Annotated in this window: 54 protein-coding genes, 1 other RNA gene and 1 pseudogene (1 of these 56 running past the window's edge); 36 read left to right on the forward strand and 20 right to left on the reverse strand. The window is 59.2% G+C overall.

Features of this window, described 5'->3' with window-relative positions:
• Nucleotides 1-154: 154 nt before the first annotated feature.
• The gene (epsC, locus tag AFK24_RS03220) at nt 155-1,111 is read right to left on the reverse strand and encodes a serine O-acetyltransferase EpsC (RefSeq protein WP_065831867.1); all 957 of its coding nucleotides are present in this window, start codon (nt 1,109-1,111) and stop codon (nt 155-157) included.
• A 194-nt stretch (nt 1,112-1,305) separates the two neighbouring features.
• Here epsC and AFK24_RS03225 point away from each other — a divergent pair, with 194 nt between their 5' ends.
• The 12 genes from AFK24_RS03225 (at nt 1,306) to AFK24_RS03280 (ending at nt 13,787) form a co-directional block, all read left to right on the forward strand.
• Nucleotides 1,306-2,313 carry a D-cysteine desulfhydrase gene (locus tag AFK24_RS03225; protein WP_065831868.1) on the forward strand — a complete coding sequence of 336 codons (1,008 nt, stop codon included), beginning with the start codon at nt 1,306-1,308 and terminating at the stop codon, nt 2,311-2,313.
• 200 nt (nt 2,314-2,513) lie between these two features.
• Nucleotides 2,514-3,311, forward strand: a complete 798-nt coding sequence (gene tcyJ, locus AFK24_RS03230) for a cystine ABC transporter substrate-binding protein (RefSeq protein ID WP_065831869.1) — start codon at nt 2,514-2,516, stop codon at nt 3,309-3,311.
• Nucleotides 3,308-3,976, forward strand: coding sequence for a cystine ABC transporter permease (gene tcyL, locus AFK24_RS03235; protein WP_065831870.1), 669 nt, complete (start codon nt 3,308-3,310; stop codon nt 3,974-3,976). Before tcyJ ends, tcyL begins: the two co-directional genes overlap by 4 nt.
• Before the next feature lie 2 nt (nt 3,977-3,978).
• Entirely contained in the window at nt 3,979-4,722 is a 744-nt protein-coding gene (gene tcyN, locus AFK24_RS03240) for an L-cystine ABC transporter ATP-binding protein TcyN (RefSeq protein WP_065831871.1), read from the forward strand.
• 579 nt (nt 4,723-5,301) lie between these two features.
• Nucleotides 5,302-6,030 carry a hypothetical protein gene (locus AFK24_RS03245; protein WP_065831872.1) on the forward strand — a complete coding sequence of 243 codons (729 nt, stop codon included), beginning with the start codon at nt 5,302-5,304 and terminating at the stop codon, nt 6,028-6,030.
• Nucleotides 6,031-6,548: 518 nt separating this feature from the next.
• A complete protein-coding gene (locus AFK24_RS03250; protein ID WP_065831873.1) occupies nt 6,549-7,805 on the forward strand; it encodes an SfnB family sulfur acquisition oxidoreductase in 1,257 nt (418 codons plus the stop codon).
• Between the two features lie 23 nt (nt 7,806-7,828).
• On the forward strand, nt 7,829-9,034 hold the full coding sequence (locus AFK24_RS03255) for an SfnB family sulfur acquisition oxidoreductase (RefSeq protein ID WP_065831874.1): 1,206 nt from the start codon (nt 7,829-7,831) through the stop codon (nt 9,032-9,034).
• Nucleotides 9,034-10,389 (forward strand): LLM class flavin-dependent oxidoreductase, encoded by a 1,356-nt coding sequence (locus AFK24_RS03260; RefSeq protein WP_065831875.1) that lies wholly within the window; start codon nt 9,034-9,036, stop codon nt 10,387-10,389. The genes AFK24_RS03255 and AFK24_RS03260 overlap by 1 nt, the downstream gene beginning before the upstream one ends.
• 177 nt (nt 10,390-10,566) lie before the next feature.
• Nucleotides 10,567-11,355, forward strand: a complete 789-nt coding sequence (locus tag AFK24_RS03265; RefSeq protein ID WP_065831876.1) for a MetQ/NlpA family ABC transporter substrate-binding protein — start codon at nt 10,567-10,569, stop codon at nt 11,353-11,355.
• Nucleotide 11,356: 1 nt separating this feature from the next.
• Nucleotides 11,357-12,487 carry a methionine ABC transporter ATP-binding protein gene (locus AFK24_RS03270; RefSeq protein WP_065831877.1) on the forward strand — a complete coding sequence of 377 codons (1,131 nt, stop codon included), beginning with the start codon at nt 11,357-11,359 and terminating at the stop codon, nt 12,485-12,487.
• The gene (locus AFK24_RS03275; RefSeq protein ID WP_020293251.1) at nt 12,477-13,121 is read left to right on the forward strand and encodes a methionine ABC transporter permease; all 645 of its coding nucleotides are present in this window, start codon (nt 12,477-12,479) and stop codon (nt 13,119-13,121) included. The genes AFK24_RS03270 and AFK24_RS03275 overlap by 11 nt, the downstream gene beginning before the upstream one ends.
• A gap of 42 nt (nt 13,122-13,163) precedes the next feature.
• Nucleotides 13,164-13,787, forward strand: a complete 624-nt coding sequence (locus AFK24_RS03280; protein ID WP_065831878.1) for a class I SAM-dependent methyltransferase — start codon at nt 13,164-13,166, stop codon at nt 13,785-13,787.
• Between the two features lie 271 nt (nt 13,788-14,058).
• Here the strand turns inward: AFK24_RS03280 and AFK24_RS03285 are convergent, their stop codons facing one another.
• Entirely contained in the window at nt 14,059-15,603 is a 1,545-nt protein-coding gene (locus AFK24_RS03285; RefSeq protein WP_065831879.1) for a phosphoenolpyruvate carboxykinase, read from the reverse strand.
• Between the two features lie 179 nt (nt 15,604-15,782).
• Nucleotides 15,783-16,685: an Hsp33 family molecular chaperone HslO gene (gene hslO / locus AFK24_RS03290; RefSeq protein ID WP_065831880.1), complete on the reverse strand. Its 903-nt coding sequence runs from the start codon at nt 16,683-16,685 to the stop codon at nt 15,783-15,785.
• Nucleotides 16,686-16,790: 105 nt separating this feature from the next.
• Here hslO and AFK24_RS03295 point away from each other — a divergent pair.
• Nucleotides 16,791-17,207 (forward strand): annotated as a pseudogene (locus AFK24_RS03295) (phosphatase PAP2 family protein); the annotation flags it as partial.
• Nucleotides 17,208-17,382: 175 nt separating this feature from the next.
• On the opposite strand, the gene AFK24_RS03300 reads toward AFK24_RS03295, so the two are convergent.
• Nucleotides 17,383-17,790 carry an RNA-binding S4 domain-containing protein gene (locus AFK24_RS03300; RefSeq protein ID WP_065831882.1) on the reverse strand — a complete coding sequence of 136 codons (408 nt, stop codon included), beginning with the start codon at nt 17,788-17,790 and terminating at the stop codon, nt 17,383-17,385.
• Nucleotides 17,791-17,912: 122 nt separating this feature from the next.
• On the opposite strand from AFK24_RS03300, the gene AFK24_RS03305 reads away from it, so the two are divergent.
• Genes AFK24_RS03305 through rimK form a run of 3 tightly spaced genes read left to right on the forward strand, consistent with a single transcriptional unit; the run spans nt 17,913 to nt 20,096 of the window.
• Nucleotides 17,913-18,695: an EAL domain-containing protein gene (locus AFK24_RS03305; RefSeq protein WP_065831883.1), complete on the forward strand. Its 783-nt coding sequence runs from the start codon at nt 17,913-17,915 to the stop codon at nt 18,693-18,695.
• A gap of 49 nt (nt 18,696-18,744) precedes the next feature.
• Entirely contained in the window at nt 18,745-19,194 is a 450-nt protein-coding gene (locus AFK24_RS03310; RefSeq protein WP_170826278.1) for an ATP-dependent zinc protease family protein, read from the forward strand.
• A complete protein-coding gene (rimK, locus tag AFK24_RS03315; protein WP_020293260.1) occupies nt 19,191-20,096 on the forward strand; it encodes a 30S ribosomal protein S6--L-glutamate ligase in 906 nt (301 codons plus the stop codon). Before AFK24_RS03310 ends, rimK begins: the two co-directional genes overlap by 4 nt.
• Nucleotides 20,097-20,190: 94 nt before the next feature.
• Here the strand turns inward: rimK and AFK24_RS03320 are convergent, their stop codons facing one another.
• Nucleotides 20,191-21,513 (reverse strand): ATP-binding protein, encoded by a 1,323-nt coding sequence (locus AFK24_RS03320; RefSeq protein ID WP_065831885.1) that lies wholly within the window; start codon nt 21,511-21,513, stop codon nt 20,191-20,193.
• A gap of 157 nt (nt 21,514-21,670) precedes the next feature.
• A complete protein-coding gene (gene ompR / locus AFK24_RS03325) occupies nt 21,671-22,411 on the reverse strand; it encodes an osmolarity response regulator transcription factor OmpR (RefSeq protein ID WP_020293262.1) in 741 nt (246 codons plus the stop codon).
• A gap of 246 nt (nt 22,412-22,657) precedes the next feature.
• On the opposite strand from ompR, the gene AFK24_RS03330 reads away from it, so the two are divergent.
• From AFK24_RS03330 to gshA, 3 genes are all read left to right on the forward strand, one after another.
• Nucleotides 22,658-24,982: a Tex family protein gene (locus tag AFK24_RS03330; RefSeq protein WP_065831886.1), complete on the forward strand. Its 2,325-nt coding sequence runs from the start codon at nt 22,658-22,660 to the stop codon at nt 24,980-24,982.
• The gene (locus AFK24_RS03335; protein ID WP_065831887.1) at nt 24,982-25,365 is read left to right on the forward strand and encodes a PaaI family thioesterase; all 384 of its coding nucleotides are present in this window, start codon (nt 24,982-24,984) and stop codon (nt 25,363-25,365) included. The genes AFK24_RS03330 and AFK24_RS03335 overlap by 1 nt, the downstream gene beginning before the upstream one ends.
• Before the next feature lie 228 nt (nt 25,366-25,593).
• A complete protein-coding gene (gene gshA, locus AFK24_RS03340) occupies nt 25,594-27,180 on the forward strand; it encodes a glutamate--cysteine ligase (RefSeq protein WP_065831888.1) in 1,587 nt (528 codons plus the stop codon).
• Between the two features lie 128 nt (nt 27,181-27,308).
• Here gshA and argA read toward each other — a convergent pair whose 3' ends face one another.
• A complete protein-coding gene (argA, locus tag AFK24_RS03345; RefSeq protein ID WP_065831889.1) occupies nt 27,309-28,607 on the reverse strand; it encodes an amino-acid N-acetyltransferase in 1,299 nt (432 codons plus the stop codon).
• Between the two features lie 127 nt (nt 28,608-28,734).
• Nucleotides 28,735-29,883, reverse strand: a complete 1,149-nt coding sequence (gene argE, locus AFK24_RS03350; protein WP_065831890.1) for an acetylornithine deacetylase — start codon at nt 29,881-29,883, stop codon at nt 28,735-28,737.
• A 375-nt stretch (nt 29,884-30,258) separates the two neighbouring features.
• On the opposite strand from argE, the gene AFK24_RS03355 reads away from it, so the two are divergent.
• Nucleotides 30,259-31,626, forward strand: coding sequence for an inorganic triphosphatase (locus AFK24_RS03355; RefSeq protein WP_065831891.1), 1,368 nt, complete (start codon nt 30,259-30,261; stop codon nt 31,624-31,626).
• A 125-nt stretch (nt 31,627-31,751) separates the two neighbouring features.
• On the opposite strand, the gene AFK24_RS03360 is transcribed toward AFK24_RS03355, so the two are convergent.
• The 4 genes from AFK24_RS03360 to AFK24_RS03375 are packed head-to-tail and all read right to left on the reverse strand — an operon-like array spanning nt 31,752 to nt 34,618.
• Nucleotides 31,752-32,489, reverse strand: a complete 738-nt coding sequence (locus AFK24_RS03360; protein WP_065831892.1) for an amino acid ABC transporter ATP-binding protein — start codon at nt 32,487-32,489, stop codon at nt 31,752-31,754.
• Nucleotides 32,476-33,126, reverse strand: a complete 651-nt coding sequence (locus tag AFK24_RS03365) for an amino acid ABC transporter permease (protein ID WP_170826279.1) — start codon at nt 33,124-33,126, stop codon at nt 32,476-32,478. Before AFK24_RS03365 ends, AFK24_RS03360 begins: the two co-directional genes overlap by 14 nt.
• Nucleotides 33,123-33,788, reverse strand: a complete 666-nt coding sequence (locus AFK24_RS03370) for an amino acid ABC transporter permease (RefSeq protein WP_065831894.1) — start codon at nt 33,786-33,788, stop codon at nt 33,123-33,125. The genes AFK24_RS03365 and AFK24_RS03370 overlap by 4 nt, the downstream gene beginning before the upstream one ends.
• A 44-nt stretch (nt 33,789-33,832) precedes the next feature.
• Entirely contained in the window at nt 33,833-34,618 is a 786-nt protein-coding gene (locus tag AFK24_RS03375; protein ID WP_065831895.1) for a transporter substrate-binding domain-containing protein, read from the reverse strand.
• Between the two features lie 251 nt (nt 34,619-34,869).
• On the opposite strand from AFK24_RS03375, the gene AFK24_RS03380 reads away from it, so the two are divergent.
• From AFK24_RS03380 to AFK24_RS03405, 6 genes are all read left to right on the forward strand, one after another.
• Nucleotides 34,870-35,574, forward strand: coding sequence for a FadR/GntR family transcriptional regulator (locus tag AFK24_RS03380; protein WP_065831896.1), 705 nt, complete (start codon nt 34,870-34,872; stop codon nt 35,572-35,574).
• A gap of 121 nt (nt 35,575-35,695) precedes the next feature.
• Nucleotides 35,696-36,025: a thioredoxin TrxA gene (gene trxA, locus AFK24_RS03385; RefSeq protein WP_065831897.1), complete on the forward strand. Its 330-nt coding sequence runs from the start codon at nt 35,696-35,698 to the stop codon at nt 36,023-36,025.
• A 227-nt stretch (nt 36,026-36,252) separates the two neighbouring features.
• Nucleotides 36,253-37,512 (forward strand): transcription termination factor Rho, encoded by a 1,260-nt coding sequence (gene rho, locus AFK24_RS03390; RefSeq protein ID WP_020293277.1) that lies wholly within the window; start codon nt 36,253-36,255, stop codon nt 37,510-37,512.
• 83 nt (nt 37,513-37,595) lie between these two features.
• Nucleotides 37,596-39,551: an acyltransferase family protein gene (locus AFK24_RS03395; RefSeq protein ID WP_065831898.1), complete on the forward strand. Its 1,956-nt coding sequence runs from the start codon at nt 37,596-37,598 to the stop codon at nt 39,549-39,551.
• 146 nt (nt 39,552-39,697) lie between these two features.
• Nucleotides 39,698-41,164 (forward strand): 4-hydroxy-3-polyprenylbenzoate decarboxylase, encoded by a 1,467-nt coding sequence (ubiD, locus tag AFK24_RS03400; protein ID WP_065831899.1) that lies wholly within the window; start codon nt 39,698-39,700, stop codon nt 41,162-41,164.
• Complete coding sequence (locus tag AFK24_RS03405) at nt 41,164-42,132, forward strand: CDP-6-deoxy-delta-3,4-glucoseen reductase (protein WP_065831900.1); 969 nt, start codon at nt 41,164-41,166, stop codon at nt 42,130-42,132. The genes ubiD and AFK24_RS03405 overlap by 1 nt, the downstream gene beginning before the upstream one ends.
• A gap of 15 nt (nt 42,133-42,147) precedes the next feature.
• On the opposite strand, the gene AFK24_RS03410 is transcribed toward AFK24_RS03405, so the two are convergent.
• Nucleotides 42,148-42,639, reverse strand: a complete 492-nt coding sequence (locus AFK24_RS03410; protein WP_240500327.1) for a sn-glycerol-3-phosphate transporter — start codon at nt 42,637-42,639, stop codon at nt 42,148-42,150.
• 350 nt (nt 42,640-42,989) lie between these two features.
• On the opposite strand from AFK24_RS03410, the gene AFK24_RS03415 reads away from it, so the two are divergent.
• Nucleotides 42,990-43,664, forward strand: a complete 675-nt coding sequence (locus AFK24_RS03415; protein WP_065831901.1) for a gamma-glutamylcyclotransferase — start codon at nt 42,990-42,992, stop codon at nt 43,662-43,664.
• Between the two features lie 144 nt (nt 43,665-43,808).
• Here the strand turns inward: AFK24_RS03415 and glpT are convergent, their stop codons facing one another.
• On the reverse strand, nt 43,809-45,158 hold the full coding sequence (gene glpT, locus AFK24_RS03420) for a glycerol-3-phosphate transporter (RefSeq protein WP_065831902.1): 1,350 nt from the start codon (nt 45,156-45,158) through the stop codon (nt 43,809-43,811).
• 278 nt (nt 45,159-45,436) lie between these two features.
• Here glpT and AFK24_RS03425 point away from each other — a divergent pair, with 278 nt between their 5' ends.
• Nucleotides 45,437-46,090, forward strand: a complete 654-nt coding sequence (locus AFK24_RS03425) for an energy transducer TonB (protein WP_065831903.1) — start codon at nt 45,437-45,439, stop codon at nt 46,088-46,090.
• Here the strand turns inward: AFK24_RS03425 and AFK24_RS03430 are convergent.
• Nucleotides 46,085-47,062, reverse strand: a complete 978-nt coding sequence (locus AFK24_RS03430; RefSeq protein ID WP_065831904.1) for an NADPH:quinone oxidoreductase family protein — start codon at nt 47,060-47,062, stop codon at nt 46,085-46,087. The two genes, AFK24_RS03425 and AFK24_RS03430, sit on opposite strands and share 6 nt — an antisense overlap.
• A gap of 132 nt (nt 47,063-47,194) precedes the next feature.
• On the opposite strand from AFK24_RS03430, the gene AFK24_RS03435 reads away from it, so the two are divergent.
• Nucleotides 47,195-47,599, forward strand: coding sequence for a flagellar basal body-associated protein FliL (locus AFK24_RS03435; RefSeq protein ID WP_065831905.1), 405 nt, complete (start codon nt 47,195-47,197; stop codon nt 47,597-47,599).
• A 12-nt stretch (nt 47,600-47,611) separates the two neighbouring features.
• Here the strand turns inward: AFK24_RS03435 and AFK24_RS03440 are convergent, their stop codons facing one another.
• Nucleotides 47,612-48,061: an EVE domain-containing protein gene (locus tag AFK24_RS03440; protein WP_065831906.1), complete on the reverse strand. Its 450-nt coding sequence runs from the start codon at nt 48,059-48,061 to the stop codon at nt 47,612-47,614.
• Nucleotides 48,062-48,255: 194 nt separating this feature from the next.
• Here AFK24_RS03440 and AFK24_RS03445 point away from each other — a divergent pair, with 194 nt between their 5' ends.
• The gene (locus tag AFK24_RS03445; protein WP_065831907.1) at nt 48,256-48,408 is read left to right on the forward strand and encodes a hypothetical protein; all 153 of its coding nucleotides are present in this window, start codon (nt 48,256-48,258) and stop codon (nt 48,406-48,408) included.
• A gap of 145 nt (nt 48,409-48,553) precedes the next feature.
• Here the strand turns inward: AFK24_RS03445 and AFK24_RS03450 are convergent, their stop codons facing one another.
• The 4 genes from AFK24_RS03450 to AFK24_RS03465 form a co-directional block, all read right to left on the reverse strand.
• The gene (locus tag AFK24_RS03450) at nt 48,554-49,156 is read right to left on the reverse strand and encodes a 5-formyltetrahydrofolate cyclo-ligase (protein WP_065831923.1); all 603 of its coding nucleotides are present in this window, start codon (nt 49,154-49,156) and stop codon (nt 48,554-48,556) included.
• Between the two features lie 111 nt (nt 49,157-49,267).
• Nucleotides 49,268-49,446: non-coding RNA, 6S RNA (gene ssrS / locus AFK24_RS03455), on the reverse strand.
• A 31-nt stretch (nt 49,447-49,477) separates the two neighbouring features.
• Nucleotides 49,478-49,807 carry a cell division protein ZapA gene (locus tag AFK24_RS03460; protein ID WP_065831908.1) on the reverse strand — a complete coding sequence of 110 codons (330 nt, stop codon included), beginning with the start codon at nt 49,805-49,807 and terminating at the stop codon, nt 49,478-49,480.
• Nucleotides 49,804-50,013: a TIGR02449 family protein gene (locus tag AFK24_RS03465; protein WP_020293291.1), complete on the reverse strand. Its 210-nt coding sequence runs from the start codon at nt 50,011-50,013 to the stop codon at nt 49,804-49,806. Before AFK24_RS03465 ends, AFK24_RS03460 begins: the two co-directional genes overlap by 4 nt.
• Before the next feature lie 150 nt (nt 50,014-50,163).
• On the opposite strand from AFK24_RS03465, the gene AFK24_RS03470 reads away from it, so the two are divergent.
• From AFK24_RS03470 to AFK24_RS03495, 6 genes are all read left to right on the forward strand, one after another.
• Complete coding sequence (locus tag AFK24_RS03470; protein WP_065831909.1) at nt 50,164-50,718, forward strand: YecA family protein; 555 nt, start codon at nt 50,164-50,166, stop codon at nt 50,716-50,718.
• Between the two features lie 82 nt (nt 50,719-50,800).
• A complete protein-coding gene (gene pepP / locus AFK24_RS03475; protein ID WP_065831910.1) occupies nt 50,801-52,144 on the forward strand; it encodes a Xaa-Pro aminopeptidase in 1,344 nt (447 codons plus the stop codon).
• On the forward strand, nt 52,141-53,328 hold the full coding sequence (gene ubiH / locus AFK24_RS03480; RefSeq protein ID WP_065831911.1) for a 2-octaprenyl-6-methoxyphenyl hydroxylase: 1,188 nt from the start codon (nt 52,141-52,143) through the stop codon (nt 53,326-53,328). The genes pepP and ubiH overlap by 4 nt, the downstream gene beginning before the upstream one ends.
• A 52-nt stretch (nt 53,329-53,380) precedes the next feature.
• Entirely contained in the window at nt 53,381-54,601 is a 1,221-nt protein-coding gene (locus AFK24_RS03485) for a 2-octaprenyl-3-methyl-6-methoxy-1,4-benzoquinol hydroxylase (protein WP_065831912.1), read from the forward strand.
• Nucleotides 54,602-54,785: 184 nt separating this feature from the next.
• Nucleotides 54,786-55,787, forward strand: a complete 1,002-nt coding sequence (locus AFK24_RS03490; protein WP_065831913.1) for an extracellular solute-binding protein — start codon at nt 54,786-54,788, stop codon at nt 55,785-55,787.
• Between the two features lie 124 nt (nt 55,788-55,911).
• A protein-coding gene (locus AFK24_RS03495; protein WP_065831914.1) for an ABC transporter permease crosses the window boundary here: on the forward strand, nt 55,912-56,549 show its start. It continues 979 nt past the right edge of the window; the window shows 638 of its 1,617 coding nt (coding positions 1-638); the start codon lies at nt 55,912-55,914; the stop codon falls past the right edge of the window.

Here is a 56,549-nt window from a genome sequence, read left to right on the forward strand (position 1 = left end):
GGCTTGGTTGGCGGGGGTGGGCATGGGCTAGTCCTTGGCCTGGGGAAAGGCAGAACTTTGCACCAATACAGGACAACAAAAAGTCGGATGCTGCGCACAGCATCCGTAGGATTTATCCCAAGAAACGCCCGACTAGCCATTCAGAATGAGATGGCTACTTCTGACACCCATCATCCTGCTGCTGCAACAAATTAGCCTGCGTCAGATTGCACCCGGCCGGCACGCTGCGGGTCAGCCAGACGTTGCCGCCGATGGTCGAGCCTTTGCCGATGGTGATGCGTCCGAGGATGGTTGCGCCGGCGTAGATCACTACGTCGTCTTCAACGATAGGGTGGCGTGCATGGCCTTTCTGCAACTGGCCGTCTTCGTCGGCCGGGAAGCGTTTCGCGCCGAGGGTCACGGCTTGATAGATGCGTACCCGCTCACCAATGATCGCGGTTTCGCCGATGACCACGCCTGTCCCGTGATCGATAAAGAAACTGCGGCCGATCTGCGCACCGGGGTGGATGTCGATGCCGGTGGCCGAGTGGGCGATCTCCGAGCTGATCCGCGCCAGCAACGGCAGGCCCGCGCGATAAAGATGGTGGGCAATCCGGTGATGAATGACTGCGAGAATTCCCGGGTAGCACAGCAGCACTTCGTCCACGCTGCGCGCTGCCGGGTCGCCGTGATAGGCGGCCAGCACGTCGGTGTCGAGCAGCGCGCGCATTGCGGGCAAGGCGCTGGCGAAACCCTGGATCAACTCCACCGCCCGCTCGTTCAGATTGCCCACTTCTTCGCCGCGCTGGTGGGCGACGTAGCGCAGCTCGAGGCGGGTCTGGGCTAGCAATGCGTTCAAAGCGACATCAAGCGTGTGCCCGACGTAGAAGTCTTCGCTTTCCTCCCGCAGGTCAACCGGCCCCAAACGCATGGGGAACAATGCACCGCACAACGCTTCAAGGATGTCGCGCATCGCCGCCCGTGAAGGCAGCTCGCGTCCACCGTGCTCGCCGCTGACGCGACCGTTGCTGGTGCGCCAGTCATTACGGGCCTGACGCAACTGGCTGACAATCTGCTGCAATTGCCAGTGGCTGGAACGGCCCTCGGCAGATGCCTCTGGAATATCGCTCACGCTGACTTCTCCTGGTTCGGATGCGGCTTTTTGTACGTTCGCCGCAGGTGCGCTCACTCTACGGCAAAGATTTAGCACGAAAAAATAACAATTTTTGTAGGACTTCTACTCTTGAAGCATAAGACCTTATGAGTTGCCCTGTAGGAAACGCCTGCCTATAGTCCAGCGACTCTCTACACGGCTTGACTATCACCATGATCAAAACACAGCTTGCTCGCTTCAATCGTCTGGACCTGATCGCTGCGCCCACTGCGCTGGAAAAACTCGAGCGGCTTTCGGTCTGGGCCGGTCGCGACATCTATATCAAGCGCGATGACACCACGACCCTGGCTCTGGGCGGCAACAAGGTGCGCAAGCTCGAATACCTTGCTGCCGATGCGCTGGCGCAGGGGGCGGATACGTTGATCACGGCGGGCGCGATCCAGTCCAACCATGTGCGCCAGACGGCGGCCCTCGCCGCGCGCCTGGGCCTGGGCTGCGTGGCTTTACTGGAAAATCCTATCGCCACTGACGACGTGAATTACCTGCACAACGGCAACCGGCTGCTGCTGGATCTGTTTGATGCCAAGGTCGAGTTGGTGGAAAACCTGGATAACGCCGACGAGCTGCTGCAAGCCCTCGCCGCTCGTCTGCAGTCCAGCGGCAAGAAACCGTATCTGGTGCCCATCGGTGGTTCCAGTGCCGTAGGCGCCCTGGGTTATGTGCGTGCAGGACTTGAGCTGGCTGCGCAGATCAAGGAGACCGGGCTGGAGTTCGCCGCCGTGGTGCTCGCTTCCGGCAGCGCCGGTACTCACAGCGGTCTGGCATTGGCGCTGGCAGAAGTGCTACCCAATCTGCCCGTGGTTGGCGTGACCGTATCGCGCACCGACGAGGCCCAGCGGCCCAAGGTGCAGAATCTCGCCGAACGCACCGCCGAACTGCTGGGCGTGCCGTTGCCAGCCGCGTTCAAAGTCGAACTGTGGGACGAATATTTTGCGCCGCGTTATGGCGAACCGAACGCCGGAACCCTGTCTGCAATCAAATTGATGGCCAGTCACGAAGGGATTTTGCTCGATCCGGTGTACACCGGCAAAGCGATGGCAGGCTTGCTCGATGGTATTGGACGCCAGCGTTTTGAGGACGGCCCGCTGATCTTTCTGCACACCGGCGGTGCGCCGGCCTTATTCGCTTACCCAGACGTTTTTTCCGGTCAGGACGACTGATTTGGCCGTATATTCCAAAAGTACATATTAAATAAGATTTTGATTATTTTGCATTATAAGCAGAGGCTTTTATGATCGCCGCCAGCAGGACTGCTGGCGCATCGAGCGTCTTGAAAAAGCTGGATAAACATTTGGTGCCAACGTAGCTTTCGTCGGGTCCGATTCTTGCCTGACATCAACAACAAAATATGGGGCTAGTCATGATTACTTCCGCAATCCGTCGTACGTTTCTGCTTTCAACCCTGAGCCTGGTGCTCGGCTCCGGCCTGATCGGTCAAGCCGTGGCCGGTGATCAGCTGCAGAAAATCAAGGACAGCGGCACCATCACCGTAGGTCTGGAAGGCACTTACCCGCCGTTCAGCTTCCAGGACGAAAACGGCAAGCTGGCAGGTTTCGAGGTCGAGTTTTCCGAAGCATTGGCCAAGGAACTGGGCGTAAAAGCCAAGCTGCAGTCGACCCCATGGGCAGGCATTCTCGCGGCGCTGGAATCCAAGCGTCTGGACGTGGTGATCAATCAGGTCACGATTTCCGAAGAGCGCAAAAAGAAGTATGACTTCTCCACGCCTTACACCATCTCCGGTATCCAGGCGCTGGTGCAGAAAAAGAACGCTGCCAAGTTTAAAGTCGCAGCCGATCTGAAGGGCGCGAAAGTGGGCGTTGGTCTGGGCACCAATTACGAGCAGTGGCTGAAGGAAAATGTACCGGACGCGATCGTCAAAACCTACGACGATGATCCGACCAAGTACCAGGACCTGCGCGTTGGTCGTATCGACGCCATTCTGGTCGACCGTCTCGCCGCCCTCGAGCTGCTCAGCAAAACCAAAGACAGCCTGGCTGTTTCCGGCGAACCGTTCTCCCGTCAGGAAGCTGGCATCGCCCTGCGCAAAGGCGAGCCTGAGCTGCTGGCAGCCATTAACAAGGCCATCGACAAACTGCGCGCTGACGGCACCCTCGCCAAGCTGTCGCAGAAGTATTTCCAGGCTGACGTGACCAAATGATTGAAGAGAGCCTAAAGCTCGCGCTGGACTCCGCGCCCTTTCTGATAAAGGGCGCGTACTACACGGTATTCCTCAGCCTGGGTGGCATGTTCTTCGGCTTGCTGCTGGGCTTCGGCCTGGCGCTGATGCGCTTGTCGCGGCTGATTGCGCTACGCGGTATTGCCCGGGTCTACGTGTCGTTCTTTCGCGGAACACCGCTACTGGTCCAACTGTTCATGATCTATTACGGCTTGCCGCAATTGGGCATTGAGCTGGACCCGTTGCCTGCCGCGCTGATCGGCTTTTCGTTGAACATGGGCGCGTACGCGTGCGAAATCCTGCGGGCGGCTATCGGTTCGGTGGATCGTGGCCAGTGGGAAGCTGCCGCCAGCATGGGCATGACGCGTGGCCAGGCGATGCGCCGGGCGATCCTGCCTCAGGCCGCCCGCACCGCCTTGCCGCCGTTGGGCAACAGCTTTATCTCATTGGTCAAGGACACGGCGCTGGCAGCAACTATCCAGGTGCCGGAGCTGTTCCGTCAGGCGCAGTTGATTACCGCCAGGACCTTCGAAATCTTCACCATGTATCTGGCCGCGGCGCTCATCTACTGGATTCTTGCCACCGCGCTCTCGCACTTGCAAAACCGCCTCGAAGCGAGGGTGAATCGGCATGACCTGGAGTCTTGAACATGATCGTGGTTGAAAAACTGACCAAGGAATTCAAAGGCCAGCAAGTGCTCAAGGGCATTGATCTGCGCGTCGAAGCCGGGGAAGTGGTGGCTATTATCGGGCCCAGCGGCTCGGGCAAGACGACCTTGCTGCGTTGTCTGAATTTTCTCGAAGAGCCTACCAGCGGCAAGATTATCGTTGGCGACATCGCGGTTGATGGCAGTCGCCCTTTGAGCCAGCAACAAGGCCTGATTCGCCAGTTGCGCCAGCATGTGGGTTTTGTGTTCCAGAACTTCAATCTGTTTCCGCACCGCACCGCTTTGGAAAACGTCATGGAAGGCCCTGTGGTGGTCAAGAAGATCGCGCGGGAACTGGCAATGGAACAAGGCCGCAAGCTGCTCGCCAAGGTCGGCCTCGCGGGTAAGGAAAATGCCTATCCGCGACGTCTGTCGGGCGGTCAGCAGCAGCGGGTGGCAATTGCACGCGCGCTCGCGATGGAGCCGGAAGTGATTCTTTTCGACGAGCCCACCTCTGCTCTGGACCCGGAGCTGGTGGGCGAAGTGCTCGCAACGATTCGCGCGCTGGCCGAAGAAAAACGCACCATGGTCATCGTCACTCACGAAATGAGTTTTGCCCGTGACGTGGCGAATCGGGTGATTTTCATCGACAAGGGCGTGATCGTCGAGCAAGGGGAAGCCAAGGAATTGTTTGCCAACCCTCGTGAAGAACGGACTCGGCAATTTCTGGAACGAAGTCGCTCCTGATCCTACGTCACCCAGTAAAAAAACCAGCGCCATTCGGCGCTGTTTTTCTGTGCCTTACATTTGTACAACAATTGAACGATCTAAACCGCTGTTAGATCGATCAAGCGTTCGCTTCTGGAATGATCAGTTTTATCAGGGCAAACTTATCCAGTCATTACAGTCGGTAAGAGTGCGTCATAAAAAGTCATACCCACTGTCCCCTCACGACCGCATACCCAACGCCCAAAGACTCTTCATTCGCATGAGCAGTCATATATTGAAGTGGGAAGACCCTGACCTGCTTCGTAATAAGACTGTGGTGTTTGTGTAGGAAACGTCTAATTCAGCGTTTCGCCAATATCTCATCCCCATTACATATTGACAGGCACGCGCAAACCCCATTAGCTCGAAAATAAACCTCCATTCAAAACTCTGAGCTTATTACAAGCTTCAATTACATACAGTTTGTAATGTTTGCCATAACTCTGATCTCTAAGGTACTTATCCCCGCGCCGTTTTTCGGTGAACTGCCCGACACTCGCTATTACCGAAGCCAACGGACTCATTATTTATCTAACAAATCGCCATGAGTATTCAGCCATGCCCCACGCACCCTGCAAAACCAGCATCCCCAAGCTGTTCGCGCCGTACCTGCCCCAGGCTCACAACCACGGCGTCGGTATTCGCGCCGCAGCCCATCTGTTAGTCAATATTGACCCCTACCCTGCGATGGACGAAGGAGACTTGATCGAATTGTTCTGGGATGGCTGTTACGTCGCGTCAAAACTTTTAGGTAAGTCTGACATCGGCTACACAGTAGTCCTACGCGTGCCGGAAAGTTTCCTACAAACCGGGACGATCAAAACCTGCTATCGCGTCATGAAAGTGGGAGGCGCGCCGGTTACTTCGCCCAGCCGCAAGCTCAGGGTAAAACTTGATGTGCCCGGCGGGCAGCTCCTGACGCTCAGCGATGAAGAAAACCAGGGTCTGGCACCCGTCTCTTTGCCAGAGGCAGTGATCCGTTATGGGTTGATTTCCCGGTATGCAAAAACCGGCATGCCACTGGGCATCGAGCCTTATCTCAACATGGCACCCAGCGATGAAATCACGCTGCGTTGGGGAGATGTGCGCATGGACCTGCCGCCATTGAAAGCCGAGAACGTCGGCAAAGCCGTCAGCCTGATCGTGCCGCCAACGTTGATTCTGGAAGCGGGGCGGGAACAGCAAGTGGACGTGACTTACTGCATCATTGATCGGGTGGGCAACAACTCACGGTGGGCACCCGCCCGTGAAATTAACGTCAACACCCAAGTAAACCGCTGTCAGTGACTGGCCGAATGTCCCTGAAAAAACCACTGGTACGCGCGGGTTGTTTATCTCGACCCGCCGTATTGGTAGTGCTGGCAGCTATACAACCTGTGAGCTGGCTCACATTGAGCCACGTGCCGAGAGGTTTCCTACACCGAATTACATATCGGCCTACAGGCTTTTTTAAACCTGACCGGTGCTCACTGCTAGCCTTCTGAATGCATTGCATTACTGCAAGAGGGTTATGCTCATGGCGCGTAATAAACTGCTAAAGATATGCATTTTGTTAATGGTCTTCGGCTCGTGTCTGACGTATGCGCAACACGCTTGAAAACCTGTGAATTTCACCTTCTATGCTTATTCCAAAATACTCGTTTATTTAATATTTATACGCCTTTACGGTATATAGACCGGACCACCGGACATCGTGATTTATCCTGCCGCTACTTGCGGCATCTGACGCGAGGTTCGTATGGTCATTTCCCGCTCCATCCACAGGCAGAACAACGAAATATTGCGCAGCCCGAGAGGCCGCAAAAATGTCTGAGCTGGCTGCCCGCGCCTTGCGCACCGCACCGGCCGCACTTCAGCCGGACAGCGCACCGCCTGTATTCGCGGCCGTGATTCTGCAAAACGACGCTCAGGCTATCGCAGCGGCCCATCAGTTGGCTGACTATGCCCGCTTGCAGGCCTCTCAACGCGATGCCGAGCGGCTGTTGCCCTGGTCGGAAATCGAACAGTTTACCCAAAGCGGCCTGGGCAGTATTTCCATCCCGCGCGCTTACGGCGGTCCGCAGGTTTCATTCGTCACCATCGCCGAGGTATTCAGAATAATTTCTGCTGCCGACCCGGCGCTGGGGCAGATTCCGCAGAACCAGTTCGGGATCATTCATTTATTGCAGAACAGCGCCACCGAGACGCAGAAAGCAGTCTTGTTCAAAAGCGTGCTGGACGGCTGGCGAATCGGCAACGCCGGTCCGGAACGCGGTACGAAAAATACCCTGGAGCTCAAGGCTCGCATCACCGCTCAGGGCGGAAAGTTCGTCATAAACGGTCAGAAGTTTTACTCCACCGGCGCGCTATTCGCCCATTGGGTTGCAGTGAAAGCACTCAACGAGCAAGGCCAGCAAATCATGGCTTTTGTTCCGCGCGGCACTGCCGGGTTGCAGATCGTCGATGACTGGTCGGGCTTCGGCCAGCGCACCACTGCAAGCGGCACGGTGCTGCTGGATAACGTGCAGATCGATGGCGCACTGGTTGTTGATAACTGGCGTCTGTCCCTGACGCCGAACATTCAGGGCGCGGTCTCGCAGCTTATTCAGGCAGCCATCGACGCCGGCATTGCCCGCGCCGCCATCGACGACACCATCGAATTTGTCAGACAACGCTCGCGGCCCTGGGTCGACGCCCATGTGGAGCGGGCCAGTGACGATCCTTATGTCATCGCCGACATCGGCAAGCTCAAACTCGAACTGCACGCCGCGGAAGCCTTGCTGCGCGAGTCGGCCAAGGTGCTCGACGAGGTCAACGCCAAGCCCATCGACGAATACTCGGCGGCACGCGCCTCGATTGCAGTTGCCCGCGCCAAAGTGCTGACCACCGAAATCTCACTGCTGGCCAGCGAAAAGCTGTTCGAACTGGCTGGCAGCCGCGCGACGCTGGCCGAGTTCAACCTGGACCGGCACTGGCGTAACGCCCGCGTCCACACGCTCCACGATCCGGTGCGCTGGAAATACCACGCCGTCGGTGCGTGGCACCTCAACGGCACCTTGCCCGCCCGCCATTCGTGGATTTGAACCAGACCACTGGAGACACCGTTATGAGTCTTGATCTTCAACCACGTCAACGCGTCGCCATTATCGACAGCGATCACGAGGCTCTGCGCGTCGCCCATGAGCTGGCCGCGCATTTCAAGCGCGACAGCGCCGTACGTGATCGTGAGCGTCGGCTGCCCCATGCCGAACTGGAGCTGTTCAGCCGCTCCGGGCTTTGGGGTATCAGCGTGCCCAAGGCATTTGGCGGCGCGGGCGTATCGAATGTCACGCTGGCGAAGGTCATTCGCCTGATCAGCGAAGCCGATGGATCGTTGGGACAGATCCCACAGAATCATTTCTACGCACTGGAAGTCCTGCGCGTGAACGGCAATCCTGAACAGCAAAAGCGCCTGTACGCCGAAGCCCTGGCAGGTTTCAGGTTCGGCAACGCACTGGCAGAACTCGGCACCAAAACCGCCCATGATCGCACCACGCGGCTGACTCGCGACGGCGATGGTTATCGCATCAACGGCCGTAAGTTCTATTCGACTGGCGCACTGTACGCACAGCGAATTCCCACCTCGGTGGTCGACGAAAATGGCGTGCAACAACTGGCGTTTGTGCCCGCCGACAGCGAAGGTCTGACAGTCGTTGACGACTGGAGCGGCTTTGGCCAGCGCACCACGGGCAGCGGATCGGTGGTGTTTGAAGAGGTTTTCGTCAGCGCCAGCGATGTGATCCCGTTTCAGAGCGCCTTCGAGCGGCCCACTACAGTCGGCCCGCTGGCGCAGATTCTTCATGCCGCCATCGACACCGGCATCGCTCGCGCCGCCTTTGAAGACGCGCTGCATTTCGTGCGCACTCGCACCCGGCCGTGGATCGATTCGGGCATCGAAAAAGCCGTGGATGACCCGCTGACCCTGCATAGCTTCGGCAAGTTGGGCATTCGTTTGTATGCCGCAGAAGCGTTGCTGGATCGTGCCGGTGAATTCCTGGATATCGCCCAGGCCGACAGCAGTGCGGAAAACGTAGCCGCCGCGTCCATCGCCGTCGCCGAAGCCCGAGCGATCAGCACCGAGATTTCCCTCGCCGCAGGCAGCACGTTGTTCGAACTGGCCGGCAGCCAGGCGACGCTGGCCGAACACGGCCTCGACCGCCACTGGCGCAATGCGCGGGTGCATACCTTGCACGACCCGGTGCGTTGGAAATATCACGCCATCGGCAATTATTACCTCAACGATCAGAACCCACCGTTGCGGGGGACCATCTGATGGCGAAGAAAAAGATCCTGCTCAACGCGTTCAACATGAACTGCATCGGCCATATCAATCACGGTTTGTGGACCCATCCGCGCGACAATTCCACCCAGTACAAGACTCTTGAATACTGGACCGAACTGGCGCAATTGCTGGAGCGCGGCCTGTTCGATGGCTTGTTCATTGCCGACATTGTTGGCGTGTATGACGTGTACCAGAACTCGGTGGACGTGCCGCTCAAGGAGTCGATCCAGCTGCCGGTCAACGACCCGCTGCTGCTGGTTTCGGCCATGGCCGCCGTCACGAAAAACCTCGGTTTCGGACTGACCGCGAACCTGACTTACGAAGCGCCGTATCTATTCGCACGCCGCATGTCGACGCTGGACCACCTAAGCCGTGGTCGAGTGGGTTGGAACATTGTTACCGGTTACCTCGACAGCGCCGCCCGGTCCATGGGTTTGAACGAGCAGGTCGAACATGATCGCCGCTACGATCAGGCCGACGAATACCTGCAGGTTTTATACAAACTCTGGGAAGGCAGCTGGGAAGACGACGCCGTGCTTAACGATCCGCAACAGCGGATTTACGCGCAGCCGGACAAAGTCCACAAGGTGCGGCACAAGGGCGAGTTTTATCAGGTTGAGGGTTATCACCTGTGCGAACCGTCGCCGCAGCGCACGCCGGTTTTGTTTCAGGCTGGCAGTTCCGAGCGGGGTTTGCAGTTCGCCGGCAGTCACGCCGAATGCGTATTCATCAGTGGCCAGAACAAGCCTGCGACTCGCGAGCAAGTCGATAAAGTTCGCGCCAGCGCCGAGGCCGCCGGGCGTAATCCAGACGACATCAAAGTGTTCATGGGCCTCAACGTGATCGTCGGCGCGACTGAAGCCGAAGCCCGGGCCAAGCATGCCGAATACCGCGAGTTCGCCAGCGCCGAAGCGGGTGTGGCGCATTTTGCGGCGTCCACGGGCATCGATTTTTCCGAATACGAACTGGACGAGCCGATCCAGTACGTGAAAAGCAACGCCATTCAGTCGGCCACGAAAAACCTGAAAAACAACGACTGGACCCGGCAAAAACTCCTCGACCAGCACGCGTTGGGCGGGCGCTACATCACGGTGATCGGCTCGCCCGCGCAAGTGGCCGACGAGTTGGAATCCTGGATCGCCGAAACCGGCCTGGACGGCTTCAACCTGACCCGCATCGTCACCCCGGAAAGCTACGCGGATTTCATCGATCTGGTAATCCCCGAACTGCAACGCCGTGGCTCGTACAAAACCGCCTACGACAACGGCAGCTTGCGGGAAAAGTTGTTTCCCGAGGGCGGCGCGCGGTTGCCGGAGCGGCATGTGGGGGCGAGTTATCGGCACTGAAGAACGCTCTCGTAGGACCGGCTTTAGCCGGGAGGAGGTCGGTACATCCAATGGGTTTGTATCGTCCGCAATGCAGACCTCCCGGCTGAAGCCGGTCCTACGACCCGACTTTGCTCCACCGAATCCGTAAGACCAAACAACACAAAACCTAACCTTGCAGCGCACCGGAATATCACCATGAGCAAACTGATCGCTACCCTGGCCTTGAGCCTGTTGACACTCACCGCCCATGCCGCCGACCAGCCCTTGAAAGTCGGCACCACGGCAGCCTTCGCCATTCCGCTGGAAGCGGCTGTCGAGGAGGCCGGCAAGCAAGGCCTGAAGGTTGAGCTGGTTGAATTCACCGACTGGATCGCGCCCAACGTCAGCCTCGCGGCGGGCGATATCGACGTGAATTACTTCCAGCACATCCCGTTCCTGACCAACGCCAACGAAGCCGCCGGTTTCAATCTGGTGCCTTATGCGCCGGGGATCATCAACAACGTCGGGCTGTATTCGAAAAAGTACAAAAGCTTCGATGAGTTGCCCACCGGCGCTACCGTGGCCATTGCCAACGACCCGATCAACAGCGGGCGCGGCCTGCAATTGCTGGCCAAGGCGGGCTTGATCACCCTTAAGCCGGGCGTAGGTTTCAAGGCCACCGAAGAAGACATCACCGCCAACCCGAAGAAGCTCAAGCTGATTCAGGTCGAAGCCGTGCAATTGGTGCGTGCTTATGAAGACGCCGATCTGGTGCAGGGTTATCCCGCTTATATTCGCCTGGCGAAAACCTTCGATGCGTCCTCGGCGATTCTGTTCGACGGCCTCGATCACCCGGAATACGTGATTCAGTTCGTGATCAAGCCTGACCACAAGAACGACCCGCGCCTGGCCAGGTTCATCGACATCTATCAGCACTCGCCGGTGGTTCGCGCAGCGCTGGACAAGGTCAATGGCAAGCTCTACCAAGCTGGCTGGGAAGGCTGATATGAATGCCACCGTGCAACGCCAACTGCCACTCGAAGCCACGGGCGCAGCGCATTCGGCATATCACGCCGAGCTGCACGCCGACCTGAATCGCGCTCACGTGCGCTTCATCAATCTGGGCAAGACCTATCAAGGCCAGCAAGGTCCGGTCGATGCCTTGCAGAACATCGACCTGGCAATTCAGCGCGGCGAAATCTTCGGCATCATCGGTCGCAGCGGCGCGGGTAAATCGTCACTGATCCGCACCATCAACCGTCTTGAGCAACCCAGCAGCGGCCGGGTGCTCATTGATCAGACTGACATTGGCGAGTTCAACGAAGACAAGCTGGTGGAGCTGCGCCGGCGGATCGGCATGATCTTCCAGCACTTCAACCTGATGTCGGCCAAGACCGTGTGGCAGAACGTCGAGTTGCCGTTGAAGGTCGCGGGTGTGCCCAAGGAGCAGCGCCAGCGCAAAGTCACCGAACTGCTGGAGCTGGTGGGCTTGCAAGACAAGCACAAAGCGTATCCCGCGCAGCTGTCTGGCGGCCAGAAACAGCGCGTCGGCATTGCCCGCGCGCTGGTGCATGACCCGGCGATTCTGCTCTGTGACGAAGCGACTTCGGCGCTGGACCCGGAAACCACCCAGTCGATTCTCGGCCTGCTGCGCGAAATCAATCAGCGGCTGGGCCTGACGGTCATTCTCATCACCCACGAGATGGCGGTAATTCGCGATATCTGTGATCGCGTCGTGGTGCTTGAACAAGGCCGCGTCGTCGAGCAAGGCCCGGTCTGGCAGGTGTTCGGCGATCCGCGTCACGAGGTCAGCAAAACCTTGCTCGCGCCGCTACAACACGGCGTTCCCGAAGACCTGCAATCGCGCATTGCTGCGCAGCCGCAGCAACCGGGGGCAGCCGTGGTGCTGGATCTGCACTTCACCGGCGAGACCGGCGCTGAACCGGATCTGGCCGCGCTGTTCGGCGCATTGGGCGGGCGCGTCAGCCTGTTGCAAGGCGGCGTCGAACGTATTCAGGGTCGCGCGCTCGGGCATCTGCTGCTGTCGATTGCCGACTCGCCGCATTCGCGTGAAGAACTGCTGATCAGGGCGCGCAAACAGGCGCAACACGCGGAGGTCATCGGCTATGTGGTTTGACCGTTTGCTACAAGGCACTATCGACACCTTCCTGATGGTTGGCGTGTCCTCGCTCATCGCGTTGCTGCTGGGCATCCCGCTGGCGGTGATTCTGGTCACCAGCTCCAAAGGCGGCATCTATCAGGCACCGGGCTTGAATCGTGTACTGGGCGGTTTTGTGAACCTGTTTCGCTCGATCCCGTTTCTTATTCTGATGGTGGCGCTGATCCCCTTTACCCGGCTGATCGTTGGCACGACGTATGGCGTGTGGGCCGCAGTGGTACCGCTGACCATCGCCGCCACACCGTTCTTCGCCCGCATCGCCGAAGTCAGCCTGCGCGAAGTCGATCACGGTTTGATCGAAGCTGCCCAGGCCATGGGTTGCCGACGCTGGCACATTGTCTGGCACGTGCTGTTGCCTGAAGCGCTGCCGGGGATTGTCGGCGGCTTTACCATCACGCTGGTAACGATGATCAACTCGTCGGCCATGGCCGGCGCAATCGGCGCGGGCGGCCTGGGCGACATTGCTTATCGCTACGGCTATCAACGCTTCGACAGCCAGGTGATGCTGACCGTGATTGTCCTGCTAGTGGTGTTGGTGGCGGTGATTCAGCTGGGCGGTGATCGGCTGGCGCGAGGCTTGAACAAGCGCTGAGTGGGGTATATTCACGGCATCAACTGCCTGGAACGACCCGCCATGAAACTCGCACCGCAGGATCTCGCGCAGATTACCGAGACCACCGTTGGCCACTACAACCAGGTGGCCGACGCGTTTCGCGAAGGCACCCGCGACCACGATGTCAGCCAGAACATCGCTGCGTTGCTGCGCCATATAGAAAGCCAGGCGCCGTGGCAGATCCTGGATTTCGGCTGCGGGCCGGGCCGCGACTTGAAGACCTTCACCGCCATGGGCCACATCGCCGTCGGCCTGGACGGCTCGGAGCGCTTCGCCGAAATGGCCCGCGCCGAGACCGGTTGCGAAGTCTGGCAGCAGAGCTTTCTCGAACTGAATCTTCCCGCAGAACGCTTCGATGGCATCTTCGCCAACGCCGCGTTATTCCATGTCCCGAAGCAAGAACTGCCACGGGTGCTGCAACAACTGCACGCCACCCTGAAACCCGGCGGCGTCCTTTTCAGCTCCAACCCACGCGGCGAAAATCGTGAAGGCTGGAACGGCCCGCGTTATGGCTCATACCACGATCTTGAGGCGTGGCGCGGCCTGCTGATCGAGGCCGGATTCAGCGAGTTGGAATATTACTACAGACCTGAAGGCCTGCCGCTGGAGCGGCAGCCGTGGCTGGCGAGTGTTTGGCGGCGATAGACGGATGACTGTGGGAGCCCCACTGTGGGAGATTCTATGTTTGAGGGCAACCCACAGATGCCGCAGATGTGGCGTCTGCACCGACGCCTTCCCGGATAAATCCGGTCCCACGGGATGACCGCATTTCACCTGTGGGAGCGAGCTTGCTCGCGAAGGCGGCGACCAGAAACATTCGCGAGCAAGCTCGCCCCCACGGGTTCCATTTCAGACCCGTATCTACAGGCAATAAAAAACCGCCCCGAAGGGCGGTTTTTTTTAGCTAATCCGAATCTTACAGTTTCGGACCCGCTGCCTTGATTGCGTCGCTCACTTCAAACTTCTTGAAGTTCTCGATGAACAGGCTGGCGAGTGCCTTGGCCGATTCGTCGTAGGCAGCCTTGTCAGCCCAGGTGTTGCGCGGGTTGAGCAGGTTGGTTTCAACGCCCGGTACGGTCAGCGGCACGTCGAGGTTGATGGTGTCCAGGTGTTCGGTGGCTGCGCCGATCAGTGCGCCGCTCTGGATGGCTGCAATCACGCCACGAGTGGTCGGGATGTTGAAGCGTTTGCCGACGCCGTAGCCGCCGCCGGTCCAGCCGGTGTTGACCAGGTAAACCTTGGAGCCGAAACCGCGGATGCGCTTGATCAGCAGCTCTGCGTATTCGCCAGCCGGACGCGGGAAGAATGGCGCGCCGAAGCAGGTGGAGAAGGTCGACTTGATGCCGCTGCCCGAACCCATTTCAGTGGAGCCCACCAGCGCGGTGTAACCCGACAGGAAGTGGTAAGCCGCTTGTTCTTCGCTGAGGATCGACACGGGTGGCAGGACGCCGGTCAGGTCGCAGGTCAGGAAGATCACAGCGTTCGGCTCGCCGCCGAGGTTCAGCGGTGCGCGTTTTTCGATCAGTTCACGCGGGTAAGCGGCGCGGCTGTTCTGGGTCAGGCTGTCGTCGGCGTAGTCGGCTTTCTTGGTGACCGGGTCGAGAACCACGTTTTCCAGGACGGCGCCGTGCTGGATGGCTTTCCAGATGACAGGCTCGTTCTTCTCGGAGAGGTCGATGCACTTGGCATAGCAACCGCCCTCGATGTTGAACACCACGCCAACGCCCCAGCCATGTTCGTCGTCGCCGATCAGGTAACGGCTTTCGTCAGCCGACAGGGTGGTTTTGCCGGTGCCGGACAGGCCGAAGAACAACGTGACGTCGCCCTCTTCGCCCATGTTGGCCGCACAGTGCATTGGCAGCACGTCGACCGCTGGCAGCAGGAAGTTCTGTACCGAGAACAGCGCCTTCTTCATTTCACCGGCGTAACGCATGCCGGCGATCAGCACTTTCTTGGCTGCGAAGTTGATGATCACGGTGCCGTCGGAATTGGTGCCGTCACGCTCTGGCTCGCAGACGAACCACGGGGCGTTCTGGATCTGCCACTCGTCCTTGCCACCAGCGTTGTATTGTTCAGGATTGATGAACAGGCAACGGCCGAACAGGTTGTGCCAGGCAGTTTCAGTGGTCATCTTGACCGGCAGGTAGTGCGCCGGATCAGAGCCTACATGAACGTAGGAAACGAAACTTTCGCGCTCGCCCAGGTAAGCGGCAACGCGGTCCCACAAGGCGTCGAACTTGTCCGCCGGAAACTTGCGGTTGATAGGGCCCCAGGCGATAGCGTCCTGGGTGCTCGGCTCTTCAACAATGAAACGATCAACCGGCGAGCGGCCAGTACGATGGCCTGTTTTCACAACCAGAGCGCCAGTATCGGAAAGTTCGCCTTCGCCGCGGGCAAGAGCTTCCTTGACCAGTTCGTCGATGCTCAGATCGGTGTACACAGCGTTATTGGTTTGCGTCATGAGGGTCCCCGTCGGCCAGTGGCCGAGTGCTCCAAACGGTTTTGTAGTAAAAAAACAACCACTACTACAGCGGAAAAGTGGGCCGGATTATGCCAGAAAAGCCTAAAAAAAGTAGGGTCCTCCTGTCAGAAGAACGACACCGTGGTTCCAAGCGTGTCACAACGTGGTTACGTGCCTGTTTAATGACGCGTATCAGAGGGCGAATCCACACCGCCGCCCGCGAACAACTGCGCGATGTCGGTGGCATCGAACAAATAGCGTTCATTGCAGAACTGACAATCGATCTCCACCGTTCCGTTGTGCTCGATGACCAACTGCTGCGCGTCTTCCAGCCCGAGGCTGACCAGCGCGTTGGCGGAGCGCTCCCGTGAACAGCTGCAACGGAAGCAAATCGGTTGCATCTCGAACATCCGCACCGGGTCCTGGTGAAACAGCCGGTGCAGCACGGTTTCATTGTCCAGGCTCAACAACTCTTCCGCTGTGAGAGTACTGGCCAGCGTGGTCACGTGTTCCCAGCTGGCGTCGCGCTCTTCGGAATCGGTGATGCGTGCGGCGGGCAACTGTTGCAATAGCAGGCCTCGGGCGCGATGGCCGTCAGCGCGCAACCAGAAACGTGTGCCCAACTGCTCCGACATCACGAAGTAGCTGGAAAGGCTCTCGGACAGGTCGGCGCCGTCCAGGGCGACAATGCCTTGATAGCGTTTGCCCTGCCGTGGATCGACCGTCAGGGTCAGCGAGCCATCGGGCATCAGGTCCTGCAGGCCGGCGCCCGGCAGGATCTGCGACTCCTCATAGCGAGCAATACCGCGCAGCTCGCGCTCGCTGGAGCATTCAACCATCAACAACGGGACGGCTCCGCTGGAACGCGCCTGAAGAATCAGCAAACCTTCGAATTTCAAAGTGCCTACCAGCAACGCAGCGGCAGCCATCAGCTCGCCGAGCAGCTGCGCGACGGGCTCCGGGTACGGATGCTTGGCGAGTACTTCAGCATAGCTGCGTTCCAGCGCGACCAGCTCGCCGCGCACGTCGGTCTCGTCGAAGATGAAGCGCTGGGTGTAGTCGATATCCGGGAAATCATGCATAGGGAAAGAGGTATCTGAAGTGATGACAAAAATGATGACAAGCGTCTATAAAGCGCCGTTTCGCACTTTAGTGGTGCGACTTGCCATGTCGATGAGGGGCATTTTATGGACTATCCCGCAGTCTTCCAAGCCAGGTGGAACATCAGCCGGCTCGTGTTGTGCAATTTAATCGCTATTGCCCTGTTGGGTATCTGGATGTGGCCGACCGGCCATGCACTCTTTACCCGTTTCGATGAATGGCTGTTCCATCTGCTCAACGAACCGCTGGAGCAGAACGCAGTGTGGCTCGACATCTGGACTGTCGCCAGTATGCGGCCTTTCGATGCGGTGGTCGGCCTGATCTTGTTGTCCTTGCTGATCAAGGGCGATTGGGTGTTCAAGGCCATTCCGGCGCGCGCGGCGCTATTTGGCTTTGTTGCGGTTCTGCTTTTGCTGTTGGTGATTCGCACGTTGTTTTCAAAATGGCTGGATCACAGCAGCCTGCAACATGACAGCCCCTCCATGGTGCTGACTGCGCCGGTTTTCCGGCTGGGTGAGAAGTTACCGGTGGTTAATCGCTTGAGTGTGGTGCGCGACAGCTAGGCGATCTGTAGGAGCGAGGCTTGCCCGCGAAGAACTTGACGCGGTGAGTCTGGTTCACCGAGGCGCCCGATTCGCGGGCAAGTCGGAACGCCGCCCGCTCGCTCCTACAGAGGACTCAATCATCATTACTCGAACCACGGAACTGAAACAGCTGCCGGCGTTGCTTCTTGCTCGGCTTGCCGTCGGTGGTCATGCCCAGGTTGCCTGCCTTGCGTTGTGCAGCGGCGTTTTCCCGCTTGGCGATGCTTTCCGGGGTTTCGCTGTACAGCGTCTGCGCTTCCGGAGCGCCGCGGCGCACGGTCGATAGCGCCTGCACCACCACCGTACGTTCCTCAAAACCGATGCGAACCAGGATCTCGTCGCCGATGTGCGGCTCCTTGCCGGGCTTGCAACGCTCGCCCCGACAATGCACCTTGCCGTTCTCGATAGCGGCTTTGGCGAGCGCACGGGTTTTAAAGAATCGCGCCGCCCACAACCATTTATCCAGACGAACTTTGTCGTCTTCTTCTGACTTTTGTGCCATATGAATTCCTTAACTAAGCCATAGTCAGAACTGTACTACGTCAGGCGCGATACGCCAGTAATACGATTACCGGCGTCAACATCCTCGTCTCCCCACCAGTCTTTCTCTTTATGGAGTGCGATATGACTGAATTTCCTTCGTCATTGACCTCACCTAAAGTCGGCTGCGAGGGCTGCAAAAACAGCCCCGAACTCGACTTTTCATTTGCATTCGCCTACCAGCCCATCGTGGATTTGCGCGATCAGTCGGTTTTTGCTCATGAGGCATTGGTGCGAGGCATCAAGGGTGAAGGCGCGCTGTCGGTGCTCAGTCAGGTGACCGACCAGAACCGCTATCGCTTCGATCAGCTGTGTCGCATGCATGCCATCGCTGGGGCTGCCGCGCTGGGCATGAACGAACGGCTGTCGATCAATTTTCTGCCCAACGCGGTCTATCGCCCAGAGCTGTGCATTCGCAGCACGCTGGAGGCCGCTCGGACCCATAACTTCCCGCTGGACCGCCTGATTTTCGAGACTATTGAAGCCGAACACCTCGATAACAATCGCCATTTGACCAATATTCTGCGTGAATACCGCGAATTCGGTTTCATGACGGCGATTGACGATTTCGGTGCCGGCTATTCAGGCCTGGGGCTGCTGGCGGATTTTCAGCCGGACCTGATAAAACTCGACATGCATTTAATTCGAGATATTCACCGCGATCGCGTTCGTCAGGCTATCGTTCGTGGGGTTGTCACAATGTGTACGGAGTTGGGGGTTACAGTCATCGCCGAAGGCATCGAGTGTGCCGAAGAGCGAGACTTCCTCGCCGACTGCGGGATTTTTCTGATGCAAGGCTTCTGGTTCGCCAAACCTGCATTCAAAGCATTGGCCCAGGTTGATCCTGGTGCCTGGCAGACAGCGTGAGTAGTACGGAATCTCTTTGAAAACATTTGATCATCTGACTGTCATCGGCCTGCGCGAGTGGGTGGCGCTGCCTGACTTAGGGGTAGCTGGCCTGCGGGCGAAAATCGATACCGGTGCAAGCACCTCAAGCCTGCATGCCACGGAAATCGAACCTTTCGAGCGCGATGGCCAGAAATGGGTTCGCTTCAACGCTCACTTGGGTACGGTCGTTCAGTTGCGCCATCGCCGTTGCGAAGCGCTGCTGGTCGCGATGAAAACCATTAAAAGCTCCAACGGCCATGCGCAGGTACGCTACGTCATTCGCACCACCCTGGCTTTGGGTGATCGCGTCTGGCCGGTGGAATTCACGCTGGCTTGCCGCAAAGCAATGCGCTATCGCTTGCTGCTCGGATCCAACGCTTTGATCGACGGCCAACTAGTCGTCAATCCCGGCATTACTTATGTTCAGGACAAGCCGGTATTTCCGGCCTCGACTACCTCTGCCACAGGTGCTGCATGAAGATCGCTGTGCTGTCGCGTAACCCGCGTCTGTATTCAACCCGTCGTCTGGTCGAAGCTGGTATTGAACGCGGCCATGAGATGGTGGTGATCGACACCCTGCGCGCCTATATGAACATCGCCAGCCACAAGCCGCAGATTCACTATCGCGGCAAACCGCTGGAAGGTTTCGACGCGGTGATCCCGCGCATCGGGGCTTCAGTGACGTTTTATGGCTGCGCGGTGTTGCGCCAGTTTGAAATGATGGGTGTGTTCCCGCTCAACGAGTCGGTGGCCATCGCCCGCTCGCGGGACAAGCTGCGTTCGCTGCAATTACTGTCACGGCGCGGGATCGGCCTGCCGGTCACCGGTTTTGCTCACTCACCGGATGATATTCCCGACCTGATCCAGATGGTCAACGGCGCGCCCCTGGTGATCAAGGTGCTGGAAGGCACCCAAGGCATCGGCGTCGTGCTGTGCGAGACGGCAACCGCCGCTGAATCGGTGATCGAGGCGTTTATGGGCCTCAAGCAAGACATCATGGTTCAGGAGTACATCAAGGAGGCGGGCGGCGCGGATATTCGCTGCTTCGTGGTCGGCGACAAGGTCATCGCCTCGATGAAGCGTCAGGCCAAGCCAGGCGAGTTCCGCTCCAACCTGCATCGTGGCGGCAGCGCCAGCCTGATCAAGATCACCCCGGAAGAGCGCATGACCGCCATTCGCGCCGCCAAGGTCATGGGCCTGAGCGTCGCGGGCGTCGACATCCTGCGCTCCAATCACGGGCCGCTGGTGATGGAAGTCAATTCGTCACCGGGGCTGGAAGGTATCGAAGTCACCACCAGCAAGGACGTGGCCGGGATGATTATCGAATACCTGGAGAAAAATAGCGGCCCGCATATGACGCGGACTAAAGGGAAAGGCTGACGGCATCGTGATTGTGTAGGAGCCAACTTGTTGGCGAGGCGGTGTTTCAGATACCGCAGCTCGCGAGCAAGCTCGCTCCCACACACACGTCGTTTTAAACCGCATCCCTTGGCAACATCAGCCCCAGCGGCAGGCGCACTCGCGCTTCCAGCCCGCCACCTGAACGATTACGCAGTTCCACATTGCCGCCATGCATGGCAGCGATGCGCTTGACGATGGCCAGACCCAGACCGGTGCCTTTGCCGCTGCGGGCACGATCGCCACGGATGAAGGGATTGAAGATCACTTCCAGCTCCGATGGATCGATACCCGTCCCGCGATCCAGTACGCTCAGCACCACGTAGGGCGCATTGGCGTCGCCTGACACGTAAGCCGCCACTTCGATGCCATTCCCCGCATGATGCATGGCATTGCCGATCAGATTGTTCAGCAGGCGCTTCATCGACACCCGACGCAGCGGGAACGGCGGGATCGTTTCCAGGCACAAGCGAATCTGCTCTTCGGAGAGTTCCGGGTTGTTGTAGGGCGCAACCACTTCACGCACCAGATCACTCAGGTCGACTTCTTCGATTTCTTCGTCACGGCCGTCGCGGATGAACGCCAGGAACTGATCAAGAATGGCGTCCATGTCTTCGATGTCACGCACCATGCCCTCGGTCAGTTCGTTTTCATCTGTCATCAGTTCCAGCGACAACCGCAAGCGAGTCAGCGGCGTGCGCAGGTCATGGGAAACCCCGGCCAGCATCAGTTCCCGCTCCTGACCGGCCTGTTCGACGTCCTCGGCCATCTGGTTGAAGGCCCGGTAAACCTCGGTCATCTCGCTGGGCGTATCGCTCACCGGCAGGCGTACGCTGCGTCCTTGCCCGAGTTGGCGGGCGGCGAAGACCAGACGTTTAAGCGGCTGGTTGAGTTGCCGGACGAAAATCCAGGCGGACGCCGTGGACAGCAAACCAATGGCCAGGAACCAGCCCAGCACGCTCCAGATTTTCTGCCCGCGCAGTGGATGCGGATACAACGGGACTTTCAGCCAGCCGTCACCAAGGCTCGGCGCACGCACCCACAGGGCGGGCGGTGCGTGGACGCGCAAACGGACTTCGGTGTCGGCCCCCAGCTCGGCCTGCATCTGGCGCTGATAGATCTCGCTGTACGGCCAGTGCTGCTCGCCCTCCGGTACACCGCCGCCCACCACACGAATCAAGCCCGCTGCATCGGCAATCGCCTCGCGGTCGTCTTCTTTGGCCGCCCAATAGGCACGCAAGGTCAACGCCACGCCATGGCTGTATTGCCGGTCGACCAGCACGTCCTCATTCATCAGCAGATAAACCAGGGTCAACGCCTTGGAAAACAGCACGACGATGAGCACCAGCCAGAGGGTGCGGGAGAAAAAGCTTTGCGGAAACCAGAGCGGGGTCTTCATAACTGCAGCTATACACTTTGCAGGGCGAGCCAGGCTCGCAGGGTTTGCGAAACGCGAATGATGTCAAACGCAGGAACGCGAAAACCAAAACGTCGATAACCCCTTCAAGGGTTATCGACGTGACTGGCAGCGGCTTCGAGTAGCTGACGAAAACCGATTATCGATTACCGGCGCCATCAGGAACGAATACATAACCAACACCCCAGACGGTCTGGATGTAGCGTGGCTTGGACGGGTCCGGCTCGATCAGGCGGCGCAGACGGGAAATCTGCACGTCAATCGAACGCTCCAGAGCATCCCACTCCCGACCACGGGCCAGATTCATCAGCTTGTCGCGGGTCAGCGGCTCGCGGGCATGCATCACCAGCGCCTTGAGTACGGCAAATTCACCGGTGGTGAGCATGTGTACTTCTTCGCCACGCTTGAGTTCGCGGGTTGCCAGAGACAGCTCGTAGTCGCCGAAGCTGACCGACTCGTCTTCACTGCCCGGCGCACCAGGGACCGGCGCAGCCTGACGACGCAAGACAGCCTTGACGCGGGCCATCAGCTCATCGGGGTTGAAAGGCTTGGCGAGGTAATCGTCAGCGCCCAGTTCCAGACCCTTGATGCGGCTCAGCTCGTCGCCCTTGGCGGTCAGCATGATGATCGGAACCTGATTGTTGGCGGCGCGCAGGCGACGGCAGGCAGACAGGCCATCTTCGCCAGGCAGCATCAAGTCCAGAACCACAAGGTTGAACACCTCGCGCGCCAGCAGGCGATCCATTTGTTCGACGTTGGCCACGGCCCGGGCGCGATAGCCCTTGCTGGTGAAAAAACGTTCCAACAGGCTGCTCAATCCCGGATCGTCATCAACGATCAGGATTTTTTCGCCTTCAGCAGTTTGTGCAGTGCTGCTCATAGATGCTCCTTTGATCTCGGCGCGCATTATGGCGTAGCTGCTGTGATGCGCACCGTGTGCATTGTTAGCAGATTTTACCGGGGCCGCCACTGGCAGCTGTTTTCCGGCGCAAATAGAGCGGTTTGATCGGCTAATCCCCTAATCGGGCAGCGCTGGGTATAATGCGCCGCCCTTGAAGTCAGGCAACGCCTGAACATGGCAGTTCGCTAGCAACAGATTTTTTTGCTCACAACTCCAGGTGGTCTTATGGACAGCATTAACAGTCGCATCGCCGAAGAACTCGGTGTCCGCCCGCAACAAGTCGCAGCGGCCGTAGCGCTACTGGATGAAGGCTCGACAGTGCCCTTCATTTCCCGCTACCGCAAGGAAGTGACTGGCAGCCTCGATGACACGCAATTGCGTCATCTTGAAGAGCGCCTGCGCTACCTGCGTGAACTCGACGAGCGGCGCATCAGCATCCTTGCCAGCATCGAAGAGCAAGGCAAGCTGACCCCCGAGCTGGCCCGCGATATCAAACTCGCTGACACCAAGACCCGCCTCGAAGATTTGTACCTGCCTTACAAGCAAAAACGCCGCACCAAGGGCCAGATCGCGCTCGAAGCCGGCCTTGGTGAACTGGCTGACGGCCTGTTCAGCGACCCGAGCCTGACGCCGGAAACCGAAGCCGCACGCTTCGTGGACGCCGAAAAAGGTGTCGCCGATGTCAAAGCCGCGCTGGAAGGCGCCAAATACATCCTCATGGAACGCTTCGCCGAAGACGCGACCTTGCTGGACAAGCTGCGCAGCTTCCTCAAGCAGGAAGCGGTGATCAGCGCCCGGGTCGTGGCCGGCAAGGAAGAAGAAGGCGCCAAGTTTCGCGATTACTTTGAGCACGATGAGCCGCTGAAAAGCATGCCGTCGCACCGCGCGCTGGCGATTTTTCGCGGCCGCAACGAAGGTTTCCTCAGTTCGGCCATGAAGGTCGGCGAAGAATTGCCCGGCGCCATGCACCCTTGCGAAATGATGATCAGCGAGCGTTTCGGTCTGCAAAACCAGAACCGTCCTGCCGATAAATGGCTGGGCGAAGTGGTGCGCTGGACTTGGAAGGTCAAGCTCTACAGCCATCTGGAAACCGACCTGTTCGGCGAACTGCGCGAAGGCGCGGAAACCGAAGCGATCAATGTGTTCGCCCACAACCTGCATGACCTGCTGCTCGCCGCTCCGGCCGGCCCGCGCGCCACCTTGGGCCTGGACCCAGGCCTGCGCACCGGTTGCAAGGTCGCGGTGGTCGATTCCACCGGCAAGATGCTGGACTACGCCACGGTTTACCCGCACGTGCCGAAGAACCAGTGGGATCAGACCATCGCCGTGTTGGCTGCGCTGTGCGCCAAGCATTCGGTGGACCTGATCGCCATCGGCAACGGCACGGCCAGCCGTGAAACCGACAAGCTCGCCGCCGAACTGATCAAAAAATACCCAGGCCTGAAAATGACCAAGGTCATGGTCTCCGAGGCTGGCGCTTCGGTGTATTCGGCGTCGGAACTGGCCGCCAAGGAATTCCCGGATCTGGACGTGTCGATCCGTGGCGCGGTGTCCATCGCCCGTCGCTTACAGGATCCGCTGGCCGAATTGGTGAAGATCGATCCGAAGTCCATCGGCGTCGGCCAATATCAGCATGACGTTTCGCAGCTCAAGCTGGCCCGTGGCCTGGACGCTGTGGTCGAAGATTGCGTGAACGCGGTTGGCGTCGACGTGAATACCGCTTCGGTTGCCCTGCTGGCGCGGATTTCCGGCCTCAACACCACGCTGGCGCAGAATATCGTCGCTCACCGCGATGAAAACGGTGCGTTCAAGTCCCGTGCGGCGCTGAAGAAAGTCCCGCGTCTGGGCGAAAAAACCTTCGAACAGGCGGCGGGTTTCCTGCGTGTGATGAACGGCGACAATCCGCTGGATTCCTCGGCGGTTCACCCGGAAGCGTATCCGCTGGTCAAGCGCATCGCTGCTGAAACCGACCGTGATATCCGCTCGCTGATCGGCGACGCCAGTTTCCTCAAGCGTCTGGACCCGAAAAAGTACACCGACGAAACCTTCGGTCTGCCAACGGTCACCGACATCCTGCAAGAGCTGGAAAAACCGGGCCGTGATCCACGTCCGGAGTTCAAGACCGCCGAGTTCCAGGAAGGCGTTGAAGACTTGAAAGACCTGCAACTGGGCATGATCCTCGAAGGTGTCGTCACCAACGTCACTAACTTCGGTGCGTTCGTCGATATCGGCGTACACCAGGACGGTCTGGTGCATATCTCGGCGCTGTCCGAGAAATTCATCAAGGACCCGCGTGAAGCGGTGAAAGCGGGCGACGTGGTCAAGGTCAAGGTCATGGAAGTGGACATCCCGCGCAAACGCGTCGGATTGTCGATGCGCATGAGCGACACTCCGGGCGAGAAAATCGACGGCGCTCGCGGCGCACGGCCGGGCTCGGCCCCGCGTCAGCAGCAGAGCAGCGCGCCACGCAAGGAAACCCAGGCAGCAGCCCCGGCGAACAACGCCATGGCTTCGCTGTTCGCCAACGCCAAACAACTGAAGAAGCGCTGATGGACATTCCTGAAGGCCTTACCGAAAGCGCGTATTTTCGCGCCATCGGCTGCCAGTTGCGGCGGCTCGACGTCGGCGTTGCCGAAGTGGCGCTGCCGCTGGAGCCGCACCTGCGCAATCGCGGCAACGTGATGCACGGCGGCGCGATTTTCAGCCTGGTCGATATCGCCATGGGCCTGGCTTGCTCCAGTTCCCATGGCTTTGATCAGCGCAGCGCGACCATCGAATGCAAGATCAACTACGTGCGCGCGGTCGCTGAGGGCGAAGTCCTGTGCATCGCCAAGGTGCTGCATGCGGGCCGTCGCACACTGGTCGTCGAAGCCGAAGTGGTCCAGGGCGACAAACTGGTCGCAAAAGCACAAGGCACGTTCGCTGTGCTCTAGCTGTCACCCCCGGATTTGAGTTAATTTCGGCGTTGCGAAAGCGGCGTCGGAATTTTCCGGGTTCGCTGTGGCCAGAATGGGCAACGGGTAATGGCGTTTTCGAACCAGGCTCTGTACGAACTATCTATAGGGCGCAAAACCAGGCGACAACGCCAGTTCCCACCTCACCCTTGTACACCGGCATGTCCACCCCCATATTGGGGCGACTGACGCGTGAAGGAATCCAACTTGAGCGAACTTCTCAACCGCCGCCTGGCTTTGCTTGGCGAGCGCACTAACCTCTCTCTGCTGGAGCAGTGCCTGCACGGTATTGAGCGTGAATGCCTGCGCGTGACCGGCGAAGCACGCCTGGCCCAGACGCCTCACCCTGAAGAGCTGGGCGCTGCGCTGACCAACAGCCTGATTACCACTGACTATTCCGAGTCGTTGCTGGAGTTCATCACGCCCGCGCTGGCTGATCCGGCGGCCACCCTGGAAAGCCTCGACAAGATCCACCGATTTGCCTACAGCAAGCTGGGCAGCGAGTTCCTCTGGAGCCCGTCGATGCCTTGCCCGCTGCCTGCCGAAGAAGACATTCCGATTGCCTATTACGGCACGTCGAATATCGGCAAGCTCAAGTACGTGTATCGCAAGGGGCTGGCCCTGCGTTATGGCAAGACCATGCAGTGCATCGCCGGGATTCATTACAATTTTTCCCTGCCGGAAGCGGTCTGGCCGGTGCTCAAGCAAACCGAGCAGTTCGAAGGCAGCGCTCGCGAGTATCAGTCGCATTCCTACATTGCACTGATCCGTAACTTCCGCCGCTACAGCTGGTTGCTGATGTACCTGTTCGGCGCTTCGCCGGCCCTGGACGCTGGTTTCCTGCGCGGGCGAGCGCATCAGCTGGATCAGTTCGATGCCGACACACTCTATCTGCCGTACGCGACCAGCTTGCGTATGAGCGATCTGGGCTATCAAAGCAACGCCCAGGCTGGTCTGACGCCTTGCTATAACGATCTGCTCAGCTACACCGACAGCCTGCGCAAAGCGGTGGCAACGCCCTACGCGCCGTATGTCGAAATCGGCACCCACAAGGACGGCGAGTGGATTCAGCTCAACACCAACGTGTTGCAGATTGAAAACGAGTACTACTCCAATATCCGCCCGAAACGTGTGACCTACTCGGGCGAACGTCCGATTCAGGCGCTGGTTGCCCGTGGCGTGCAATACGTTGAAGTGCGCTGCCTGGACATCAACCCGTTCCTGCCGACCGGCATCGACTTGCAGCAATCGCGCTTCATCGATGCGTTCGTGCTGTATTGCGCCCTGCAGGAAAGCCCGCAACTGGCCAATAACGAGTGCAACAATGCTGCGTCGAACTTCCTGACCGTGGTCAAGGAAGGCCGCCGTCCGGGCCTGGAATTGAATCGCAATGACAGCACCATCGACCTGAAAGCCTGGGCGACCGAGCTGTTGGAGAAGATCAAACCGATCGCCCTGCTGCTCGACGAAGCGCAAGGCACTGACGAACACATCAAGTCGATCGCGGCGCAGCAATCGAAGGTCAACGACTCATCCCTGACCCCTTCGGCCAAAGTGCTGGCAAGCATGACCGAGCACAAGGAAGGCTTCACCGCATTCTCGATGCGCCAGAGCCAGCTGCATGCCGATTACTTCCGCAGCAACCCGCTGAGCGTCGAGGAGCAATCGAACTTCGAAACCCTGGCCCGAACCTCCATCGTCGAACAGGCCGAGCTGGAACAGACCGAAGAAGTGGTGGATTTCGATACGTTCGTCGGGGCTTATCAGGCGAGTATTCTGCGGATCAGTAACTGACCGATTCGCGGCATCAACCTGTAGGACCGGATTCATCCGGGAAGGCGACGGTTCAGCCAACAGACTTGCATCTGCCGAGCTGCCGTCTTCGGGAATGAATTTCCTCCTACAGGTTCATGATTACCCGTTTACAACGCCTTCTCGAAGATCTTCGAATTGCGCTGGTAGTTGTAGAGCGATGCCCTTGCCGCGGGCATGCGGTCGACAGTGCTTGGCTCGAAGCCGCGTTCGCGGAACCAGTGGGCGGTGCGGGTAGTGAGGACGAACAGGGTTTTCAGGCCCAGTTCGCGGGCGCGGGTTTCGATGCGTTCGAGCAATTCGTCGCCGCGACCGCCGTGGCGGTATTCCGGGTTCACCGCCAGACACGCCAGCTCGCCCGCGTCCGAATCGGCGATGCGATACAGCGCCGCACAGGCGATGATCAACCCCTCGCGCTCGACTACGCTGAATTGCTCGATCTCACGCTCCAGCACTTCGCGGGAACGGCGCACCAGAATGCCTTGCTCTTCCAGCGGCGTGATCAAGTCCATCAGGCCGCCGACGTCCTCGATGGCCGCTTCGCGTACCAGTTCGAATTGTTCCTGCGCCACCAGCGTACCGCCGCCGTCACGAGTGAACAGCTCGGTGAGCAGCGCGCCGTCTTCCACGTAGCTGACAATGTGGCTGCGCCCGACGCCGCCGCGACAGGCTTCGGCCGCCGCTTCCAGCAGCTCCGCCTGATAATTGGTGCCCAGACGCAGCATGTGCGCGGGAACCTGTTGCGGCCGCAGCTCGCGCACCAGGCGCCCTTGTTCATCAAGCAAGCCGGGCTCTTCGCCGAACAGCAGCAGCTTGTCGGCGCCCAGATCGATAGCAGCGCGAGTCGCGACGTCTTCACAGGCGATATTGAAAATCTCGCCGGTTGGCGAATAACCAATCGGCGACAACAGCACGATATGGCGCTCGTCCAGCAGGCGATTGATACCTTTGCGGTCGATTCGACGCACTTCGCCGGTGTGCTGGTAATCCACGCCTTCGAGCACGCCAATTGGCCGCGCCGTAACCAGATTGCCGCTGGTGACCCGCAGCCGCGAGCCCTGCATCGGCGAGGCGGCCATGTCCATGGACAGGCGCGCTTCGATGTCCAGGCGCAAATGGCCAACCGCGTCGATCACACAATCCAGGGTTTCGGCATCGGTAATGCGCAGGTTGCGATGAAACTTGGGCGTCAGGCCACGCGCTGCCAGACGGCTTTCGATCTGGGGTCGCGAACCATGAACCAGCACCAGACGCACGCCCAGGCTGTGCAGCAGCACCAGGTCGTGGACGATATTGCCGAAATTGGGATGTTCAACACCGTCGCCGGGCAACATCACGACAAAGGTGCGATCCCGGTGAGCGTTGATATAAGGCGAAGCGTGGCGAAGCCAGTTGACGTACTCGTGCATAACCTTGGGAGCCTGCGAGAAAAGATGGACGAAGGACAAAAACACTCACAACCGTGAAATGGTTATCGTCGGAACAGGCCTGGCAACACGCGCACTCTCCTTTTCTGGGTGGTCAACAGCGCCCGAGTCATTGCGGGCTCAAGCAATAATGTTCGATCAACTGGCTCAATAGACGCACAGTAGGCTGCAAGCGTGACATTTCAAGGTATTCGCCCGGTTGATGCGCGCACGCAATGTCGCCAGGGCCCAATACCAGCGTCTCGCAACCCAAACGCTGAAAATAAGCTGCTTCAGTGCCGAATGCTACCGCCTCGGCGCGATGTCCTGTAAGACGCTCGGCAACCCGCACCAGTTCCGCATCGGCGTCCTGTTCGAACGGCGGAGCCTCGGGAAACAGTGGCGCGTAATCGATTTTCACCTGATGCAGCTCCGCAAGCGGCTCCAGTTTTTGCCGGATCGCCGCGCGCAACACGCTTGGGTCCATGCCCGGCAACGGCCGCAGATCGAACTCCAGGGAGCATTGGCCGCAGATTCGATTCGGGTTGTCGCCGCCATGGATGCAGCCGAAATTCAGGGTTGGCGTCGGCACGCTGAACTGCGGATTGCGATATTCCAGCTGCCATTGCTGGCGCAGGATTTTCAGCGCGCTGATCGCATCGTGCATGGCTTCCAGGGCGCTGTGGCCCAAGCTCGGATCGGACGAATGGCCGCTGCGCCCGAGAATATCGATGCGCTCCATCATTACGCCCTTGTGCAGGCGAATCGGCTTGAGCCCGGTGGGTTCGCCGATCACGGCTGCGCGTCCCAGCGGCCGACCGGCTTCAGCCAGCGCCCGAGCGCCGGCCATCGAGCTTTCTTCGTCGCAGGTGGCGAGGATCAGCAGCGGTTGCCTGAACGGCTTGTCCAGCAGTGGCTGCACGGCTTCGATGACCAGCGCGAAAAAGCCTTTCATGTCGCAGCTGCCCAATCCTACCCAGCGGCCGTCAACTTCGGTCAGCTTCAGCGGATCGGTCTGCCACAACGCGCCGTCAAACGGCACGGTATCGCTGTGTCCCGCCAGCACCAGGCCGCCGGGGCCGCTGCCGAAACTGGCCAGCAGATTGAATTTTCCCGGCGAGACCTGCTGGATATCACAGGCAAAGCCCAGATCGCCCAGCCAGGTCGCCAACAGATCAATAACCGCGCGATTGGACTGGTCCAGGGAAGGCTGCGTGCAGCTCACCGAAGGCGTGGCGATCAGGGCGGCAAACTGGTCTTTCATGGACGGCAAGGACATCGATGATTCCTCAAAGCGGGTCAACACGCGGACCATCATAGGGCTATTGGGTGTTGGTAATAAACCGATCAAGGATGTTTGAAAGCGCTTTTATAGCCGTATCTCGTCGATAAGCCGCGCTGCCGGGAAGCAAGCGCTGTCCCGTTGGAGCGAGGCTTGCCCGCGAAAAACGATAATGAGGTAGTTCTGCCGCACCGCAGCGTCTGATTCGCGGGCAAGCCTCGCTCCAACAGAGAGACTGCAGAGCAGCTTTTATACTCGGCAAACCAGATCCGGCCTGTTACCGGCCATGTCCTGTACACTGCACGACCTCAGCAGCCACAAGACAACAGGCTGCGCCCCCGTTTTTAGTTATCAGCGTCTGGATTCCCGGCCATGCAGAAAGAAACAGAAATCAAACTCCGCGTCAGCCGCGAAACCCTCGCTGCACTGCGCGAACACCCGTTGCTGAAGAAACGCAACAAAAGTGGTTGGGAGCGTCTTGAGCTGTCCAACCAGTATTTCGACACGCCTGAGCGCGACCTGGCCAACGCCAAGGTTGCCTTGCGCCTGCGTCGTGATGGCGAGCAGATCATCCAGACCCTCAAGACGCGCGGGCAGAGCATTGCCGGCCTGTCGGAGCGCAACGAGTACAACTGGGATCTGCCCAAAGCCAAGCTGGATCTGAAAAAGCTCGATGGCGAATGCTGGCCGGAGCAACTGGCCGAGCTGGACAAAAAAACCATCAAGCCGCTGTTCACCACTGATTTCATCCGCGAGAAGGCGGAAATCGCCTGGGGGCGGGGTAAGGCCAAGGTGGTGATCGAAGCCGCACTGGATCTGGGCCAGGTTGTCGCGGGCAAGCAGAAGGAAGAAATCTGCGAGCTGGAGCTGGAATTGCGCGAAGGCGATCCGGCTGCGCTGCTGGAGCTGGCCGCCGAGTTGGCCCTGACGCTGCCGCTGATGCCGTGCGATATCAGCAAGGCTGAGCGCGGCTATCGCCTGTTCGACGCCAACAGTTATTCCCTGAGTCTGCCGACGCCACAACTGCACGCCGAAATGCCGCTGGACGACGCGTATTCCGCGCTGGCCTGGCATCTGTTGGGCAGCAGTCAGCGTCTGGCCGAGCAATATCGCTTCAATGGCCACTGGCGCTTGTTGCAGGACTGGGTCGCGTTGCTGGTTGAATTGCGTTCGCTGACCGGCAGCCTCGGTCAGGCCGCGCCGCGCTCTTCGTCGGCTGAACTGCGGACTGCCCTGGATGCGTTGCTGGAAGACTGGCGCCCGCTGGTGCAGGCCGGTCAGGAAGATGGCGATGTGCGCAACGCCGCTCACGAGCAGTTCCTGGAAGAAATGCAGGACACACGCTGGGGTTTGTTCTCGCTGAACACCTCCCGCTGGTTGCTGACCCGCAGCTGGACCGCCGAACGCAACAACCGTGGCAACCGCCAGGGCGCTGCGCAATTGGCCAGCTGGTTGCCGCGTCTGCTGGCTGACGAAGCGAGGGCCTTGCAGTTGGGTCGTTATCAGCAGCAGCCGGAAGATCTCGCCGAGCAACTGCCACGTATCGAGCGCATCCAGGCCTGGCTGCATCACGCCCGGGGCGCGCTGGATCTGCCTGAGCTGGATCGTCTGTTCGGCGAACTGAACAAGCTGGTGCACGTAGCTGAACAGCCGATCAGCGACGAAGTGCTGGACGCTCGTGTGCAACAGACCATCGTGGTGTTCCAGAGCCGCGCCTGGAAAACCTTGCTGCGGTTGTAAGCGCTGTTGCGACGCAAAACTCGTAGGACCGGCTTCAGCCGGGAGCAGCATATCCACCGTTGGGAATGCAGTGCTCCCGGATAAATCCGGTCCTACAGGATTTGCGTTCCCATTCAGAACGGGCTTTAAGCCCCCTGCTCCACCGACCCGATAAAGTTCGCCAACTCTGGCGTGCGCGGGTTGGCGAAGAGAATCTTCGGGTCGCCCACTTCGTGCACTTTCCCTTGATGCATGAACACCAGCTTGTCGCCGACTTCACGGGCGAAGCGCATTTCGTGGGTGACCATGATCAGCGTCATGCCATCGGCCGCCAGTTGCCGCACCACGCCCAGCACTTCGTTGACCAGTTCCGGGTCCAGCGCTGAAGTGATTTCATCGCACAGCAGCACTTTGGGTGACATTGCCAGCGCGCGGGCAATCGCCACGCGCTGTTGCTGGCCGCCGGACAGCCGATCCGGGAAGGCATCGAATTTCTCACTCAACCCGACCCGTTCCAGCATGCGTTTGGCCAGCTTGCGGGCTTCGTCGCGCGGCACTTTTTGTACGACTTGCGGCGCGAGCATGACGTTTTCGCCGACGCTCAGGTGCGGAAACAGGTTGAACTGCTGAAAGACCATGCCGACTTTCTGCCGCAACGTGCGCAGGTCAGCGCGAGCGGCATCCAGGTATTCGCCATCGACTTCGATAACGCCGTCATTGATCGACTCCAGACCGTTCAAGGTGCGCAACAGCGTGCTCTTGCCCGAACCGCTGCGACCGATGATCGCCACGACCTGGCCTTCCTCTACAGAAAGATCGATGCCCTTGAGGACGTGATGGTCGCCGTAATATTTATGCAGCGCGGAAATTCTAAGCAGAGGCATGCAGTCTCCTTTCCAGATAGCGGGCACTGAGCGACAAGGGGTAACACAGCATGAAATAACCCAACGCGACGAAGCCGTAGACCAGAAATGGCTGGAACGTTGCGTTGGCGAGCATGCCGCCGGTTTTAGTCAGTTCGGTAAAACCGATGATCGAAGTAACGGCCGTGCCTTTTACGACCTGCACCGAGAAGCCCACCGTCGGCGCAACAGCAATGCGCAGCGCCTGCGGCAGGATCACATAACGCAGTTGCTCAAGCGGTGACAGCGCCAGGCTCGCCGACGCTTCCCACTGGCCATTCGCAATCGACTCGACGCAGCCGCGCCAGATTTCGGCCAGGTACGCGCTGGTAAACAAGGTCAGCGCCAGCGCGGCGGCGGCCCAGGGCGAAATATCGAAGCCCAGCAGCGCCACGCCGAAAAACACCAGGAACAGCTGCATCAACAGCGGCGTGCCCTGAAACAATTCGATGTAGACCTTGGCCAGAACCCTTGGCGCATTGAGCTTGGAGATGCGCATCCACATGACCAGCAAGCCAATCGCGCCACCGCCAATGAACGCCACCAACGACAGTGCCAGCGTCCATTGCAGGCCGGTGAGCAGATTGCGCACAACATCCCAAAGGGTGAAATCCATCAGCCTTTCCTCGATATATAGCGACGCCCGATCCATGCCAGTAGCTGGCGAATCAGCAGCGCCATGCACAGGTAGATCACCGTGGTGATGATGTACGTCTCGAAGGAGCGGAAATTGCGCGACTGAATGAAGTTGGCAAAGAAGCTCAGCTCTTCAGTGGCAATCTGCGAACAGACGGCCGAGCCGAGCATCACGATGATGATCTGGCTACTCAACGCCGGCCAGACTTTGCCCAGCGCCGGGATCAGCACCACGTAGCGGAACGCCTCGAAGCGACTCATCGCCAGCGCTGCTGCGGCTTCCAGCTGACCCCGAGGAATCGCCTGAATGCCAGCACGGATAATCTCCGTCGAATACGCGCCGAGGTTGATCACCATTGCCAGGATCGCCGCCTGCCATTCGGAGATCTGAATGCCCAGCGACGGCAGGCCGAAGAAGATGAAAAACAGCTGCACCAGGAACGGCGTGTTGCGGATCAGCTCGACATACACCCCGAAAATCGCCGAGAACGGCTGGATTTTCCAGGCTCGTACGATTGCGCCGACGATGCCCAGGCCAACCCCGAGCACCGTGCCGATGGCAGTCAATTCCAGGGTGAACAACGCGCCTTTCAGCAGCAGATCAGCATTTTGCAGAACCGGTACAAAGTCGAAGTGATACGCCATTGGCTGATCCCTGGAGCTTTAATTAACAGAGGCAGAAACAGCGATCAGAGGTCAGCTGGCAAAGGCTGCTTGAGCCAGGTTTGCGAATTCTTTTCCAGCGCGCCGTCAGCCTTGGCGGCATTGAGGATCTCGTTGACCTTGCCCAGCAGCTCCGGCTGATCCTTGTTCACGCCGACGTAAACCGGGGAATCCTTGAGTTTCACTTTCAATTCAGGGATGCGCTTGGGGTTCTTCTCGCTGATAGCGACCATGACCACGTTGCCGCTGGCGATCAGGTCAGTCTGGCCCGCGAGGTAAGCCGCGATAGTGGAATTGTTGTCCTCGAAGCGCTTGATCGTGGCTTCTTTAGGCGCAACTGCACTCAACTCGATATCTTCGATGGCACCGCGCGTCACGCTGATGGTTTTGCCTTTCAGATCGTCAATGGTCTTGATCGACGCTTCAGGTGGGCCGAACACCGCAAGATAGAAAGGTGCGTAAGCGCGGGAGAAGTCGATGACTTTTTCCCGATCCGGGTTCTTGCCGAGGCTGGAAATCACCAGATCAACCTTGCCGGTGGTCAGGAACGGGATGCGGTTAGTGCTGTTGACCGGCGTCAGCTCCAGTTTCACTTTCAGCTGGTCGGCCAGCAGTTTGGCGGTATCGATATCCAGCCCGCGCGGCTTCATGTCGGTGCCCACCGAACCGAACGGCGGGAAGTCCTGCGGAACGGCGACTTTCAACGTGCCACGGGAAATCACGTCGTCCAGACCATTGGCATGAGCGGGAGTCTGGCTGAGTACGAGGCTGGCAAACAGGGCAGTGAGCAGGGCGCTGTAACGCTTGGTCATGTGAAGACTCCAGGGCGGACGAGAGGTGATCTGTTATTGGTCAGTGCACAGCCCATGCCATCCACTGAGTTACAACCAGAACCTGCGGCTTGCAGGCCGGTTTCGGTCTTACTGGTCTGAACAGTTACATTGCGCGCCGCCCTGCTTTGGCGCGCCCGCAAGCCGCGCCGCCCCAGGCCTGGGCGTTGCTTGCCTGATCGCGAAGATGGCTATAAAAGGAGGTTCTACTGGACTGACTGGCCTGAACAGTGATGCCACATAGCCCAATCGCCGTACCCGAATCCGCGTTGCGGGCCATTCGCAAATTGATTGCCGAGCAAGGCTATGCACCGGGCGACAGCCTGCCCTCGCAGCGTGATCTAGCCGTTCTGCTGGGGGTCAGTCGCGCATCGTTGCGTGAGGCTTTATCGTCGCTCAGCGCACTGGGCGTCATTAGTGTGCAGCCAGGCAAAGGCGTGTTCGTGCAGAAAATTTCTGAACCAGAACAGCGCACGAGCGGATTTTCCTGGCCTTTCGATGCACAAATATCACCTGCCGATACGTTTCAGCTGCGTTATGCCCTGGAAGGCTTCGCTGCCGGGCTGGCCGCTGTGACGCTGACCGCCGACGAGCGTGACGTGCTCGAAGATAACGTCGAGGCCATGCGCCTGGAGCTGCGCGCTGGCGATTTCGAAGCGGCGTCGCGACTGGATTTTGAATTTCACCGGCATATCCTCGTCGCCAGCGGCAATCAGGCCATGCTCGGCATCGTGACCGCTGGCGCGGATATTTTCCTGGAAAGCCAGAAGATGCCGTTCATCCGCGCTTCTAGGGCCATGGAAACCTGGCAGGAACACCGCAAGATCCTCCGCGCACTGGCCCGCCACGCCTCAGGCCCGGCCCAGAAAGCCATGCACGAACACATTCGGGGTGCGGCGCTGAGGACCGGGATCGTGTTTGTTTCGCCTTTAAGCTGAGCAGCGCTATAACCAGACTGATGGACAGCTATAGCCATACTCAATGACGTCTGGCTTCCTGAACGGGGCAAGGCCCGCTATGATGGGCCACGTTTTTTAGCCTACTAACTCGGAGAACTCCATGAGTAGCGACCTAATCAAGCACGTCAGCGACGCCAGCTTCGAAGCTGAAGTCCTCAAGGCTGAAGGTGCTGTACTAGTTGATTACTGGGCTGAGTGGTGTGGCCCATGCAAAATGATTGCCCCGGTTCTGGATGAGATCGCCGAAACCTACAAAGGCAAACTGACCATCGCCAAGCTGAACATCGATGAAAATCAGGAAACCCCTGCCAAGCATGGCGTGCGTGGTATCCCGACGCTGATGCTGTTCAAGAACGGCAACGTCGAAGCCACCAAGGTCGGCGCGCTGTCGAAGTCTCAGCTTGCCGCGTTCCTCGACGCTAATATCTGATGATCAAAGCCCCGCAAATTGCGGGGTTTTTTTCGGGCGGTGTACTAGACGCCTCGAAAATCAAGTGGTACATTCGGCCCCGCAACGGCTTCTCCGTTGCCCCCTGCTAGCCGTCGCCGACGCTCTCCTTTCGAATTAGTACGCGATCCTGTCGCCTTCTCTGCGGCGCGGCCTCATTAAGCCAAAAGCTTAATTTCCCCCTCCATACATGATTACGTCATTCCTATATGAACCTGACTGAACTCAAGCAAAAGCCGATTACCGATCTGCTCGAAATGGCCGAACAGATGGGCATAGAAAATATGGCCCGTTCGCGCAAGCAGGATGTCATTTTCTCCCTGCTGAAAAAGCACGCCAAGAGTGGCGAGGAAATTTCCGGTGATGGCGTGCTGGAGATCCTCCAGGACGGCTTCGGTTTCCTGCGCTCTGCAGACGCTTCCTATCTCGCCGGCCCGGACGATATCTACGTCTCGCCCAGCCAGATCCGCCGCTTCAATCTGCGTACTGGCGACACCATTGTCGGCAAGATCCGTCCACCTAAAGAAGGCGAGCGTTATTTCGCTCTGCTCAAGGTCGACACGATCAACTACGACCGCCCGGAAAACGCGAAGAACAAGATTCTTTTCGAAAACCTGACGCCGTTGTTCCCGACCATTCGCATGAAGATGGAAGCCGGTAACGGTTCCACCGAAGATTTGACCGGCCGTGTGATCGACTTGTGCGCACCGATCGGCAAAGGCCAGCGCGGCCTGATCGTTGCACCGCCAAAAGCGGGCAAGACGATCATGTTGCAGAACATCGCGGCCAACATCACGCGTAACAACCCGGAAGTGCATCTGATCGTTCTGCTGATCGATGAGCGCCCGGAAGAAGTAACCGAAATGCAGCGCACCGTGCGTGGCGAAGTGGTTGCCTCGACGTTCGACGAACCGCCAACCCGTCACGTACAGGTTGCCGAAATGGTGATCGAGAAGGCCAAGCGCCTGGTCGAGCACAAGAAAGACGTCGTTATCCTGCTCGACTCCATCACCCGTCTGGCTCGCGCCTACAACACCGTCATTCCTAGCTCCGGCAAGGTCCTGACCGGTGGTGTCGATGCCCACGCCCTGGAGAAACCGAAACGTTTCTTCGGCGCTGCGCGCAACATCGAAGAAGGCGGCTCGCTGACCATCATCGCTACCGCGCTGGTTGAAACCGGCTCGAAGATGGACGAAGTGATCTACGAAGAGTTCAAGGGTACGGGCAACATGGAGTTGCCTCTGGATCGCAAGATCGCAGAGAAGCGCGTGTTCCCGGCGATCAACATCAACCGTTCCGGCACACGCCGCGAAGAGTTGCTGACCGCCGACGACGAACTGCAACGTATGTGGATCCTGCGCAAACTGTTGCACCCGATGGACGAAGTCGCGGCTATCGAGTTCCTGATCGACAAGCTGAAGCAGACCAAGACCAACGATGAGTTCTTCCTGTCGATGAAGCGCAAATAACAGGCTGAACGGCTTCAAATGAATGGTGTCCTTATGGACACCATTTTTTTGCCTGATTTTTAAGAATCGAGACAAGGAGCGTCATGCACACATTCGGCAACCGGCGGGATATCGATGGCCTGCGCGCGCTGGCGGTTATCCCCGTCGTGCTCTTTCACTATGGTTTCGGCGCATTCAGCGGCGGCTTTGTTGGCGTCGACGTGTTTTTCGTCATCTCCGGGTTCCTGATCACCTCGATCATTCATCGTGAAATCAGCGCCGGTCGCTTCAGCTTTGTCGACTTCTGGGCGCGTCGCGCTCGACGCATCATTCCGGCCTTGAGCGTGGTGCTGGCCGCTACCTTGCTGGTCGGCTGGTTGCTGTTGACGTCCCATGATTATTCGCAACTGGGGCGCACCGTGCGTTATCAGGCGATGTTCATTTCCAACATCCTGTTCATGCGCCAGGACGGTTATTTCAACACGGCGTCGGACTTCAAACCCTTGCTGCACACCTGGTCGCTGTCGGTGGAAGAGCAGTACTACATCGTCTTCCCGCTGCTGATGGTGTTGGTCACGCGCTTCTTCTGCCATTGGCGCCTGATGTTGCTGGGCCTGCTGCTGGTGTCGTTCGGCCTGAATATCTGGAGCGTAAGCCGCGCACCGGACTCGGCGTTTTTCCTGCTGCCGATGCGCGCCTGGGAACTGCTCTGTGGCGCGATGCTGGCGGTCATGCCGGTTTCCCGAATCAAACTACGGCCTTGGGTTTACCAAAGCGTAAGTCTGGCGGGTCTGGCTGCCATTCTGATTGCAGTGTGCGGGTTCGACCGCAGCACGCCTTTTCCGGGCTGGGCGGCGTTGTTGCCGGTGCTGGGCGCCACGGCGTTGATCTGGTCTAACGGTCAGGCTCAAACGCTGGTCGGCAAGGTGTTGAGTACGCCACTATTGGTGGCAATCGGGTTGATTTCCTACTCGCTGTACCTCTGGCATTGGCCGGTATTCGTCTACGCCAATGCGATTTCCATCGATGGCATGCAGCGTCGGGAGTCGCTGTTCTGGATTGCGCTGTGCGTCGCCCTGGCGTGGCTGTCGTGGCGCTTCATCGAAATGCCCTTCCGCGAAAAACGCCTGCTGGCCGGACGCAAACCAGTGCTCGCCAGCGCAGCGCTGTGCATGCTGGTCGTGGCGATGGCCGGGCAAGCGGTGCGCTGGGGTGAAGGCTTCCCGCAGCGCTTGTCCGGGCAAGCCCGGCAGTACGCCGAAGCGCGTGACTGGCAACGCGGGCAAATGGATTGTCTGCTGCAGCGCGACAGCCCGGACTTGAGCGCAGCCTGTCGTTTCGGCGGCGATGCTGACGTGCCGCCGCTGCAACTGGTGTGGGGCGACAGCCATGCGGCGGCGTTGATGCCAGCGGTCAAAGAAGACGCCGAGCGCTTTGGCATTCCGGTCTGGCTGACCAGCCTGTCTGGTTGCATGCCGGTGCTGGGCATCGAATCCCGCCCGCAATGTCAGACCTTCAACCAGCAAACCCTGGCGCTGGTCGAAAAACAGAAGATCCGCGACGTCGTGCTCGCCGCACGCTGGAGCCTTTATCTGTATGGCGAGGAGGACGGCGACCAGGAACATATGACCTACCGCCACGAAAGCCGCGCCGCTGCCGAGCAGCATCTGGCTGACAACTTGCGCGCGACAGTGGCCAGCTTGCGTGCCGCCGGAGCGAACGTCTGGCTGTTCAAGGAAATCCCGCTGCAGCGCCAAGGCACTATCGCGCGACTCAGCAGCCTGGCGATGGTCGGGCGTTCTACGCTGCAAGTCGGCCGGCCGATTGCCGATCACCGCGAGCGTCAGCACTTTATCGACCAGCTATTCGCCAACCTTGCTGCGGCCGATCCCCATATCCACATCATCGACCCCGCGCCACTGCTCTGCGCCGAAGGCATCTGCCGCGCGGCCATCGATGGCTTTTCCCAATACAAGGACGAGAATCACCTGTCGGACCAAGGCGGCGAGCGGATGAAGCCGTTGTTTGCACCGATTTTCCTGAGTGAGAACGCAATGTGACAGGAATGTGGGAGCGAGCTTGCTCGCCAAAGCTATGTCCGAACGCTGCAATGCTGCACATGTAACGCCGTCTTCGCGAGCAAGCTCGCTCCCACACTGGTCGCGATCAGGTACGATACGAACCTATTTTATGAGTGGCCGGGTTAATGAAATTCAAGGATCTACGGGATTTCGTGCAGCAGCTTGAGCAGCGCGGAGAGTTGAAACGCATTCAGATGCCCATTTCCCCTGTCCTGGAAATGACCGAAATCTGCGACCGCACCTTGCGCGCCAAGGGTCCGGCATTGCTGTTTGAGAAGCCCGTTGGCTTTGATATTCCAGTGCTCGGCAACCTGTTCGGCACGCCCGAGCGCGTTGCCATGGGCATGGGCGCTGAAGAAGTCGGCGAGCTGCGGGAAATCGGCAAACTGCTGGCCTTCCTCAAGGAACCCGAGCCACCCAAGGGCTTGAAAGACGCCTGGTCCAAGCTGCCGATCTTCAGGAAAGTCATCGCCATGGCGCCCAAGGTCGTCAAGGACGCACCTTGCCAGGAGGTCGTCATCGAAGGTGATGACGTGGATCTGGGCATGCTGCCGGTGCAGACCTGCTGGCCCGGCGATGTCGCGCCGCTGATTACCTGGGGCCTGACCGTCACGCGCGGGCCGAACAAGGAGCGGCAGAACCTCGGCATCTATCGCCAGCAAGTCATCGGCCGCAACAAAGTCATCATGCGCTGGCTCAGCCACCGTGGCGGCGCGCTGGATTTCAAGGAGTGGTGCGCCAAACATCCCGGTGAACCCTTCCCGGTATCCGTGGCCCTCGGCGCCGATCCGGCCACCATCCTCGGCGCGGTAACGCCCGTGCCTGACAGCCTTTCCGAATACGCTTTCGCCGGGCTGTTGCGCGGCAGTCGTACCGAGCTGATCAAGTGCCGTGGCAACAACCTGCAAGTTCCGGCCAGCGCCGAGTTCGTCCTCGAAGGCGTGATTCACCCCGGCGAAATGGCCGATGAAGGCCCGTATGGCGATCACACCGGCTACTACAACGAAGTCGACAGCTTCCCGGTGTTCACCGTCGAGCGTATTACCCATCGGATCAAACCGATCTACCACAGCACCTACACCGGTCGACCACCGGATGAGCCGGCGATTCTGGGCGTCGCATTGAACGAAGTGTTCGTGCCGATCCTCCAAAAGCAGTTCCCGGAAATTACTGACTTCTATCTGCCGCCGGAAGGCTGCTCGTATCGCATGGCTATCGTGACGATCAAGAAGCAGTACCCAGGGCATGCCAAGCGTGTGATGCTGGGCGTGTGGTCGTTTTTGCGACAGTTCATGTACACCAAGTTCGTTATTGTCACCGACGACGACATTAACGCCCGGGACTGGAACGACGTGATCTGGGCGATCACCACGCGCATGGATCCCAAGCGCGATACGGTGATGATCGACAACACGCCAATCGACTACCTGGATTTCGCATCGCCGGTTTCCGGACTGGGTTCGAAAATGGGGCTGGACGCAACGCATAAATGGCCGGGCGAGACCACGCGCGAGTGGGGTCGGGTTATCGTCAAGGACGAAGCCGTCACACGCCGGGTCGACGACATCTGGAATCAGTTGGGAATAGATTGATGCGTGTAACCTTGCAGCCATCGGGCGCAGTACTGGAAACATTGCCCGGCGAGCGGATTCTCGATGCCGCGCAACGCCTGGGTTACGACTGCCCGCAAAGCTGTCGCAACGGCAATTGCCACGTCTGTTCGGCATTGCTGGCCCACGGCCGCGTGCTGCAGGCCGGTGAAGAATTGACTCATGGCGAAATCTACACCTGCCTCGCCGAGCCGCTTGAGGACTGTGAGGTCCTGTGGGACGGTGTGCTTGCCCTCGGTGAATTGCCGGTGCGCACGTTCGCCTGTCAGTTGAGTGAATGCGTGGAAGTCGGCGGCGACGTCTGGCGCGTGGGTCTGCGCGCTCCGGCGGGCAAGGCGCCGCGCTATCACGCCGGTCAGTATCTGATGATTCATCGCGACAACGGCGAAAAATCCGCCTTCTCGCTGGCCTCCGCGCCGGAAAGCGGTCGCGATCTGCAATTGCATGTGCTGGTTCGCGAAGCCAGCGCCCAGAGCCTGATCGAACAATTGCAGCGCAACACCATGGCTCGGGTTGAGCTGCCGTTTGGTGATACGCATCTGGCCGAACTGCCCGACGGCCCGTTGGTGTTGATCGCCGCCGGCACCGGCATGGCGCAAATGCAGAGCTTGATCGAGCACTGCCGCAGCAAGGGCTTCAGCCATCCCGTGCATTTGTATTGGGGCGTGCGTCGGCCGGAAGACTTCTACGAAATCCAGCATTGGGATGAATGGAAGAAGCTGCCCAACCTGTTCTTGCACAAAGTCGTCAGCGACCTGTGCGGTTGGGAAGGACGCTGCGGCATGCTGCACGAAGCGGTTCGTAGCGACATCGCCGATCTCGCGGCGGTACACGTCTATGCCAGCGGCTCGCCCGCCATGATCTACGCCACCCTCGACGCTTTGGTCAGCGCCGGAATGGAAGCACATCAAATGCGTGCCGACGTGTTCGCCTACGCGCCTCGCTCTTGAGCAGGGCAGCCAGAATCAGAAGCGCAGCCCGACGTTGACCATGAACGCAGAGGCGCCCAACAGGATCGCCTCGGCGTTGACCGGACCCAGATTGACCCCGACGCCGGGAATGATCACTGGCGCAATACCGTAGCGGTTCAGCGGAATCTTGTCGCGATACTCGCCCCGATAGCCATGCAAAAGCCCCCCGGTGACTTTCAGGTACACCGGATAAACGCTGCTATCAAAACGCTTGCCCGCGTAGCCATACACCGAGCGTTGGCCAAACGAGTTACGAAACGTCGCCCCGCCATAAACCAGCCCGGACGCCTCATTGCGCTCCAGCCCCAATAGATCCTGATGATTATTGTGCTCCGACGACGGCGAGAAATGCCGCGTATATGCACTGGTTTGTACCAGCCAGAACCCGTCTTTCTCGCCCGCTGATGCCTCGTCTGCCACGACCTGAGGCGCGAGCCAATACAGGGCCAGAAACAGCGCTAGCTGCAAATTCCCACCGACCTTCATGACGTGCTTCCTGGCAATAAACTCCGTGTGCAGCGTTATACCGAGCGTTGTGCGCCGCGGTAAGTTGAATGGTCTGAGGACTTTGTAGGAACGGTCCTTAAATTAAACGCGTACTGTAAGGGCGGCGTATCAGGTACGGCGTTTATCCGCCATGAGGTAACTTGGGTGGATTGCTAATTGCAGTAGATATGTCTATCTGTTTCAGTGTAGCTGCGTGACTGCTGCACTGCTCAGCCAGTCTGATACACAAGCATTCATTGGCGAACGCCATCCGTTCGCCCACGTCGTCCGCTCATATTGGGTTGAGCACGATCTGCTACAACTGGTGAAATATTCGCCAGGGGGGCCAAATGGGGAATCAAATCAATAGCTTGTCAGCGGCCGTGCATGACGGCCTGGGCCTGACCTATCCGCCGGTGATCGATCTGGGGCCGCAACTGACCCGCAAACAACTGCTCAGCTCGATGGAGCAGACCATGCAGCGCCATGAAGGCGGCCCGGTATGGCTGTTTGCCTATGGGTCATTAATCTGGCGCCCCGAATGCACCGCAATCGAACGTCAGCGCGGCCGGATTCATGGTTACCACAGAGGTTTATACCTGTGGTCCCACGAACATCGCGGTACGCCGGAAATGCCGGGGCTGGTCTTCGGCCTGGATCGCGGCGGCTCCTGCAGCGGCTTCGCCTACCGATTGCCGGAAGAAAATCTCGAAGAGTCGTTGCTGGCCTTATGGCAGCGGGAAATGCCCTTCCCTTCCTACCGGCCGCATTGGCTAAGCTGCCGACTGGCAGACGGTCGTCGGGTTCAGGCTTTAGGATTTGTACTGGAACGCCACCTGCCCAGCTACGCAGGCAACCTGCCGGACAGCGTGCTCAGCCAGGTGCTGGCCAGCGCCAGCGGACGCTACGGCACCACCCGCGACTACGTCGAACAAACCGCCAACGCCCTGCGCAGCCACGCCATGCCGGATCTGAATCTGGAGGCGCGGTTGAAGCGGTGTTGGGGGGTGTGTGACGTCGTCTGAGTTATGAATTTGTCGCAGCTAACGCCGATTCTGTAGGAGCGAGGCTTGCCCGCGAAGGTGCCGGTACATTTACCCGGCCTTCTAAGCCAGAACATTGCCTTCGCGGGCAATCTCCTCGCTCCAACAGATAGTGCAGCCCTCGCTTTAAGCCACCGCCTCACGTGTCGTACTCGCCACCTGCTTATGCCAAAGTGTTGGCAGCAGGAACACGATCGACATCACACATGCGATCAGCAGCAGGACAAAACCGCCGTCCCAGCCGAAGTGGTCCACGGTGTAGCCCATCAGCGCGCTGGCTGCGACGGAGCCGCCCAGGTAGCCGAACAGCCCGGTAAAACCCGCAGCGGTGCCAGCGGCTTTCTTCGGTGCCAGTTCCAGCGCCTGCAAGCCGATCAGCATGACCGGGCCGTAGATCAGGAAGCCGATGGAAACCAGCGCGATCATGTCGACGGTCGGGTTGCCCGGCGGATTCAGCCAGTACACCAGCGTAGCGATGGTCACCATCACCATGAACACCACGCCCGTCAGGCCGCGATTGCCCTTGAAGATTTTGTCCGACATCCAGCCGCACAACAGCGTGCCCGGAATACCCGCCCACTCGTAGAGGAAGTACGCCCAGGACGTCTTGTCGACGGTGAAGTGCTTGGCTTCTTTCAGGTACGTCGGCGCCCAGTCCAGTACGCCGTAGCGCAGCAGATAAACGAAGACGTTGGCCATCGCGATGTACCACAGCATTTTGTTGCGCAGCACGTACTTGACGAAGATTTCCTTGGCGCTGAATTCCTTTTCATGACTGTCGTCATAGCCTTCCGGATAGTCGTTCTTGTAGTGCTCGATCGGCGGCAAGCCCATGGATTGTGGGGTATCACGCATGGTCGCGAACGCGAACACCGCGACCAGCAGTGCTACGGCAGCCGGCACATAGAATGCTGCATGCCAGTCGTTGGTCCAGCCCAGACCCAGCAGGAACAAAGGCCCGATCAAACCGCCGCCGACGTTGTGCGCAACGTTCCATACCGAAACCACGCCGCCACGCTCTTTCTGCGACCACCAGTGCACCATGGTCCGTCCGCTCGGCGGCCAGCCCATGCCCTGCGCCCAGCCGTTGATGAACAGCAGGATAAACATGATCGTGACACTGGACGTCGCCCAGGACGAAAAGCCGAATACGAACATGACTGCCGCTGAAACCAGCAAGCCAAAAGGCAGGAAGTAGCGCGGGTTCGACCGGTCGGAAACAATCCCCATCAAAAACTTCGATAAGCCGTAGGCAATCGCAATGGCCGACATCGCCACACCCAATTGACCCCGTGTGTAACCCTCGTCGATCAGATAAGGCATTGCCAGCGAGAAGTTCTTGCGCAGCAGGTAATAACCCGCGTAGCCAAAGAAGATGCCTGCGAAAATCTGCCAGCGCAGACGGCGATAGGTGCTATCAATTTTTTCTTCAGGCAACGGGGCCTTGTGTGCGGCGGGACGAAAGAAGGCAAACATCGAAGTCTCTCCAGTTTTTTGTTTTTTTCTGCGCGAAAGCGAATATTACATTTTCATTACAGAAAAAAGCAGTGCTTATGGTCCGAGAATTCGTAGGAGAATCGATTCACCTGATGTTGTTTTATGAACACTGGGGAGATGTGTAAGCGGATGTCTCAGAATTAGGACCGGTCCTACGCCTTAATAGGAAATCATGACCTTCTGCCGCTACTGATCGGCACATACCATCGCCGCCTGCCTGTCACCTCGACAGGTTCAGATCATTCGAGGACGTGGCGGTGAAGGTTTTGGCGTTAATTGCGTTTCTATTGTTCTCCGTCGCGATCCACGCCAGCGAAGCACTGCTGATTCCGGTTTCGACGCCAAAACCTGAATTCCCGCAAAACCTGCTCAAGAAAAGACACCCCGGCAAAGTGCTGGTCAGCCTGACCGTAGGCGCATTTGGCACCGTCCAAAGTGCCAGAATCATCGAAAGCAGCCACCCGCAATTCACCGAGGCTGCGCAGCGGGCGGTGGTCAAGTGGCGATATCGGCCATGGGAAGTGGCGGAGGGCAAGCCGTCGAGTGTTGAGATCGCAGTGCCGATAATTTTTGGTGCGCGAGGACTGCAGCCGTTCTCGCCGCAAATAACAGTCGGTCTGGAAAACACCCTGTGCGCGTACCTCAATCACGAAGTCCACGCCAGCAAACGGGATTTCCCGAAGGAGCCGTTGAGTGAGGTGGATGTGTTTTGGCATGCGCAACAATATCTGGCCGGAAGCTATACACGCTTCAGGGTGCCCGACGAATCGGCGAGAGCGGCGCTGTTCTTGAAGCTGGAAAAAGCTGTCCCAAAGATCGTTACGGCTTGCGAAAAAGATCCGGATCGCCGATTAGGCGATGTTTTTCCCAAAGGAATCACAGCGCTGTGGATTGGCCCAAAAGGCTCATGAAACCGAAATCACCACCTTCCCCACCGCCCGCCGCTGCCCCAACGAATCAATCGCCTTACCCGCGTCCTCCAGCGAATAAACCTGCGAAACCAGCGGTTTCAGTTTTCCTTTGGCATACCAGCCAAATAACTGCTGAAAGTTGGCGGCATTGTCCTGGGGCTGGCGTTGTGCAAACGATCCCCAGAACACGCCGAGCACCGCCGCGCCTTTTAGTAGCGCGAGGTTGACGGGCAGTTCGGGGATGCGGCCGCTGGCGAAGCCGACCACCAGTAAGCGGCCGTTCCAGGCGATGGAGCGGATGGCCTGGTCGAAGAGGTCGCCGCCGACCGGGTCGTAGATGACGTCCGCGCCGTTGCCGTTGGTGAGGCGTTTGATTTCTTCTTTCAGGTTGGTTTCGCTGTAGTTGATGAGTTCGTCGGCGCCGGCGTTCTTCGCAACTTCGAGTTTTTCAGCCGAGCTGGCAGCGGCGATGACGCGAGCGCCCATGGCTTTGCCGATTTCCACGGCCGCCAGACCGACTCCGCCGGAAGCGCCGAGCACCAGTAAGGTTTCGCCGGGTTGCAGGTTGGCGCGTTGTTTCAGCGCATGCATCGACGTGCCGTAGGTCATGCTGAACGCAGCGGCGGTGTTGAAGTCCATGGCTTCGGGCACCGGCAGCACGTTATAGCCCGGCGCGGCGACTTGTTCGGCGAAGCTGCCCCAGCCGGTCAAGGCCATGACGCGGTCGCCGACTTTCAAATGGGTCACTTTTTCGCCAACGGCCGATACCACGCCCGCTGCTTCGCCTCCCGGCGAAAACGGGAACGGCGGCTTGAACTGGTATTTGCCTTCGATGATCAACGTGTCCGGAAAATTGACCCCAGCGGCGTGGACGTTCAGGAGGATTTCGTTTTTCTTGATTTCCGGGCTCGCTATGTCTTCGAGCACCAGGCTTTCGGCGGGGCCAAACGCTTTGCACAGCAAGGCTTTCATCGGACTATTCCTTTTTGACTTGTGGCCGATACGTTCAGGTATGTGGGTTTTTGCGTCAATGAGCATGGCCCGGCCTGATAAGCCTGCATAAGTTGAAGTAACCTATGCGCCAAACCGGATAAGGAGTGGACTGTGAAAGCGTGGATCCTGATGTTGTTGGCCCTGTCACTGCCCGTTATGGCGCAGGAAGAAGCCAAAGAGGGCGAGGCGCCCAAGGCCATTTATGTTTCGCTGACACCACCGTTCGTGGGCAACTACGCACTGGACGGCGGGCCGAAGCTGCGGGTTTATAAAGCTGACATCGCCTTGCGCGTGACCGGCCCGGAAGCGCAAGCCGCTGTGAAACGCAATGATCCGCTGATTCGCAATCAACTGGTGGCGCTGTTCACCCAGCAGACTGTCGACAGCATGAGCAGCGCCGAGGCCAAGGAAAAGATTCGTCAGGAAGCCCTCAAGCAGGTTCAGCAAGTCATGACTGACGAAGAAGGCAAGCCAGTGGTTGAAGACTTGCTGTTCAACAACTTCATCGTTCAGTAAACCGCAGAGCAATCAGCGCAATGCCAGCACCGCCGCCCATTGTTCGGCGGTGACCGGCATGACGGACAGTCGACTGCCTTTCTGCACCAGCGGCAGTTGTTCCAGCGCCGCCTGCTGTTTCAGGTAACCCAGCCCAAGCACTTTCGGGAATTCCTCGACGAAGGTTACGTCGATGGCTGTCCATGGATTTTTTTCCGCGCTGGCCTTGGCGTCGAAGTAGTGGCTTTGCCCATCCAGCGCGGTTGGGTCCGGGTAACCCGCCTGGGTAATCCGCCCGATCCCGGCAATGCCCGGCTCCGGGCAACTGGAGTGATAGAAGAAAAACTCGTCGCCTACCGCCATCGCGCGTAGAAAATTGCGTGCCTGATAATTGCGAACCCCGTCCCAGCGCGCTGTACCGAGCTTTTGTAGACTCGCGATAGAGAACTCATCGGGCTCGGATTTCATCAGCCAGTAGGCCATTTTTCGTGCTCCTGAAAAGGGGAATGGGCAGGTTGTCAGACACTTTACTGATAAACCGACGGTTGGCTGACGTCAGTGTTTGCGTGTCTGCCAATGTTGTCGGAGAATGCCGGGATTTTAAGCTCCACGCTGTTGCACGGCCTATACAAAAACCGCTGCTGACATCGTATTGATTTGCCGAAGGAGGGCAATCAATGAAACGCAAGCCGGATTTACTGTGGATATTGGTCATTTTGTTCGGCTTGGGTGTCGTGACGACAGGTTATGCGCAAAGTTTGTGGGCCAGCAAACCGGACGCGCCGGTGGAAATTACCCAACAGCAACAGAAGTATCCTGCGCGGCATTGATTCGTGTTGTTGGAGCTGGCGGGCGGGACGCGTTCCGTAGGACCGGCTTTAGCCGGGAGGAGGCCAGCGCATCCGCAGTAGCTGCTTCGTCAGAACCCCCGCTCTCCCGGCTAAAGCCGGTCCTACAGGTCCTGTGCTCGCCGTCTCACACCAGATACCAACCCCTATCCGAAACCGTGCCATCCAGCGGCACGTCCCAGCTGGCTTGCGCCAGTCGTTCGACCTTCTGACATTCATGCGCCAACCCTAACAAAACCGGCTTTTGCCAAGCCTTACGGCGTGCGCGATAGGCCAGGCTTCGGTCGTAGAATCCGCCGCCCATGCCCAACCGCCCGCCTTCGTCATCGAAACCCACCAACGGCATCAGAATCAGATCCAGCGTCCAGATCTTGCGCTGGCGTGCGGAATTGATGCGGGGTTCGGGGATGCGGAAACGATTGGGTTTGAATTTTTCGCCGGGCCTGACGCGCTGGAAAACCATCTTGGTTCGCGGCCAGGCGCTGAGCACCGGCAGGTACGTGGCTTTGCCGCGACGCTGGGCGGCGCGCAGTAACAGGCGCGGATCGATTTCACCGTCCATGGGCAGATACAGCGAGATATGTCGGGCGCGGCGGAACAAGGGATGTTGCGCCAACTGACGATAAAGTCCGCGAGCCGCTTCACGCTGCTGACTGACACTCAAGGCACGCCGCGCCTTGCGTAACTGGCGACGCAATTGCTGGCGGGTAAGTGGCGCTTCGCAGGTCATGAGAGAAGGGTCATGCAGGCTGATCCATTGAAGGTTGAACCAGGATTGAGTCGTCAGGGCGACGATCTCGGGGTTGTCGGCGCCGGGCAAAACCGGCGGCAGACAGAATAGGTGCTCCCCGACGAGCCGCTGTCGGTGTAGCCCTTGAACCCGAAAGTTCAAGGTGGAGATTGCAGGAGGTTTTAAGGCTTTCCGTCAAGCGGACATGCACACCAACCCCAACGTGCAACCCCCGTGGTTGTGCGTATCGGCTCAGGGACATGACCGACTGGCAAGCACTCCAGGGAGCGGCGCAAGTATACCCGAAACTCTTCGCAACATTCAGCTTCGAGGTGCATCCGGTGGCGAATCCGCGTCCGTGGAGAGCACCAGGTCGACGCGATCGAGCAGATCCCGGACCTGTTCGCGGGTCGATCCGCTGGTCTGCACGTCAGGCAAGTCCTGCTTGTGCAAAAGATCGTGAGTAATGTTCAGCGCGGCCATTACGGCAATACGGTCGGCGCCGATAACTTTGCCGCTGCTGCGGATTTCACGCATTTTCCCGTCCAGGTAACGCGCAGCGCTGACCAGGTTGGTGCGCTCTTCCTGAGGGCAAATGATCGAATATTCTTTGTCGAGAATTTGTACGGTGACGTTATTGCCGTTGCTCATGAGTCTTGCTCCAGGGCCTTGAGGCGCGAAATCATTGACTCGACCTTTTGCCGGGCGATTTCGTTTTTTTCAATGAGGTGAGCGCGTTCCTCGCGCCAGGACTTTTCCTGAGCTAATAGGATTCCGTTTTCGCGTTTAAGTTGCTCGACACGAGTAATCAGTAATTCTAGTCGGGCCATCAGCGCTTGCAGGTCGGTGTCTTCCATTGTTTTCCACTGAATACTTTCTGATGAGTGGCACAGGAGCTGGCTTTGAGCCACAGCCTTGGACGGCCGCCTTGATGATCTTGTTGCGCGATTAGTCTAGGATACAAGACCTCCATTCTAGACATTGCGCCGTTTGGCGACTAGTTACCCATGCCCATTCAGAATTCCCCGTATAAAGCATTCGCCACCCTGCTTGCCAGCAGCGGTCATCCTGTCTCTCCTGCCGAGCTACATGGCTTGTTACTCGGTCGCAGTTGTGCCGGTGCCGGCTTCGATAACGACGGCTGGTTGGTCGATGCGACTGAAATCCTTGGCTCCGCACCCGAAGACAACGTTCGTCAGGCCTTGATCGGCCTGCAGGAAATGGTCAAGGGCGAACTCACCAGCGACGACATGACCGTTGTACTGCTATTGCCCGGCGATGACGAACCGCTCGGTGAGCGCGCTATCGCATTGGGCCAATGGTGCCAGGGTTTTCTCGCCGGTTTCGGCCTGACTGCCCGTGACAATGCCATTAGTGGCGAAGCCATGGAAGTGCTGCAGGATCTGGCAGCGATTTCCCAGGTCCAGGATGCGCTGGAAGAGTCCGAAGACGGCGAAAGCGATTACATGGAAGTCATGGAATACCTGCGCGTCGCTCCGCTGTTGCTGTTCACCGAATGCAACAAGCCCGAAGCACCTGCGCCGAAGCCTTCGCTGCACTGATTGTTCATCACCGGCGACTCCGGTCACGGCAGGCCTGTCCAGCCATGACCGGGAACGCTCCAGAACGGGAACCTGCCTGCCAATGATCCATATCCCTAAGTCGGAATACGCTCGTCGACGCAAGGCCTTGATGGCGCAGATGGAACCCAACAGCATCGCGATATTGCCCGCCGCCGCCGTAGCGATTCGCAACCGCGATGTCGAGCACGTCTACCGTCAGGACAGCGACTTTCAATACCTGAGCGGCTTTCCGGAACCCGAAGCGGTGGTGGTGCTGATTCCCGGTCGTGAATACGGCGAGTACGTCTTGTTCTGCCGCGAGCGCAACCCCGCGCGCGAGCTGTGGGACGGCCTGCGTGCCGGGCAGGAAGGCGCGATTCGCGATTTTGGCGCCGACGATGCGTTCCCGATCAACGACATCGACGACATCCTGCCGGGCCTGATCGAAGGCCGCGACCGGGTGTACTCGGCCATGGGCAGCAACCCGGAATTCGACCGCCATCTGATGGACTGGATCAACGTGATCCGCTCCAAGGCGCATCTGGGCGCCCAGCCGCCGAAAGAGTTTGTTGCGCTGGATCATCTGCTGCATGACATGCGCCTGTATAAATCGGCGGCAGAAGTGAAGGTCATGCGCGAAGCCGCGCAAATCTCCGCCCGCGCCCATGTGCGAGCCATGCAGGCCAGCCGCGCCGGTCTGCACGAGTTCAGCCTTGAGGCCGAGCTGGATTACGAATTCCGCAAAGGCGGCGCGAAGATGCCGGCTTACGGCTCTATCGTCGCCTCGGGTCGCAACGCCTGCATCCTGCACTATCAGGAGAACGACGCGGTGCTCAAGGATGGTGATCTGGTGCTGATCGACGCGGGCTGTGAAATCGACTGCTATGCCAGCGACATCACCCGAACCTTTCCAGTCAGCGGCACGTTTTCCCCGGAACAGAAAGCCATCTACGAGTTGGTGCTCAAATCCCAGGAAGCGGCGTTCGCGGCCATCGGTCCGGGCAAGCACTGGAATCAGGCGCACGAAGCAACGGTGCATGTGATCACTGCCGGGCTGGTCGAGCTGGGATTGCTGCAAGGGGACGTCGGCGAACTGATCGTCAACGAAGCCTTCAAACCGTTCTACATGCACCGCGCCGGTCACTGGCTGGGCATGGACGTGCATGATGTTGGCGACTACAAGGTCGGCGGCGAATGGCGGGTGCTGGAAGTCGGCATGGCGCTGACCGTCGAGCCGGGAATTTACATTGCTCCGGACAATCAGAACGTCGCGAAGAAATGGCGCGGCATTGGTGTGCGAATCGAGGATGACGTTGTGGTGACCAAACAAGGTTGTGACATTCTTACCGATGGCGTGCCCAAGACGGTTGCCGCAATCGAGGCGCTGATGGCTGAAGCCCGAAATCAACCGGGATGGGCTGCATGAGTCGTTTCAATCTTGCCATCGTTGGCGGTGGACTGGTCGGCGCCAGTCTTGCCTTGTCATTGCAGGCTGGTGCCAAGGCGCGGGGCTGGAAGATCGTTCTGATCGAGCCCTTCGCGCCGGGCGATACCTATCAACCGAGCTACGACGCCCGTTCTTCGGCGCTGTCGTTTGGCGCCCGGCAAATCTACGAGCGCCTTGGCCTGTGGCAAGACATCGCGCGGCGCGCTGAACCGATCCGGCAGATCCTGGTATCGGATCGCGGCCGTTTCGGCGCGGCGCGTTTGTCCGCCATCGAAGAGGGTGTGCCCGCTCTGGGTTACGTGGCAGAAAACGCCTGGCTCGGCCAATGTCTGTGGCGCGGGCTGGATCAGGACGTGGTCAGCTGGCGCGTACCCGCCGAGGTCAAGCACATGCAGGCCTTGGCCGATGGCTATCGCCTGACGCTGGACGACGAAACCGAACTGGAATGCGATCTGGCGGTGCTCGCTGATGGCGGCCGATCAAGCCTGCGCGAGCAACTGGGTATCGGCGTGCGCCAGCGGCCTTACAACCAGAGTGCGCTGATCGCCAACATCACACCCAGCGAAGCCCATTGCGGTCAGGCCTTCGAACGCTTCACCGACGAAGGCCCGATGGCGCTGTTGCCGCTGCCGGAAAACCGCTGTGCGCTGGTCTGGACGCGTACGGGCAAAGACGTTGAACGTCTCGCCGCGCTGGATGACCGCGCGTTTCTCAGCGAACTGCAAAATGTCTTCGGCTATCGCCTGGGCACATTGCGTCAGGTCGGCGCGCGGCATGTTTACCCGCTCAATCTGATCGAATCCGAAGAACAGGTGCGCTCGCATCTGGTGGTGCTCGGCAATGCCGCCCACAGCCTGCATCCGATTGCCGGACAAGGTTTCAACCTGTCGTTGCGCGACGCTCACGCGCTGGCAGAAGCCCTGCTGGCCAGCGACAAAGTGCCCGGCGACCTGCCGACCTTGCTGGCTTATCGCGAGCGCCAGCGTCTGGATCAGCAATTGACGGTGGGGTTTTCCGATCAGGTGACACGCCTGTTCGGCAGCACGCAGCCATTGGTTGCCACCGGTCGCAACCTCGGGCTGCTGGGGCTGGACCTGTTGCCTGGGGCCAAACGCTGGTTTGCGCGTCAGGCCATGGGGCTGGGAACTCGCTCCGATGTTTGACGCACTTATTTCCAAATCCCGGCTCACGCCGCAAGCGAGAACGATTTAAAGCATGGAAACGCGCGCAGATTTGCTGATTGTCGGGGCCGGAATGGTCGGTAGCGCGCTGGCGCTGGCGTTGCAGGGCAGCGGCCTGAATATCATCGTGCTCGACGGCGGACCGCTGGACGTCAAACCGTTCGATCCGCAGTTGGCGTTCGAACCTCGGGTCAGTGCTTTGTCGGGAGCCAGTCAGCGCATCCTGCAACGCCTTGGCGCCTGGGATGGCATTGCCAGCCGCCGCGCCAGTCCTTATGGCGAAATGCAGGTCTGGGACGGCAGCGGCACGGGGCAGATTCATTTTTCCGCGTCCAGCGTTCACGCCGAAGTCCTGGGCCATATCGTCGAGAACCGCGTGGTTCAGGATGCGTTGCTTGATCGCTTGCACGACAGCGATATCGGCCTGCTCGCCAATGCGCGACTGGAACAGATGCGCCGCTCCGGTGATGACTGGCTGCTGACGCTGGCTGACGGGCGCCTGTTGCGCGCACCGCTGGTGGTCGCCGCCGATGGGGCGAACTCCGCCGTACGCCGCCTGACTGGCACCAAAACCCGCGAATGGGATTACCTGCATCACGCTATCGTCACCAGCGTGCGCACCGCAGATTCTCATCGCAAAACCGCCTGGCAGCGCTTCACGGACAATGGCCCGTTGGCTTTCCTGCCGCTGGAGCGTGAAGGCGAGCATTGGTGCTCCATCGTCTGGTCAGTGACGCCGGGCGAAGGCGAGCGCTTGATGGCGCTGGACGATGAAACATTCTGCCGCGAACTCGAACAGGCCTTTGAAGGGCGACTCGGCCCGGTGATCCGCGCCGATCCGCGCTTGTGCGTGCCGCTGCGCCAACGTCATGCCAAGCGCTATGTTGCGCAAGGGCTGGCCTTGATCGGCGATGCGGCGCACACCATTCACCCGCTGGCCGGGCAAGGCGTGAACCTGGGTTTCCTGGATGCTGCCGTGTTGGCCGAAGTGTTGCTGCATGCTGCCGAACGCGGCGAGCGGCTGGCCGATGTGCGCGTATTGAGCCGCTTCGAACGTCGACGCATGCCCCACAACCTGGCGCTGATGGCTGCGATGGAAGGCTTCGAACGTCTGTTCCAGGCCGATCCGCTGCCGCTGCGCTGGTTGCGTAATACGGGGCTGAAAGTGGTCAATCAACTGCCGGAAGCCAAGGCCATCTTCGTGCGTCAGGCGTTGGGCTTGAGTGGGGATTTGCCTGAGTTGGCCAAGCTTTGAATCACGGCATCCGTAGGACCGGCTTTAGCCGGGAGGCCATTCTCCCGGCTAAAGCCGGTCCTACGGATCGAGATCAGCATCGGCCGTCTGCAACATCTGGTAACGTCTGAATCGGGAGTTCGATTGAGATAGCAAATGGGATTCACTACCATTTCGCCTCATTTTACAAACGCGAGACACTCCCATGCAGGCAAGCAAGCGTATTCTGGCTGCTTTGACACTGACAGTGCTCGGCAGCGCCGCACAAGCTGCCGACGAGGTAGTGGTGTATTCATCACGGATCGATGAGCTGATCAAACCCGTATTCGATGCCTACACCGCCAAGACCGGTGTAAAGGTCAAGTTCATCACCGACAAGGAAGCCCCGCTGATGCAGCGGATCAAGGCCGAAGGTGAGAACGCCACTGCCGACCTGCTGCTGACAGTCGACGCCGGCAACCTCTGGCAAGCCGAGCAGATGGGCATTCTGCAACCGTTCACCTCCCCGGTGATCGACGCCAACATTCCTGCGCAATATCGCTCCTCGACTCACAGCTGGACCGGCCTGAGCCTGCGCGCGCGGACCATCGCCTACTCGACCGATCGGGTTAAACCGGCTGACTTGTCCACCTACGAAGCGCTGGCGGGCAAGGATTGGGAAGGTCGTCTGTGCCTGCGCACCGGCAAGAAGGTCTACAACCAGTCGCTGACCGCCACCCTGATCGAAACCCACGGCGCCGATGCCTCCGAGAAAATCCTCAAGGGCTGGGTCAATAACCTGTCCACCGATGTGTTCTCCGATGACATCGCGGTGCTCGAAGCGATCAATGCGGGCCAATGCGACGTCGGCATCGTCAACAGCTACTACTACGGTCGTCTGCACAAGGACAATCCGAAGCTGGCCGTGAAACTGTTCTGGCCGAACCAGTCGGATCGCGGCGTGCACGTGAATCTTTCCGGGATCGGCCTGACCAAGTACGCTCCGCACGCCGAAGCCGCCAAAGCCATGGTCGAGTGGATGACCGGCCCGGAAGCCCAGGCGATTTTCTCTGGCACCAATCAGGAATTCCCGGCCAACCCGAAAGTCGCGCCGTCTGCGGAAGTCGCGAGCTGGGGCTCGTTCAAGGCCGACACGATTCCAGTGGAAGTGGCTGGCAAGCGTCAGGCTGAAGCGATTCGCATGATGGATCGTGTGGGTTGGAATTGATTTAAAGCTAAATCTCGTTGGAGCGAGGCCTGCCCGTAGGACCGGCTTTAGCCGGGAGAGCAGTCTCGCGGCTAAAGCCGCTCCTACGGTTCCACACAGTTGCCCACTATTTTAAGGCCCCATCTTGGCCCATCCCGCCCAACGCCGCTGGTACCCGCTGGTCTTCGCCATCGCCGCTCTGGTGCTGCTGCCGCTCAGCGTGCTGCTGTTGTCGTGGCAGACCGTCGATCAGCAGATCTGGTCCCATCTGTGGGAAACCCAGATGACCCGTTTGCTGGGCAATACCTTGACGCTGGTGCTTGGCGTCGGCGTGGGCGTTACCGTGTTGGGCGTGAGTCTGGCGTGGCTGACCAGCCTGTGTGAATTCCCCGGTCGGCGCTGGCTGGACTGGGCGCTGATGCTGCCTTTTGCGATTCCAGCCTACGTGCTGGCGTTCGTCTTTGTCGGCCTGCTGGATTTCGCCGGGCCGGTGCAAAGCCTGCTGCGCGAATGGTTCGGCACTGGTCTGCGCCTGCCACGGGTGCGCTCCACCGGCGGCGTGATCATCGTGCTGGTGCTGGTTTTCTACCCTTACGTGTATCTGCTGGCGCGCTCGGCCTTCCTCGCTCAGGGCAAAGGCTTGATGGAAGCCGCACGGATTCTCGGCCAAAGCCCGTTGCAAGCCTTCTGGCGCGTGGCCTTGCCGATGGCGCGTCCGGCGATTGGCGCGGGTGTCGCGTTGGCGCTGATGGAAACCCTGGCCGACTTCGGTGCCGTGGCGGT

This window comes from Pseudomonas syringae, from assembly GCF_001698815.1.
In the GTDB taxonomy this organism is placed as follows: Bacteria; Pseudomonadota; Gammaproteobacteria; order Pseudomonadales; family Pseudomonadaceae; genus Aquipseudomonas; species Aquipseudomonas syringae_A.

Excerpts from the sequence above, each read along its gene's own strand:
- AFK24_RS03280 (WP_065831878.1), top strand. The coding sequence starts at position 13,164 with ATGAAACTCGCACCGCAGGATCTCGCGCAGATTACCGAGACCACCGTT.
- AFK24_RS03440 (WP_065831906.1), bottom strand. The coding sequence starts at position 48,061 with ATGGCCTACTGGCTGATGAAATCCGAGCCCGATGAGTTCTCTATCGCG.
- AFK24_RS03415 (WP_065831901.1), top strand. The coding sequence starts at position 42,990 with ATGGGGAATCAAATCAATAGCTTGTCAGCGGCCGTGCATGACGGCCTG.
- AFK24_RS03260 (WP_065831875.1), top strand. The coding sequence starts at position 9,034 with ATGGCGAAGAAAAAGATCCTGCTCAACGCGTTCAACATGAACTGCATC.
- tcyL (WP_065831870.1), top strand. The coding sequence starts at position 3,308 with ATGATTGAAGAGAGCCTAAAGCTCGCGCTGGACTCCGCGCCCTTTCTG.
- AFK24_RS03405 (WP_065831900.1), top strand. The coding sequence starts at position 41,164 with ATGCGTGTAACCTTGCAGCCATCGGGCGCAGTACTGGAAACATTGCCC.
- ompR (WP_020293262.1), bottom strand. The coding sequence starts at position 22,411 with ATGAGCAGCACTGCACAAACTGCTGAAGGCGAAAAAATCCTGATCGTT.
- AFK24_RS03485 (WP_065831912.1), top strand. The coding sequence starts at position 53,381 with ATGGAAACGCGCGCAGATTTGCTGATTGTCGGGGCCGGAATGGTCGGT.
- rho (WP_020293277.1), top strand. The coding sequence starts at position 36,253 with ATGAACCTGACTGAACTCAAGCAAAAGCCGATTACCGATCTGCTCGAA.
- argA (WP_065831889.1), bottom strand. The coding sequence starts at position 28,607 with ATGCACGAGTACGTCAACTGGCTTCGCCACGCTTCGCCTTATATCAAC.
- AFK24_RS03395 (WP_065831898.1), top strand. The coding sequence starts at position 37,596 with ATGCACACATTCGGCAACCGGCGGGATATCGATGGCCTGCGCGCGCTG.
- tcyN (WP_065831871.1), top strand. The coding sequence starts at position 3,979 with ATGATCGTGGTTGAAAAACTGACCAAGGAATTCAAAGGCCAGCAAGTG.
- AFK24_RS03355 (WP_065831891.1), top strand. The coding sequence starts at position 30,259 with ATGCAGAAAGAAACAGAAATCAAACTCCGCGTCAGCCGCGAAACCCTC.
- ubiH (WP_065831911.1), top strand. The coding sequence starts at position 52,141 with ATGAGTCGTTTCAATCTTGCCATCGTTGGCGGTGGACTGGTCGGCGCC.
- AFK24_RS03305 (WP_065831883.1), top strand. The coding sequence starts at position 17,913 with ATGACTGAATTTCCTTCGTCATTGACCTCACCTAAAGTCGGCTGCGAG.
- AFK24_RS03255 (WP_065831874.1), top strand. The coding sequence starts at position 7,829 with ATGAGTCTTGATCTTCAACCACGTCAACGCGTCGCCATTATCGACAGC.
- AFK24_RS03275 (WP_020293251.1), top strand. The coding sequence starts at position 12,477 with ATGTGGTTTGACCGTTTGCTACAAGGCACTATCGACACCTTCCTGATG.
- AFK24_RS03380 (WP_065831896.1), top strand. The coding sequence starts at position 34,870 with ATGCCACATAGCCCAATCGCCGTACCCGAATCCGCGTTGCGGGCCATT.
- ubiD (WP_065831899.1), top strand. The coding sequence starts at position 39,698 with ATGAAATTCAAGGATCTACGGGATTTCGTGCAGCAGCTTGAGCAGCGC.
- argE (WP_065831890.1), bottom strand. The coding sequence starts at position 29,883 with ATGTCCTTGCCGTCCATGAAAGACCAGTTTGCCGCCCTGATCGCCACG.
- AFK24_RS03270 (WP_065831877.1), top strand. The coding sequence starts at position 11,357 with ATGAATGCCACCGTGCAACGCCAACTGCCACTCGAAGCCACGGGCGCA.
- AFK24_RS03460 (WP_065831908.1), bottom strand. The coding sequence starts at position 49,807 with ATGAGCAACGGCAATAACGTCACCGTACAAATTCTCGACAAAGAATAT.
- AFK24_RS03300 (WP_065831882.1), bottom strand. The coding sequence starts at position 17,790 with ATGGCACAAAAGTCAGAAGAAGACGACAAAGTTCGTCTGGATAAATGG.
- AFK24_RS03335 (WP_065831887.1), top strand. The coding sequence starts at position 24,982 with ATGGACATTCCTGAAGGCCTTACCGAAAGCGCGTATTTTCGCGCCATC.
- AFK24_RS03320 (WP_065831885.1), bottom strand. The coding sequence starts at position 21,513 with ATGAAGACCCCGCTCTGGTTTCCGCAAAGCTTTTTCTCCCGCACCCTC.
- AFK24_RS03470 (WP_065831909.1), top strand. The coding sequence starts at position 50,164 with ATGCCCATTCAGAATTCCCCGTATAAAGCATTCGCCACCCTGCTTGCC.
- AFK24_RS03410 (WP_240500327.1), bottom strand. The coding sequence starts at position 42,639 with ATGAAGGTCGGTGGGAATTTGCAGCTAGCGCTGTTTCTGGCCCTGTAT.
- AFK24_RS03375 (WP_065831895.1), bottom strand. The coding sequence starts at position 34,618 with ATGACCAAGCGTTACAGCGCCCTGCTCACTGCCCTGTTTGCCAGCCTC.
- AFK24_RS03265 (WP_065831876.1), top strand. The coding sequence starts at position 10,567 with ATGAGCAAACTGATCGCTACCCTGGCCTTGAGCCTGTTGACACTCACC.
- AFK24_RS03330 (WP_065831886.1), top strand. The coding sequence starts at position 22,658 with ATGGACAGCATTAACAGTCGCATCGCCGAAGAACTCGGTGTCCGCCCG.
- AFK24_RS03250 (WP_065831873.1), top strand. The coding sequence starts at position 6,549 with ATGTCTGAGCTGGCTGCCCGCGCCTTGCGCACCGCACCGGCCGCACTT.
- AFK24_RS03360 (WP_065831892.1), bottom strand. The coding sequence starts at position 32,489 with ATGCCTCTGCTTAGAATTTCCGCGCTGCATAAATATTACGGCGACCAT.
- AFK24_RS03225 (WP_065831868.1), top strand. The coding sequence starts at position 1,306 with ATGATCAAAACACAGCTTGCTCGCTTCAATCGTCTGGACCTGATCGCT.
- glpT (WP_065831902.1), bottom strand. The coding sequence starts at position 45,158 with ATGTTTGCCTTCTTTCGTCCCGCCGCACACAAGGCCCCGTTGCCTGAA.
- AFK24_RS03430 (WP_065831904.1), bottom strand. The coding sequence starts at position 47,062 with ATGAAAGCCTTGCTGTGCAAAGCGTTTGGCCCCGCCGAAAGCCTGGTG.
- rimK (WP_020293260.1), top strand. The coding sequence starts at position 19,191 with ATGAAGATCGCTGTGCTGTCGCGTAACCCGCGTCTGTATTCAACCCGT.
- AFK24_RS03285 (WP_065831879.1), bottom strand. The coding sequence starts at position 15,603 with ATGACGCAAACCAATAACGCTGTGTACACCGATCTGAGCATCGACGAA.
- pepP (WP_065831910.1), top strand. The coding sequence starts at position 50,801 with ATGATCCATATCCCTAAGTCGGAATACGCTCGTCGACGCAAGGCCTTG.
- hslO (WP_065831880.1), bottom strand. The coding sequence starts at position 16,685 with ATGCATGATTTCCCGGATATCGACTACACCCAGCGCTTCATCTTCGAC.
- AFK24_RS03465 (WP_020293291.1), bottom strand. The coding sequence starts at position 50,013 with ATGGAAGACACCGACCTGCAAGCGCTGATGGCCCGACTAGAATTACTG.
- AFK24_RS03245 (WP_065831872.1), top strand. The coding sequence starts at position 5,302 with ATGCCCCACGCACCCTGCAAAACCAGCATCCCCAAGCTGTTCGCGCCG.
- tcyJ (WP_065831869.1), top strand. The coding sequence starts at position 2,514 with ATGATTACTTCCGCAATCCGTCGTACGTTTCTGCTTTCAACCCTGAGC.
- AFK24_RS03450 (WP_065831923.1), bottom strand. The coding sequence starts at position 49,156 with ATGACCTGCGAAGCGCCACTTACCCGCCAGCAATTGCGTCGCCAGTTA.
- trxA (WP_065831897.1), top strand. The coding sequence starts at position 35,696 with ATGAGTAGCGACCTAATCAAGCACGTCAGCGACGCCAGCTTCGAAGCT.
- AFK24_RS03370 (WP_065831894.1), bottom strand. The coding sequence starts at position 33,788 with ATGGCGTATCACTTCGACTTTGTACCGGTTCTGCAAAATGCTGATCTG.
- AFK24_RS03490 (WP_065831913.1), top strand. The coding sequence starts at position 54,786 with ATGCAGGCAAGCAAGCGTATTCTGGCTGCTTTGACACTGACAGTGCTC.
- AFK24_RS03445 (WP_065831907.1), top strand. The coding sequence starts at position 48,256 with ATGAAACGCAAGCCGGATTTACTGTGGATATTGGTCATTTTGTTCGGC.